The sequence below is a fragment of the Micromonospora sp. NPDC023888 genome (assembly GCF_040639415.1).
Lineage (GTDB): Bacteria > Actinomycetota > Actinomycetes > Mycobacteriales > Micromonosporaceae > Micromonospora.
In genome coordinates, this window is sequence record NZ_JBEZZW010000051.1 from 1 (window position 1) to 46,538 (window position 46,538).

The 46,538-nt window shown below is 71.6% G+C and carries 48 protein-coding genes and 1 pseudogene; 17 read left to right on the top strand and 32 right to left on the bottom strand.

Annotated elements, in window-relative coordinates; genetic code table 11:
• Positions 1-32 precede the first annotated feature (32 nt).
• The 3 genes from AB0F61_RS30795 to AB0F61_RS30805 form a co-directional block, all read right to left on the bottom strand.
• Positions 33-965 carry an RIO1 family regulatory kinase/ATPase gene (locus tag AB0F61_RS30795; protein ID WP_357816855.1) on the bottom strand — a complete coding sequence of 311 codons (933 nt, stop codon included), beginning with the start codon at positions 963-965 and terminating at the stop codon, positions 33-35.
• 189 nt (positions 966-1,154) lie between these two features.
• Positions 1,155-1,799 carry an HAD family hydrolase gene (locus AB0F61_RS30800; protein WP_355032787.1) on the bottom strand — a complete coding sequence of 215 codons (645 nt, stop codon included), beginning with the start codon at positions 1,797-1,799 and terminating at the stop codon, positions 1,155-1,157.
• A gap of 65 nt (positions 1,800-1,864) precedes the next feature.
• Positions 1,865-2,725: a carbon-nitrogen hydrolase family protein gene (locus AB0F61_RS30805; protein WP_357816859.1), complete on the bottom strand. Its 861-nt coding sequence runs from the start codon at positions 2,723-2,725 to the stop codon at positions 1,865-1,867.
• A 77-nt stretch (positions 2,726-2,802) separates the two neighbouring features.
• On the opposite strand from AB0F61_RS30805, the gene AB0F61_RS30810 reads away from it, so the two are divergent.
• The 6 genes from AB0F61_RS30810 (at position 2,803) to mug (ending at position 7,062) form a co-directional block, all read left to right on the top strand.
• Complete coding sequence (locus tag AB0F61_RS30810; RefSeq protein ID WP_234591495.1) at positions 2,803-3,375, top strand: TetR/AcrR family transcriptional regulator; 573 nt, start codon at positions 2,803-2,805, stop codon at positions 3,373-3,375.
• Between the two features lie 82 nt (positions 3,376-3,457).
• Positions 3,458-4,390, top strand: coding sequence for a TIGR04222 domain-containing membrane protein (locus AB0F61_RS30815; RefSeq protein ID WP_357816862.1), 933 nt, complete (start codon positions 3,458-3,460; stop codon positions 4,388-4,390).
• Positions 4,387-5,205, top strand: a complete 819-nt coding sequence (locus tag AB0F61_RS30820; RefSeq protein WP_357816864.1) for a DUF692 domain-containing protein — start codon at positions 4,387-4,389, stop codon at positions 5,203-5,205. The genes AB0F61_RS30815 and AB0F61_RS30820 overlap by 4 nt, the downstream gene beginning before the upstream one ends.
• Positions 5,202-5,726 (top strand): hypothetical protein, encoded by a 525-nt coding sequence (locus AB0F61_RS30825; protein WP_357816866.1) that lies wholly within the window; start codon positions 5,202-5,204, stop codon positions 5,724-5,726. The genes AB0F61_RS30820 and AB0F61_RS30825 overlap by 4 nt, the downstream gene beginning before the upstream one ends.
• Positions 5,711-6,472 (top strand): SDR family oxidoreductase, encoded by a 762-nt coding sequence (locus AB0F61_RS30830; protein ID WP_357816869.1) that lies wholly within the window; start codon positions 5,711-5,713, stop codon positions 6,470-6,472. Before AB0F61_RS30825 ends, AB0F61_RS30830 begins: the two co-directional genes overlap by 16 nt.
• Positions 6,469-7,062, top strand: a complete 594-nt coding sequence (gene mug, locus AB0F61_RS30835; protein ID WP_357816872.1) for a G/U mismatch-specific DNA glycosylase — start codon at positions 6,469-6,471, stop codon at positions 7,060-7,062. The genes AB0F61_RS30830 and mug overlap by 4 nt, the downstream gene beginning before the upstream one ends.
• 110 nt (positions 7,063-7,172) lie before the next feature.
• Here mug and AB0F61_RS30840 read toward each other — a convergent pair whose 3' ends face one another.
• From AB0F61_RS30840 to AB0F61_RS30850, 3 genes are all read right to left on the bottom strand, one after another.
• Positions 7,173-9,149 carry an ABC transporter ATP-binding protein gene (locus tag AB0F61_RS30840; protein ID WP_357816957.1) on the bottom strand — a complete coding sequence of 659 codons (1,977 nt, stop codon included), beginning with the start codon at positions 9,147-9,149 and terminating at the stop codon, positions 7,173-7,175.
• 114 nt (positions 9,150-9,263) lie between these two features.
• Positions 9,264-10,031, bottom strand: a complete 768-nt coding sequence (locus AB0F61_RS30845; RefSeq protein ID WP_357816875.1) for an enoyl-CoA hydratase/isomerase family protein — start codon at positions 10,029-10,031, stop codon at positions 9,264-9,266.
• Between the two features lie 46 nt (positions 10,032-10,077).
• Complete coding sequence (locus tag AB0F61_RS30850; protein WP_007462679.1) at positions 10,078-10,305, bottom strand: helix-turn-helix domain-containing protein; 228 nt, start codon at positions 10,303-10,305, stop codon at positions 10,078-10,080.
• 216 nt (positions 10,306-10,521) lie between these two features.
• Here AB0F61_RS30850 and AB0F61_RS30855 point away from each other — a divergent pair, with 216 nt between their 5' ends.
• On the top strand, positions 10,522-11,121 hold the full coding sequence (locus AB0F61_RS30855; RefSeq protein ID WP_357816877.1) for a cadmium resistance transporter: 600 nt from the start codon (positions 10,522-10,524) through the stop codon (positions 11,119-11,121).
• Positions 11,122-11,141: 20 nt separating this feature from the next.
• On the opposite strand, the gene AB0F61_RS30860 is transcribed toward AB0F61_RS30855, so the two are convergent.
• On the bottom strand, positions 11,142-12,746 hold the full coding sequence (locus AB0F61_RS30860; protein WP_357816880.1) for an ABC-F family ATP-binding cassette domain-containing protein: 1,605 nt from the start codon (positions 12,744-12,746) through the stop codon (positions 11,142-11,144).
• 262 nt (positions 12,747-13,008) lie between these two features.
• Between AB0F61_RS30860 and AB0F61_RS30865 the strand changes: the two genes are divergently transcribed.
• Positions 13,009-13,935, top strand: a complete 927-nt coding sequence (locus tag AB0F61_RS30865) for a neutral zinc metallopeptidase (RefSeq protein WP_357816882.1) — start codon at positions 13,009-13,011, stop codon at positions 13,933-13,935.
• A gap of 59 nt (positions 13,936-13,994) precedes the next feature.
• Here AB0F61_RS30865 and AB0F61_RS30870 read toward each other — a convergent pair whose 3' ends face one another.
• The 13 genes from AB0F61_RS30870 to AB0F61_RS30930 form a co-directional block, all read right to left on the bottom strand.
• Positions 13,995-14,354 (bottom strand): SgcJ/EcaC family oxidoreductase, encoded by a 360-nt coding sequence (locus AB0F61_RS30870; RefSeq protein ID WP_357816885.1) that lies wholly within the window; start codon positions 14,352-14,354, stop codon positions 13,995-13,997.
• Between the two features lie 26 nt (positions 14,355-14,380).
• On the bottom strand, positions 14,381-14,680 hold the full coding sequence (locus AB0F61_RS30875; protein WP_357816887.1) for a muconolactone Delta-isomerase family protein: 300 nt from the start codon (positions 14,678-14,680) through the stop codon (positions 14,381-14,383).
• A 67-nt stretch (positions 14,681-14,747) separates the two neighbouring features.
• The gene (locus tag AB0F61_RS30880; protein ID WP_357816890.1) at positions 14,748-15,404 is read right to left on the bottom strand and encodes an acVLRF1 family peptidyl-tRNA hydrolase; all 657 of its coding nucleotides are present in this window, start codon (positions 15,402-15,404) and stop codon (positions 14,748-14,750) included.
• Between the two features lie 37 nt (positions 15,405-15,441).
• Positions 15,442-16,068 (bottom strand): LysE family transporter, encoded by a 627-nt coding sequence (locus AB0F61_RS30885; protein WP_357816892.1) that lies wholly within the window; start codon positions 16,066-16,068, stop codon positions 15,442-15,444.
• Between the two features lie 277 nt (positions 16,069-16,345).
• Positions 16,346-16,954, bottom strand: coding sequence for a TIGR03086 family metal-binding protein (locus AB0F61_RS30890; protein ID WP_357816895.1), 609 nt, complete (start codon positions 16,952-16,954; stop codon positions 16,346-16,348).
• Positions 16,955-17,129: 175 nt separating this feature from the next.
• Entirely contained in the window at positions 17,130-17,609 is a 480-nt protein-coding gene (locus AB0F61_RS30895; protein WP_357816898.1) for a metal-sulfur cluster assembly factor, read from the bottom strand.
• 67 nt (positions 17,610-17,676) lie between these two features.
• A complete protein-coding gene (gene sufU, locus AB0F61_RS30900; RefSeq protein ID WP_357816901.1) occupies positions 17,677-18,150 on the bottom strand; it encodes a Fe-S cluster assembly sulfur transfer protein SufU in 474 nt (157 codons plus the stop codon).
• Entirely contained in the window at positions 18,150-19,454 is a 1,305-nt protein-coding gene (locus AB0F61_RS30905; RefSeq protein ID WP_357816903.1) for a cysteine desulfurase, read from the bottom strand. The genes sufU and AB0F61_RS30905 overlap by 1 nt, the downstream gene beginning before the upstream one ends.
• A gap of 20 nt (positions 19,455-19,474) precedes the next feature.
• On the bottom strand, positions 19,475-20,248 hold the full coding sequence (sufC, locus tag AB0F61_RS30910) for a Fe-S cluster assembly ATPase SufC (RefSeq protein WP_112677399.1): 774 nt from the start codon (positions 20,246-20,248) through the stop codon (positions 19,475-19,477).
• Positions 20,248-20,574, bottom strand: coding sequence for a non-heme iron oxygenase ferredoxin subunit (locus AB0F61_RS30915; RefSeq protein WP_109820754.1), 327 nt, complete (start codon positions 20,572-20,574; stop codon positions 20,248-20,250). The genes sufC and AB0F61_RS30915 overlap by 1 nt, the downstream gene beginning before the upstream one ends.
• Complete coding sequence (sufD, locus tag AB0F61_RS30920) at positions 20,574-21,722, bottom strand: Fe-S cluster assembly protein SufD (protein WP_357816907.1); 1,149 nt, start codon at positions 21,720-21,722, stop codon at positions 20,574-20,576. Before sufD ends, AB0F61_RS30915 begins: the two co-directional genes overlap by 1 nt.
• A 97-nt stretch (positions 21,723-21,819) precedes the next feature.
• A complete protein-coding gene (gene sufB / locus AB0F61_RS30925; protein ID WP_234588434.1) occupies positions 21,820-23,250 on the bottom strand; it encodes a Fe-S cluster assembly protein SufB in 1,431 nt (476 codons plus the stop codon).
• Positions 23,247-23,969 (bottom strand): transcriptional regulator, encoded by a 723-nt coding sequence (locus AB0F61_RS30930; protein ID WP_357816959.1) that lies wholly within the window; start codon positions 23,967-23,969, stop codon positions 23,247-23,249. The genes sufB and AB0F61_RS30930 overlap by 4 nt, the downstream gene beginning before the upstream one ends.
• 176 nt (positions 23,970-24,145) lie before the next feature.
• On the opposite strand from AB0F61_RS30930, the gene AB0F61_RS30935 reads away from it, so the two are divergent.
• Positions 24,146-25,111, top strand: a complete 966-nt coding sequence (locus AB0F61_RS30935) for a COX15/CtaA family protein (protein WP_357816909.1) — start codon at positions 24,146-24,148, stop codon at positions 25,109-25,111.
• A 71-nt stretch (positions 25,112-25,182) separates the two neighbouring features.
• Here the strand turns inward: AB0F61_RS30935 and AB0F61_RS30940 are convergent, their stop codons facing one another.
• From AB0F61_RS30940 to AB0F61_RS30950, 3 genes are all read right to left on the bottom strand, one after another.
• On the bottom strand, positions 25,183-26,115 hold the full coding sequence (locus AB0F61_RS30940; protein WP_357816915.1) for a hypothetical protein: 933 nt from the start codon (positions 26,113-26,115) through the stop codon (positions 25,183-25,185).
• Positions 26,116-26,128: 13 nt separating this feature from the next.
• Positions 26,129-26,464, bottom strand: coding sequence for a hypothetical protein (locus tag AB0F61_RS30945; protein WP_357816918.1), 336 nt, complete (start codon positions 26,462-26,464; stop codon positions 26,129-26,131).
• A 284-nt stretch (positions 26,465-26,748) separates the two neighbouring features.
• Positions 26,749-27,702: a heme o synthase gene (locus AB0F61_RS30950; protein ID WP_357816921.1), complete on the bottom strand. Its 954-nt coding sequence runs from the start codon at positions 27,700-27,702 to the stop codon at positions 26,749-26,751.
• Positions 27,703-27,968: 266 nt separating this feature from the next.
• Between AB0F61_RS30950 and tkt the strand changes: the two genes are divergently transcribed.
• From tkt to pgl, 6 genes are all read left to right on the top strand, one after another.
• Positions 27,969-30,107 (top strand): transketolase, encoded by a 2,139-nt coding sequence (gene tkt, locus AB0F61_RS30955; RefSeq protein ID WP_357816924.1) that lies wholly within the window; start codon positions 27,969-27,971, stop codon positions 30,105-30,107.
• Positions 30,108-30,122: 15 nt separating this feature from the next.
• Positions 30,123-31,298 (top strand): transaldolase, encoded by a 1,176-nt coding sequence (gene tal / locus AB0F61_RS30960; RefSeq protein ID WP_357816927.1) that lies wholly within the window; start codon positions 30,123-30,125, stop codon positions 31,296-31,298.
• Between the two features lie 76 nt (positions 31,299-31,374).
• Positions 31,375-33,024, top strand: a complete 1,650-nt coding sequence (locus tag AB0F61_RS30965; protein WP_357816930.1) for a glucose-6-phosphate isomerase — start codon at positions 31,375-31,377, stop codon at positions 33,022-33,024.
• Positions 33,025-33,026: 2 nt separating this feature from the next.
• Complete coding sequence (zwf, locus tag AB0F61_RS30970; RefSeq protein WP_357816933.1) at positions 33,027-34,577, top strand: glucose-6-phosphate dehydrogenase; 1,551 nt, start codon at positions 33,027-33,029, stop codon at positions 34,575-34,577.
• The gene (locus tag AB0F61_RS30975; protein ID WP_357816936.1) at positions 34,574-35,590 is read left to right on the top strand and encodes a glucose-6-phosphate dehydrogenase assembly protein OpcA; all 1,017 of its coding nucleotides are present in this window, start codon (positions 34,574-34,576) and stop codon (positions 35,588-35,590) included. The genes zwf and AB0F61_RS30975 overlap by 4 nt, the downstream gene beginning before the upstream one ends.
• Before the next feature lie 140 nt (positions 35,591-35,730).
• A complete protein-coding gene (gene pgl, locus AB0F61_RS30980) occupies positions 35,731-36,501 on the top strand; it encodes a 6-phosphogluconolactonase (RefSeq protein WP_357816939.1) in 771 nt (256 codons plus the stop codon).
• A 17-nt stretch (positions 36,502-36,518) separates the two neighbouring features.
• Here the strand turns inward: pgl and AB0F61_RS30985 are convergent, their stop codons facing one another.
• The 8 genes from AB0F61_RS30985 to rapZ form a co-directional block, all read right to left on the bottom strand.
• Positions 36,519-36,860 (bottom strand): RNA polymerase-binding protein RbpA, encoded by a 342-nt coding sequence (locus AB0F61_RS30985; protein WP_355033236.1) that lies wholly within the window; start codon positions 36,858-36,860, stop codon positions 36,519-36,521.
• Positions 36,861-37,000: 140 nt separating this feature from the next.
• Positions 37,001-37,261, bottom strand: coding sequence for a preprotein translocase subunit SecG (gene secG, locus AB0F61_RS30990; protein ID WP_355033235.1), 261 nt, complete (start codon positions 37,259-37,261; stop codon positions 37,001-37,003).
• Positions 37,262-37,356: 95 nt separating this feature from the next.
• Positions 37,357-38,148 (bottom strand): triose-phosphate isomerase, encoded by a 792-nt coding sequence (gene tpiA / locus AB0F61_RS30995; protein ID WP_357816943.1) that lies wholly within the window; start codon positions 38,146-38,148, stop codon positions 37,357-37,359.
• Entirely contained in the window at positions 38,149-39,348 is a 1,200-nt protein-coding gene (locus AB0F61_RS31000) for a phosphoglycerate kinase (RefSeq protein WP_357816945.1), read from the bottom strand.
• The gene (gene gap / locus AB0F61_RS31005) at positions 39,345-40,349 is read right to left on the bottom strand and encodes a type I glyceraldehyde-3-phosphate dehydrogenase (protein WP_030337349.1); all 1,005 of its coding nucleotides are present in this window, start codon (positions 40,347-40,349) and stop codon (positions 39,345-39,347) included. Before gap ends, AB0F61_RS31000 begins: the two co-directional genes overlap by 4 nt.
• 267 nt (positions 40,350-40,616) lie before the next feature.
• On the bottom strand, positions 40,617-41,597 hold the full coding sequence (whiA, locus tag AB0F61_RS31010; RefSeq protein ID WP_074312802.1) for a DNA-binding protein WhiA: 981 nt from the start codon (positions 41,595-41,597) through the stop codon (positions 40,617-40,619).
• A gap of 54 nt (positions 41,598-41,651) precedes the next feature.
• A complete protein-coding gene (locus tag AB0F61_RS31015) occupies positions 41,652-42,791 on the bottom strand; it encodes a 2-phospho-L-lactate transferase CofD family protein (RefSeq protein ID WP_357816948.1) in 1,140 nt (379 codons plus the stop codon).
• Positions 42,788-43,690, bottom strand: coding sequence for an RNase adapter RapZ (rapZ, locus tag AB0F61_RS31020; RefSeq protein ID WP_357816962.1), 903 nt, complete (start codon positions 43,688-43,690; stop codon positions 42,788-42,790). The genes AB0F61_RS31015 and rapZ overlap by 4 nt, the downstream gene beginning before the upstream one ends.
• A 251-nt stretch (positions 43,691-43,941) precedes the next feature.
• Between rapZ and AB0F61_RS31025 the strand changes: the two genes are divergently transcribed.
• Both AB0F61_RS31025 and recQ read left to right on the top strand, forming a co-directional pair.
• Positions 43,942-44,286: a hypothetical protein gene (locus AB0F61_RS31025; RefSeq protein WP_357816951.1), complete on the top strand. Its 345-nt coding sequence runs from the start codon at positions 43,942-43,944 to the stop codon at positions 44,284-44,286.
• A gap of 74 nt (positions 44,287-44,360) precedes the next feature.
• Positions 44,361-46,202, top strand: a complete 1,842-nt coding sequence (gene recQ, locus AB0F61_RS31030) for a DNA helicase RecQ (protein ID WP_357816954.1) — start codon at positions 44,361-44,363, stop codon at positions 46,200-46,202.
• A gap of 246 nt (positions 46,203-46,448) precedes the next feature.
• Here recQ and AB0F61_RS31035 read toward each other — a convergent pair.
• Positions 46,449-46,538, bottom strand: a pseudogene (locus AB0F61_RS31035) (phytochelatin synthase); the annotation flags it as partial.

Genomic DNA, 46,538 nt, shown 5'->3' on the forward strand with positions numbered 1-46,538 from the left:
GTCGGGCGGCGGGGCCGCCCGACCCGCTCCGATCAGCGCAGCCCCGCCTCGCGCAGCAGCTCTCCGGTCAACGCGCCGGGGTCGACCCGCTCGGCGGGCAGACCACGGGCCGCGAACCAGGTGCCGACCACCCGCACGTCACGAGCCAGGAACTCCGGCCCCTGCGGGTTCGCCACCACGTCGACCACCTGCGGCAGGTCGATCACCACCAGGCGACCCCGGTGCACCAGCAGGTTGTACGGCGACAGGTCACCGTGCGCGTAGCCGGCCCGGGCCAGCACCCGCAGCGCCTCCACCAGTTGGCTCCACAGGTCGCGCAGCTCGGCCGGGCCGGGTCGGAGCTGGGCCAGCCGGGGCGCCGCCTCCCCCGACTCGGCGTCACCGACGAACTCCAGCATCAGCTCGGTGCCCCGCAGTTGCACCGGGTACGGCACGGCGATCCGGTCGTGCCCGGCGCTGATCTCCCAGAGCCGGGTCAGGGCCGCGAACTCGGCGGCGGCCCACTGCCCGGCGATCATCTGCCGGCCGAACGCCGTCCGGGTGGCCATGGCCCGGTTCTCCCGGGAGCGGCGCACCCGGCGACCCTCCAGATAGCCGGCGTCCCGGTGGAACAGGCGGTGCTCGGGGTCGCGGTAGCGCTTGACCGCCAGCAGGCAGGACCGGTCGGTGTCGGGCACGGCCCGGCGGACCAGGTGGACGTCCGCCTCCTTGCCGGTCTTCAGCACACCCAACTCGGTGTCCTTGGCGGCCAACTCGGTGATCAGCCAGCCCGGGTGCGGCTGGGGTCCGTGGACGGCGTCGTCCCAGGACGACCAGCGCTCGCCGGTGTCCGGATCAGGGGCGCTGTCCGGGTCTGCGGGCGGCTCGGTGTGCCGCCCGCGCTTCAGAAACCGCGGTTCGTCGTCGTCGAAGCGGCTCTTGCCGCGGCTCCGGCGCTCAAGCGCCGGAAGGTCGTGATCGCGCACTGTGGTGAGGTCCCCTTGGTCGAGGTGGAGAAAGAAGGCTGGAAGCGACAGGCGAAGACGGCCATGGCCGACCTCCTTTTCCCTCGACCGGGCACACGCCCGGGATGAACCATGCGCCGACCATGCTCGCCGCGACGCGTCGGCCGGTCAACCGAATTACCGCAGCCGTCCGCCGACGGGGCGCCGGGGTCAGCGGGCGAGGATGGTGGCGACCGCGGCGATCAGCCCGTCCGCGGTACGGCTGGGCGCGAACCGGACGTCCGACCAGGTGCGCCCCCGGTGCAGCCAGACGCTGGGCAGCCCGACCGCGGCGGCGCCACCGATGTCCGCCTCCGGGCTGTCGCCGACCACCCAGGCGCCACGCAGCGGCATCCGGACCCGCTGGGCGGCGAGCGCGAAGATCCGCGGGTTGGGCTTGCTCACCCCGGCCTCCTCGGAGATCACCCAGTCCGCGACGTAGCGGTCCAGGCCGGTACGGCGAATCTTGGCGTCGTCGACGCGTACCGTGCCGTTGCAGACCACCACCGGCACCCAGCCGGCGTCGTCGGCGATCCGCAGCGCGCAGGCGGTCAGCGGATCGAGCCGGGTCTGCGCCACCACCCCGTCGTGCAGCTCCTCCACCAGGTCGATCGAGGGGATGCGCAGCTCGTAGCGGTCCCGGATGGCGTCGGCGAGATCCCACCGGTCGGTCAGCCCGTCGGCGTCGATCGAGATCAGCCAGTCGATGTCGGTGGGGGGCGCGCCGATGCCGTCCAGGAAGCGCTCACCCCAGCGGCGGAACGGCCCGGCCCGATCCAGCAGGGTGTTGTCCAGGTCCAGCAGGAGCAGTGGCACTCGGGCACCCTACGGGACCGACGTGTCCGCCAACAGATGCAGCGGGTACCGACCTGACGATGTGCTCAGCCGGACATCGACGACCGAGGGCCGCCCTGGTCCGCAGGCCGATCGGCGAGCATCGAGTGGGCCGACCGGGTGGCCGCGAGCACGGCCGGGTCCAGCGTCGCCACCACCACCGCCGTGCCGTCGTCGGCGCCCCGGTCCAGCACCCGTCCCTGCGGGTCGTAGATCGCCGCGCCGCCGTTGAACCGCCACGGGTCGACGCCGCCGACCGCGTTGGCGAAGACCACGAACATGGTGTTGTCCAGGGCTCGTGCGGCGTAGTAGAGGTCCCGGCGGTGCTCGGAGCCGGCCAGGTATCCGCTGGGGCACAGGTAGCCGTGTGCGCCGTCGAGGGCGGCGGCCCGGCCGTGCTCGGGGAAGCAACCGTCGTAGCAGATGCCGAGGCCGAGCCGCCAGTCGTCGACGAGCAGCGTGGCACCCCGATCGCCGGCGCTGAACAGCTCGCGTTCGTCGCCCCACAGTTGCTGCTTGTCGTAGCCGACCCGGACCGCACCGGCCCGGTCGACCACCAGCGCGGCGATGGTCCGCCGCCCGTGCGGGTGTCGGGCGGCGGCACCGACGAGCACTGTGACGCCGGATTCGCGCGCCGCGACCCGCAGCGGGTCGAGGCGGGGATCCGCGACGCCACCGGCCGGATCGGCCGTGACGTCCGTGCCGGCCGGGTCGGCAGCGAGGGTCGGCGGGTGGTACGCGCAGAGGAACAGCTCCGGCAGGACGGCCACCCGGGCGCCCAGGTCGGCGGCCCGGCGAACCAGGTCGGCGGCGGCGACCGCGTTTCCGGCGACGTCTCCCGGCGTGGGCGTGGCCTGGACGGCGGCCACTGTCAGCGTGGCGGTGGGCACGGTGCGGGGCAGGGTCACCGGGCGATGGTAGTCGGCGACATTCCAAGCCGTACGTACGGTTTGCATGCCCCGGGGTGACCTGCGACGATCGACGCGTGCCCAGAGTAAGCCAGGACCAGCTCGACGCGCGCCGGCAGGAGATCCTCGCCGCCGCACGGGCGTGTTTCGCCCGGCTCGGCTACGAGGGAGCCACCGTACGCCGCCTCGAGGAGGCCACCGGCCTGTCCCGCGGCGCCATCTTCCACCACTTCCGCGACAAGGACTCGCTCTTCCTGGCCGTCGCCGAGGACGATGCCGCGGCCATGGTGGAGACGGTGGCCCGAAACGGTCTGGTGCAGGTGATGCGCGACCTGCTCGCCCGCGCCGTCTCCCCGGACACCACCGGCTGGCTGGGCAGCCAACTGGAGGTCTCCCGCCGGCTGCGCACCGACCCGGCGTTCGCCAAGCGCTGGGCCGAGCGGTCCGCCGCGATCGCCGAGGCGACCCGCGACCGGTTGGCCCGCCAGCGCGACGCCGGAGTGCTGCGCGAGGACGTCCCGATCGACGTGCTGGCCCAGTTCCTGGAGCTGGCCTACGACGGCCTGGTGCTGCACCTGGCGATGGGCCGACCGGCCGGCGACCTGGGCCCGGTGCTCGACCTGGTCGAGGAGGCCGTTCGCCGCCGTTGACCGCCGGAGGCACCGGTCCGCCGACCGTGGCGAGGCTGCTCCACAATGGGGCCGCCGATCCCTCCGGCGACAGGAGCAGTCGATGATCGTCAACGCCGCGTCCGGCGACACCTGGGGCATCCCCGGTCCGACCTTCCTGCGGTTCTACCTCGTGGCGGCCGTCGTGGTGGTGGCGGTCGGGGCGTACTACCGGATCCGCCTGCTGACCGCCTCCGGGCCCGCCACGCTCGATCCGCTCGGGCCGCAGCAGGTCGCGTACCTCAACGGCGGCCCCCAGCTCGCGGTGCACGCCGCGCTGGGCGGGCTGCGCGGCAGCGGCGCGGTCGGCGTACGACCGGACCGTCGGCTGACCACCGGCGGCACCGCGCCGACCGGGCTCACCCCACTGGACCAGGCCGTCCACTGGGCCGCCCACCAGCACGCGCGGGTCCGGGACCTGCCGCAGGACGAGCGGGTACGCACCGCACTCGACCAGCTCCGCGCCGGCCTGGAGGAGCGCGGGTTGCTGACGACCGACGCCTGGCGTGCACGAGCCAGCTTCTGGAACAGGATCACGCTGGCCCTGCTGGGCCTCGGCGTACTCCGACTGCTCTTCGGCCTGGGCAACGGCCGCCCGGTGGGTTACCTGCTGCTCACCCTGGTCGGGCTGCTGGGCGCCGTGCTGCTGCTGGGCCGGGCACCCCGGCACACCCGGGCCGGACGGGCCGCGCTGCGCGACGTCCGCCGCCAGCACACCCACCTCGCGCCCGCCTCCGCGCCGGCCTACGCCACCTACGGAGCGGCCGGCGCGGCGATGGGCGTGGCGCTGTACGGCACCGCCTCGCTCTGGGCGCTCGACCCGGGCTTCGCCGAGCAGGCCGAGATCCAACGCCAGGCCATGGGCAACTCCGGCTGGACGGGAGGCTCCGACGGGTCGAGCGGCGGCGGCGACAGCTCCGGCGGGGACAGCTCCGGCGGCGGCAGTTCCTGCGGTGGTGGCGGCGGGTGCGGAGGCGGCGGCGGGTGCGGCGGATGACCGGGCCGTCCGGGGTGGGCATCGGCTGGCGGCCGGAGATCGCCGGCTTCGTGGCCGACCTGCCCGGGTTGCGCTTCGTCGAGGTGGTGGCCGAGGGGGTGTCCGCGTCCGGGCCACTCCCACCCGGCCTGGCCCGGCTGCGGGAGCGTGGGGTCACCGTCGTACCGCATGGGGTGCGGCTCTCCCTCGGCGGCGCGGAGCCGGTCGACCCGGCCCGGGTCGCCCACCTGGCCGCGGTCGCGCACCGTGTCGACGCGCCGCTGGTCAGCGAGCACATCGCGTTCGTCCGGGCGGGCGGCCTGGAAGCCGGGCACCTGCTGCCGCTGCCGCGCAGCCGGGAGGCGGTCGCCGCGGTCTGCGCCAACGTGGCACGGGCACAGGCCGAACTGCCGGTGCCGATCGCGCTGGAACCGATCGCCGCGCTCGTCGACTGGCCCGACGACGAGTTGGACGAGGCGGACTTCCTCACCGAGATCCTCGACCGGACCGGGGCGCTGCTGCTGCTGGATGTGGCGAACGTGCACGCCAACGCCCGCAACCGGGGCACCGACCCGCTGGCGTTGCTGGACCGGCTACCGCTGGAGCGGGTCGCGTACGCCCACGTGGCCGGCGGCGCGGAGCACGGCCGCTTCTACCACGACACCCACACCGACCCGGTGCCGGCGGTGGTGCTGGAGCTGGTCGAGGCGCTCTGCGCCCGGCGGCGGCCACCGGCGCTGCTGTTGGAACGCGACGGTCACTACCCGCCGGCTGCCGAGCTGCGCGCCGAACTGGACGCCCTGGCCTCGACCGCGGGCTTCCCGGTCGTGACATGACGGGCGCCGATCCGCGCGCCGGGCTCGCCGAGCGGCAGGCCGAGCTGGTCGCGGCGCTTGTCGCCGGCGGGCCTCCACCGCCGGGGTTCGCACCGGCTCCACTGGCCGCCACCCGGGCGGCCCTGCTGCGCAAACGTGCCGGCGAGGTGGCCCGACACTGGCCGCTGCTCGCCGCCGGCCTCGGTGACAGGTGGACGACGACCTTCGCCGGCTGGGCCGCACGGCGACCGACCGCCGGGTCACTGCGCGACGGCTGGGACCTGGCCCGTGCGCTGCGCGGAGAACGGGCGCTGCCCCCGGTGGCCGCCGAGGAGTTGGCCGTCCGGGAGGCGCGCCTGCGCTACGACGGGCTGCGGGCGCCGCGTCCACGCCGGCTGCCGGCGGTGGGCCGCGCCGGTGGGGCCGTCGCGGTGCAGATCGCCGGTCGGGTACGCCTGCTGCGCCCCGCCCCGCGCACACCCACCCTTGCTGGCGACGGTGTGCCGGATGCGGCAGGATCGGCGTTATGGATCTCGGACTGACCGACCGCGTGTACGTCCTCACCGGCGCCTCCCGGGGCCTGGGTTACGCGACCGCGCAGTGCCTGGTCGCGGACGGGGCGCGGGTGGTGCTCTCGGCCCGGGACCCGGATGCGGTTGCCGCGGCCGCCGAGCGGCTGGGTGGCCCCGGGCATGCCGTCGGGCTGACCGCCGACCTGGCCGACCCGGAGACCCCGGGGCAGCTCGTCGCCGCCGCCCAGGAACACTTCGGCCGGCTCGACGGCGCGCTGATCTCCGTCGGCGGGCCACCGCCGGGCAACGCCGCGGCGATAAGCGACGAGCAGTGGCGACTCTCCTTCGAGACGGTCTTCCTGGGCACCATCCGCGCGGTCCGCACGGTGGCCGGCGCGCTGCCCGAGGGCGGGGCGATCGGGCTGGTGCTCTCCACCTCGGCGCGTGGCCCGGTGCCCGGTCTCGGCATCTCCAACGGTCTGCGGCCCGGCCTGGTCGGCGCCGCCAAGGACATCGCCGACGACTACGGCCCGCGAGGGGTCCGGGTGGTCGGCCTGTTGCCCGGCCGGATCATGACCGATCGCAACCGGGAGCTGTTCGGGGCGACCGGCGACCCGGAGCGGGCCCGTGCCGAGGCGGAGGCCGGCATCCCGCTGCGTCGCGTCGGCGACCCCGCCGAGTTCGGCCGGGTGGCCGCGTTCGTGCTCTCCCCCGCCGCGAGCTACCTCACCGGGATCACACTGCCGGTCGACGGTGGCGCGCTTCGCGGGCTGTGACGCCCGACCCGGTCCGCCCCTCCGGCGTCCGGCATCCCCGGCCGACCCGTGCCGACCTGGCGGCGGCCGCGGACCGGACCATCCCCGACGTGCTCGCGCCGGGGCTGGCGGTGCTCTTCGTCGGCATCAATCCCGGCCTCTGGTCGGCCGCCACCGGCTGGCACTTCGCCCGCCCCGGCAACCGGTTCTGGCCGGCGCTGCACCGGGGCGGGTTCACCCCTCGGCTGCTGCACCCGAGCGAGCAGGGCGACCTGCCCGCCCTCGGCCTCGGCATCACCAACATGGCCGCCCGGGCCAGCGCCCGCGCTGACGAGCTGACCACCGAGGAACTGCTCGACGGTGCGGTGATCCTGACCGACAAGGTGGCCCGCTACCGGCCGCGCTGGGTGGCGGTGGTGGGAGTGACCGCGTACCGGATCGGTTTTCAACGGCCGAAGGCCACCTTCGGGCCGCAACCGGAGTCGTTGGCCGGGGCGCGGCTGTGGGTGCTGCCCAATCCGAGCGGCCTGAACGCGCACTTCACGCCGGTCACGCTGGGCGCCGCGTTCGCCGAGTTGCGGGTGGCGACCCACCTACCGGGACGGTCCTGACCACCTCGGGCCCCGAAAGTCGGGCTGTCGACGTGACCCAGGACACCCCGGCTTCCAGGAACCCGAGTCGATCAACGCACGCGGACGGCCGGGACCCGAGGAGCCGACCGTCAGTTCGCGGCGGCCGGCGGCAGCACCTCGTCGGCGCGGTACGTGCCCAGGGGCATGACCACCGGCTCCGGGCCCGTCGCGTCCACGAACGGGGTGGGCGAGTCGGCGACCGCGAACTGGGTCCGGTACAGCTCGGCGTAGAGCCCGCCGACGGCGACCAGCTCCTCGTGACGCCCGCGCTCGACGATCCGCCCGCCGTCGAGCACGAGGATCTGGTCGGCGTCGCGGACGGTGGAGAGCCGGTGCGCGATCACCAGGGCGGTACGCCCGGCCAGCGCCACCGACAGCGCCCGCTGCACCGCTGCCTCGCTCTCCGAATCCAGGTGTGCGGTCGCCTCGTCGAGGATCACGATCGACGGGGCCTTGAGCAGCAGTCGGGCGATGGCGATGCGCTGCTTCTCGCCGCCGGAGAAGCGGTAGCCGCGCTCCCCGACCGTGGTGTCCAACCCGTCGGGCAGCGACCGGACCAGGTCGGCGACCTGGGCGCCGGCGAGCGCCGCCCAGATCTCGTCGTCGGTGGCGTCCGGCTTGGCGTAGCGCAGGTTCTCGGCGATCGTCTCGTGGAACAGGTGCGAATCCTGGGTGACGACGCCGATCTCGTCGCGCAGGGAGGCGAGGGTCGCGTCCCGCACGTCGACCCCGCCGACCAGCACCTGCCCGTCGGTGACGTCGTAGATCCGGGAGATGAGCATCGACAGCGTCGACTTGCCGGCGCCGGACGGGCCGACGAGCGCGACCATCTGCCCCGGCTCGACGCTGAACGAGACCCCCTTGAGCACCGGCTCGTTGACGGTGCGGTCGAGCGTGGCGACCTCCTCCAGGGAGGCGAGGGAGATCTCGGCGGCACTCGGGTAGCGGAACCGGACGTCGCGGAAGTCGACCCGGCCGGCGCCGCGGGGCACCGCCACCGCGTCGGGCTTCTCCACGATGCCCGGCTTGAGGTCGAGCACCTCGAAGACCCGGTCGAACGAGACGAGCGCGCTCATCACGTCCACCCGCACGTTGGAGAGTGCGGTGAGCGGACCGTAGAGGCGGGTGAGCAGCAGCGCGAGGGTCACGACGGTGCCCGCGCTGACGCCGCCGGTCACGGCGAGCCAGCCACCGAGGCCGTAGGTGAGCGCCTGCGCCAGTGAGGCGACAAGCAGCATCGCCACGAAGAACGTGCGCGAGTACATCGCGGACTGGATGCCGATGTCGCGGACCCGTTCGGCCCGGCCGGCGAACCGGCGGGCCTCGATCTCGGGCTGGCCGAAGAGCTTCACCAGCAGCGCGCCGGCCACCCCGAACCGCTCGGTCATCGTCGCGTTCATCTTGGCGTCGAGGTTGTACGACTCGCGGGTGATGTCGGCCAGCCGCCGACCGACCCGGCGGGCCGGGATGATGAAGATCGGTAGCAGCACCAGCGAGAGCGCGGTGATCTGCCAGGAGAGGGTGAACATCACCGCCGCGGTGAGCACCAACTGGATGACGTTGCTGACCACGCCGGACAACGTCGAGGTGAATGCCCGCTGCGCACCGAGCACGTCGTTGTTGAGCCGGCTGACCAGTGCGCCGGTCTGGGTACGCGTGAAGAACTGCAACGGCATCCGCTGCACGTGGTCGTAGACCCGGGTGCGCAGGTTGAAGATGATGCCCTCGCCGATCCGGGCCGAATACCACCGTTGGGCCAGCGAGAGGAGCGCGTCGGCGACCGCCAGCGCGGCGATGAACAGGGCCAGCCGCACCACGAGCCGGCCGGCCTCGGTGCCACCCCGGTTGATGGCGTTGATGACGTCGCCGGCCAGCACCGGTGTGGCCACGCCGATGACGGCGGCCAGAACCACGGTGACCAGGAAGACGACGATGTCGCGCCGGTAGGGCTGGGCGAAGGCCACGATGCGTCGGGCGACCCCGCGCTTGAGCCGGTGCGTGGAGACCTCGTCGCTGTTGCGCATCGACCGGAGCATGCTCCACCCGACCATGCCACCGCCGGACATCGGGTTGGACATCGCTCACCTCCGGGTCGTCGGGCGGACTGCACCGTCAGGCCAATTCTCCCGACGACTGTGACAACCTCGGTCGTAACCCGGATCTTCCCGTCCGGTCCTTACCTATTCTCCCCGGCCCGCCAGGTCGCGCAGTCGGCGGGTCTGTGCCTCCCGCTCGGCGCGCTGCTGGTCGGCGTGCGAGCGTCCCGCCGCGCCCGCCAGCAGTGCCTTGATCTCCACCACCGCGTCGCGGGCGCCGGCGAGCAGCCCGGCGGTCAGGTCCTGGACCGCGCCATCCAGCTCGGCCGGTGGCACCACCACCGTCGCCAGCCCGATCCGGTCCGCCTCGGCGGCGTCCAACCGGCGGCCGGTCGCGCAGATCTCCAGTGCCCGCGAATAGCCGACCAGCTCCACGAGGCGCTTCGTGCCGGCCAGGTCGGGCACCAGGCCCAGGGTCACCTCGGCCATGGACAGCTTCGCATCCGCGGCCAGCACTCGCAGGTCACAGGCGAGCGCGAGCTGAAAGCCGGCACCGATCGCGTGGCCCCGCACGGCCGCGATAGAGATGACGTCCGGCCGGTGCAGCCAGGTGAAGCCCGCCTGGAACTCCGCGATGCGCTCAGCGCATTCCTGCTCGGGCAGCGTGGCCAGCTCCGCGAAGGAGCCGGGGCCGGAAGCGCCAGCCACCGCGAGGTCGAGGCCGGCGGAGAACGCACGCCCCTCGCCCCGGACCACCACCACCCGCACGTCGCCGGGCAGCTCGCGGGAGAAGTCGCTCATCGCCCGCCACATCGTTGGCGTCTGGGCATTGAGCACGTCGGGCCGGCACAACGTCACCGTGGCGACCGGCCCGTCGCAGGTCAACCGAACCCCGGTCGCCTCGGTGGTCACCGGGCGGCCCGGGGCGTGGCGCTTGTCGACGACGCTGGGAGGCGGGTCACGCCTTCTTGCGGCGCCGGGCACCGCCGCGCTGACGCAGCTGCACCCCTGACTCGGTGAGCACTCGGTGGATGAACCCGTAGGAACGGCCGGTCGAGGCCGCCAACGCGCGGATGCTCTCCCCCGACGTATACCGCTTTACCAGGTCCTTGGCGAGCGTCTGACGCTCGGCTCCGACGATCCGGCGACCTTTCTCAGTGCTGGTGGCTGTGCCAGTGGCTGCCATGCTGTGTCCTCACGTCCCAGACTGTGCGGTTCGGATACGGTCCCACCTATTAGACCGCCTCGAACGATCATGCGCCAGATATCAACTCTTCGCCAACCGACACGCTATGCAATGTCAGCTTCCCGATAGAGTGATCCTGGCAATCGACCCCGGCGCGATGTCCAGGCGTACCACCGCCGGCTGCTGGCGGCTGCCGGCGACCCGTAGCCTTCGGTCGTGATCGACCTGTTGGGCACCACGGCCGGAGCGGCAGTGGTCTTCGCCGCCACCGACATCGACGACATCGTCATCCTGACCCTGTTCTTCGTCGCGGCCCGCACCACCGGGCGGCCCCGCCCCTGGCAGATCGTCGCCGGCCAATACCTCGGCATCGGCGCGCTGGCGCTGGCCAGCACTGTGGTCGCGGCCGGCCTGCTGGTGGTGCCGGACCCGTGGACAGGGCTGCTCGGGCTGCTGCCGATCGCGCTGGGCGTACGCGCGCTCCGCGGCTCCGACGACGACGAGACCCCCACCGTCGTCACCGGCCTGCTCGGGGTGGCCGGGGTGACGATCGCCAACGGCGCCGACAACGTGGCCGTCTACGTACCCGTCTTCCGGGCCCTGGGCGCAGCCGACAGCGCGATCTTCCTGCTGGTGTTCGTGCTGCTGATCGCCCTGTGGTGCGCCGCGGCCGCCTGGCTGGGCGGGCACCCCCGCGTGGTCGCGCTCGTCGAGCGCGCGGGCCACTGGCTGGTTCCGGCGATCTTCGTCGGTGTCGGGGTGGTGATCCTGGTCAGCTCCGGTGTGCTCGGCCGACTCGTCGACCTGCTCGGCTGAGAGCAGGCCGAGCCAGCCCGTCAGGCCAGCTCGACCAGCTCGAGCAGGTCGTCGCTCCAGGCGTCCTCGTCACCGTCGGGCAGCAGGATCGCGCGGTCCGGCTTGAGCGCGAGCACCGCCCCCGGGTCGTGGGTGACCAGGACGATCGCGCCCGGATAGTTGGCGATCGCGTCGAGCACCTGCTCCCGGCTGACCGGGTCGAGGTTGTTGGTCGGCTCGTCGAGCAGCAGCACGTTGGCACCGGAACAGACGAGGGTGGACAGGGCCAGCCGGGTCTTCTCACCACCGGAGAGCACCCCGGCCGGCTTGTTCACGTCGTCACCGGAGAAGAGGAACGCGCCGAGGATCTTGCGCAGGTCGGTGTCGGACTGCTCGACGGCGGCGGCACGCATGTTTTCCAACACGGTCCGCTCCACGTCGAGCGTCTCGTGCTCCTGGGCGTAGTAGCCCAACCGCAGGCCGTGACCCGCGTGCACCTCGCCGGTGTCCGGGGTGAGCAGCCCGCCGAGCATCCGCAGCAGGGTCGTCTTGCCGGCGCCGTTGAGCCCGAGGATGGCCACCCGGGAGCCCCGGTCCACCGCGACGTTGACGTCGGTGAAGATCTCCAGCGAGCCGTACGACTTGGACAGGCCGGTCGCGGTGAGCGGGGTCTTGCCGCACGGCGCGGGGTTGGGGAAACGCACCTTGGCCACCCGGTCGGCGACCCGTACCTCCTCCAGGCCCGAGATCAGCTTCTCGGCGCGGCGGGCCATGTTCTGCGCCGCCACGGTCTTGGTGGCCTTGGCCCGCATCTTGTCGGCCTGCGCCATCAACGCGCCGGCCTTCTTCTCCGCGTTGGCCCGCTCCCGACGGCGGCGGCGCTCGTCGGTCTCGCGCGCCTCCAGGTACGCCTTCCAGCCCAGGTTGTACACGTCGACAACGGATCGGGTGGCGTCGAGGAACCAGACCTTGTTGACCACCGACTCCAGCAGCGCGCCGTCGTGGGAGATCACGATCAGGCCGCCCTTGTGGTTGGCGAGGAAGCCGCGCAACCAGGTGATCGAGTCGGCGTCGAGGTGGTTTGTCGGCTCGTCGAGCAGCAGGATGCCGCCGCCGTTCTCGCCCGCGTCGCGGAACAGGATCCGGGCCAGCTCGATGCGCCGGCGCTGACCGCCGGAGAGGGTGCCGATGGTCTGCGCGAGCGCCCGGTCGGGCAGACCGAGGTTGGCGCAGATCCGGGCGGCCTCGGCCTCGGCGGCGTACCCGCCGAGCGCGGCGAACTGGTCCTCCAGCGCGCCGTAGCGGCGGACCAGCTTGTCGCTGGCGTCCTCGGCGAGGCGGGCCTCGAGCTCCTGCATCTGGGACATCAGCACGTCCAGGCCGCGTGCCGAGAGCACCCGGTCGCGACCGGTCACCTCCAGGTCACCGGTGCGCGGGTCCTGCGGGAGGTAGCCGATGGCGCTGCGCGTGTCGATCTGGCCGGAATACGGCTGCCCCTCGCCGGCGAGCACCTTCAGCGTGGTGGTCTTGCCGGCGCCGTTGCGACCGACCAGGCCGATCCGGTCACCCGGCTGCACGCGCAGGGTGGTGTCGGACAGCAGGATCCGGGAACCGGCACGCAGTTCCAGGCCGGTGGCTGTGATCATGTTTTCGGGCTCGCTCTCGGGGTCTGGAAGGCTGACTCGGGGCACGCGAAACGGCCGGCGGGCCCTAGAGGCCCGACGGCGCGGGGCGGTTCAGCCTTCGCAGCGCAGCACCCGACAAGTGTACCGGGCGCCGCTGGAGGGCCCGCCCGGATTACCGATCAAGATCATCGGGTATCGAAAGCGCTGTCCGGACCCCGTCCGGCACTTCACCGACAGAACGACATTCACACGACATTCACGGCATACGGCGATCGGGGTCAGCATGGAACTCAACGAGCGGGCCGAACTCGACACCTCCCAGGTCAACGACCGGGGTCGAGGCGGTGGAGGGGGCGGCGGCCTCGGCATTCCACTGCCGGGCGGCGGCGGTGGTCGCGGCGGGCTGATCGGCATCGTGGTGGCAGTGCTTGTCGCGCTGCTCGGCGGCGGGTTCGGCCTGAACGCGATGACCAACGGCGACGAGGGCGGCGGGCAGGCCGGCGGCACCGACCTGGAGCAGCTCTGCTCGCGCGACAACCCGCAGCGCTTCGACGACCTGCGCTGCCGCAACCTGGCCTACGTCAACAGCATCCAGGCCTACTGGCAGACGGCGTACCCGAAGCTGGGCAACGGGAAGTACGAGCCGACCGACACCAACTACTTCCAGGCCGCCGTGAACACCGGCTGCGGCCAGGCCGACTCGGGCGTCGGCCCGTTCTACTGCCCCGCCGACCGGCAGGTCTACATCGACCTGAGCTTCTACGAGGAGCTGGCCTCCCGGTTCGGCGCCAAGGGCGAGTTCGCGCAGCCCTACGTGCTCGCCCACGAGTACGGACACCACATCCAGAACCTGCTCGGCACCAACGAGAAGGCCGGCCAGGGCGACCAGAGCGGCCCCCGCTCCGCGTCCGTCCGGCTGGAGTTGCAGGCCGACTGCTACGCCGGCGCCTGGGCCAAGCACGCCACCGAGACCAAGGACGAGAACGGCGAGGAACCGCTGTTCAAGTCGATCACCCAGACCGACATCACCGAGGCGCTGAACGCCGCCGAGGCGATCGGCGACGACAGCATCCAGGAACGCTCCGGCGGGCAGGTCAACCCGGACTCGTTCACCCACGGCACCTCTGAGCAGCGGCAGCGCTGGTTCCAGCAGGGCCACGACAGCGGCGACCCGAAGACCTGTGACACCTTCGGCACCGACCAGCTCTGACCTGATCCGACCTGACCCGCCCCGTCAGCGCCGACCGCGCTGGCGGGGCGGTCGTCGGTCTAGTCGAGCTTGGAGACCTGGTAGTGCGCGATCAGCCAGTCGTCGTCGATCCGCCGCACGAGCACGCCGAGGTACACGGTCAGGGTGGGGCGGTCGGTGAAGCCGAACCGCACCTCCAGATAGCCGAGGACCAGGTCGTCGGCGAGTCGGCGGACCTCCCGGATGTCGTACGCGGCGGTCAGGCCGAGCGGCTGGGCGGCGTAGTACGCGGCGACCCCGGCCCGACCCACGGAGTACGGGTGCAATCCCTGGAAGATCGCGTCCCCGGTGAAGCACGACGCGACACGCTCCGGCTCGTGGGCGTCGACCGCCGACGCCCACCGGTCGAGGACCGTACGCAGGATCTGGTCGTCGGACATGGTGATCTCCCTACTGGCGTCGCGGGTCACCGGGCCGGCTGACCCGGGTCGTTCGGGTGCGGTGTCAACGGCGTGACGCTCTCCCGCCGCCAGGCCCGCAACGGCATCGACGCGAGCACCCCGTCCAGGGCCTCGGCGTCGTCGGCCTCGAAGAGCCCCCACGTACGCCACTCCCCCGGCCCCAGCGGGGGTCGCCACAGTCGCAGGAGACTGCCCTGCGTCGCCAGCGCGGCCGACCGTGCCGCCTCACGCGCACGCATCGCGGCCACCTCGTCCTCGGACGTGCCCTCCGGCACCGTCGTCACCATGTCCACCAGAAACTCCACCTGCCCATCCTCCGACCAGCGGCACGGCGGCAGGTCAGGAACCCCGTTTTGCGTGGCGGTCGTCTCCTCAGCCGACCGGTGCCGGGTCGCGCAGTCGGATCTGCACCGCACGGGCCGCGGTCGCCGCCGCGACGAGCACGGCGTGCCGCGGCTCCGGAACGTCGAGCAGCCGCTCCGCGCGCAGCGGCACGAGCGGGGCCAACCGGCGGTCGGCCAGCACCGTGTCCACCGCCCGCCGGTCCCCGCCGCAGACCACAGCGGTCAGCGTCGCCACCGCCGGCAGGAGCAGGCGTACGGCCAGGTCCGCCGCATCACCCATCGCCGCCTTGGCCTGGTTGTCGCGCCGCCGGGCAAACCGCTGCTGTGACCATCCGCCCGCGGCGGTGCGCCCCTGCACGTAGCGGCTGTCCACCTTGGAGACGACGAGAGCCGCGCCCTCGGCCACGCCGACAGCCACCGCGCCCTTGCGGGCCAGCAGCAGGCCGATCCGGCGGGGCGTCACGGCGGCGGCCACGAACCCGGCGACGTCATCGCTGGCCGGCGCCCCGGGTGGGGCGTACAGCTCCGCGGTCGCCCCGTCGTCGGCGGTGAGCAGCAGCCCGTACTCCCGCGTGGTGGTGGTGTGCGGGCCGTGCCGGTCGGCGAAGCCCTCGACCCAGCGGCCGACGCGGGCCGGATCGACCTCCACCCACCGGCCGCCCCCGGCTGCGGGTCGACTGGTCATCGCCCGACCGTACGGCACGCCCAGCCAGGCAGGGCGCTCAGCCCGGCAGCAGCGCGACCACCGCCAGCGCGGCGATCAGCGCGCTGGAGACCAGGCCGGTGACCAGCCGCCCGCGCGGACTGCTCAACGCCCGACCGACCACGGTGCCGCCGCCGGCGATGAGCAGCTGCCAACTCGCCGACGCCAGGAACACGCCCGCCACGAAGAGCGCCGGCGCGCCCGCGCCGGCGGTGTCCCGCCGGCCGAGCACCAGCGCGGTGAAGTAGAGAACCGTCGCCGGGTTGAGCAGGGTCAGCCCGAGCAACGCCGCGTAGGCCCGCCCCGGAGTGCTCAGACCCCCACCGGCGGAGGCCGTGGGCGTCCGCCGCGTCCGGTGCGCGGACCAGGTCCGCCACAGGCCGTGCGCGGCCAGCCCCAGCAGGACGGCAGCCGCGACCACCCGCAGCGGCCCGGCGACCGGCGCGACGACCCCGGCCAGGCCGGCGCCCCCGAGCGCGGCGACCGCCGCGTAGAGCCCGTCGGCCGTCGCCACCGCGAGCGCCGCCGCAGCACCGACCCGGAACGAGGTACGAGCACTCAGGCCCAGGATCAGGATCGCGATCGCGCCGACCGGGATGGCGACGCCGTACCCGGCCACCAGACCGGCGAGCAGCGCCTCGGTCACGGGAGTCGGTGGCGGGTCGAGGCTCGCCCCCGTAGCGGCCGCTGTCGACGCACGGCAGTCGCCGCGCGGACAGGGACCTGCATCGGGTACGCCTCAGTCACGTCCGCATCCTGCGCGCCGACGCACCAGCCCCGCCACCGGTTTTCCGCGCCTCGAACCCTGCGGTTCGACCCCGAGATCGTGCTCGAACCTCAAGGTGGTGGCCTCTGCGACTCGCCGAGACCACCACCTCGGTGATCGAGAACGCTCGTGGGGTCCACCGGGGCCGCCAGGCCGATCAGGCCCTCCCGGCGCCCCACTGGGGCTCGCGACCAAGGTAGGAGAGCAGGGCGCTGACCTCGTCGACCTCCGGGCCGGTGGTGATCGCCGGGGCGTACGCGCCGTAGGCCCGCAGCGGCTCGACGATCTGCCGGGCGACCTCCAGCAGGGGGCGGGCCAGTTCGTCGTCGAGCGGGGACGGCTGGCCGGTGGCCGCCGCGATGTCCCAGGCGTGCACCGCCGCGTCGAGGGCGCAGGCGACGGCACCCACCCGGGCCGGAAGCTTGCCCTGCGGCAGCGGCGTGGGCACCTGCGGGTCGTCGGCGGCGACACCCGCCCAGGCTCGGGCGGAGGCGTCGAGGGCGGCGCGAAGGCCGACCAGCTTGTCACCGTCGACCCGGCCGGAGGGTGCGAACGGGTCCTCTGCCGGCCCCGGGCCGCCGACGATCGCCGCCGCGAAGGCGATCTGGTCGCCTGTCGCGTGCTGAAGCACCTGGGTGACCGTCCACCCCTCGCACGGGGTGGGCCGCTCCCAGGCGTCGGCCGGAACCCTCTCCACTGTCGTCATGAGGGCCTTGTGGGCCCGGTCGAGCACGGTCCGCCACTGTGCCGCTGCCATCTCGCTCATCGTCCTGACCCTCCGCCGACTACCGCTCGCGGAGCGGAATATTCCGCTCCGTTCTGAGATCAGTCTAGCAGACCGGAATGATCCGTTCCACTATTGATTCGCGGCTGGTCCGGAAACGCGTCGAGCGCGGCACCCCGGACGGGGACCGCGCTCGACGATGGCGAACGGAGTCGGCTCAGACGTTGAAGCCGAGGGAACGGAGCTGGTCCCGGCCCTCATCGGTGATCTTGTCCGGGCCCCACGGCGGGAGCCACACCCAGTTGATCCGGATGTCGTTGACCAGGCCGCCGCCGGGGCCGGTGGTCAGCGCCTGCCGGGCCTGGTCCTCGATCACGTCGGTCAGCGGGCAGGCCGCCGAGGTGAGCGTCATGTCGAGAGTGGCGACGTTCTCGTCGTCGACGTGCACGCCGTACACGAGGCCCAGGTCGACCACGTTGATGCCCAGCTCCGGGTCGACGACGTCCTTCATCGCCTCTTCGATGTCGGCGATCATGGCCTTGCTGACGCCGCCCGCCGGGGCGACGGCGTCGCCGGCAGCCGGCGGCACGGCACCATCGGTCGTCACGGCACCATCGGTCGTCACGGCGTCGGTCTGCGGTGCCGTGACCGCGTCACCGGCCTCCGGCGTCGCCGCGGTAGCGGTGTTCTCGCTCATGCCGTCCCTCCGCTTCGCTGCGTGATGCCACAAGGCACCACTGTTTCATTCGCTCGCTGACGCTCGCTCACGCCTTCACCTCCGGGCTCACGCCCACACCGGCGCGTGCCGCGGCGTCCTTGAACGCCATCCACGGCAGCAGCGCGCACTTGACCCGGGCGGGGTAGCGGGCCACACCCGCGAAAGCAACCCCGTCACCGAGCACGTCCTCGTCCGGCGTGACCTGACCACGCCCGGACATCAACTCCACGAACGCCTCGTGCACCTCGAAAGCTTCCCCGGCGCCCCGACCGCGCAGCAACTCGTGCAGCACGCTCGCCGACGCCTGGCTGATCGAGCAGCCCATCCCGTCGTACGAGATGTCGTGCAGCACGTCACCGTCGGTGGCCACCCGCACGGTGACCTCGTCGCCGCAGGTGGGGTTGACGTGGTGCGCCTCCGCGACCTGGTCACCCGGGTCCTCGGCGTCGCGCAGACCACGCCCGTGCGGGCGCTTGTAGTGGTCCAGGATGATCTCCTGGTAGAGCTGGTCGAGCTGCATCAGTCGAACACCTTCCGCACCTGCTCCAGACCGGCCACCAGAGCGTCGATCTCCTCGGTGGTGGTGTAGAGGTAGAACGAGGCCCGGGTCATCGCCGGGACGCCGAACCGGCTGCACACCGGCTTCGCGCAGTGGTGGCCCACCCGCACCTGCACGCCGAGCGAGTCCAGCACCTGACCCACGTCGTGCGGGTGCACGTCACCCAGCGCGAACGAGATGGTGCCGCCTCGGCCGACCGGCACGGTCGGGCCGAAGATCCGCAGGTCGGGCACCGCGCCGAGGGCGTCCAGCGCGTACGCCGTCAGCTCCTTCTCATGCCACTGGATGGCCGGCATGCCGATCCCGGTGAGGTAGTCCACCGCCGCGCCGAGCGCGACCGCCTCGGCGATCGGCGGCGTGCCCGCCTCGAACCGGGCCGGCGGCGCGGCGAACGTCGAGCGGGCCATGGTGACCGTCTCGATCATCGAACCACCGCCGAACACCGGCGGCATGGCCGCCAGCAGCTCGGCCCGGCCCCAGAGCACGCCGATACCTGTCGGGCCGAGCATCTTGTGGCCGGTGAAGACGATGTAGTCGGCGTCCAGGTCGACCACGTCGATCGGCAGGTGCGGCACCGACTGCGAGCAGTCCAGCAGCAGCAGCGCGCCCACCTCACGGACCCGCGCGGTGATGCGGGAGGTGGCGTTGACAGTGCCGAGGATGTTCGACATGTGCACCAACGAGACGATCTTCGTCCGTTCGGTGACCAGGTCGTCCAGGCCCGACTCGTCCAGCCGGCCCTGCTCGGTGACGGGGAACCAGCGCAGGGTCGCACCGGTCCGTTCGCAGAGCAGTTGCCACGGGACGATGTTCGAGTGGTGCTCCATCTCGGAGATCACCACCTCGTCGCCCGGCCCCAGCCGGAACCGCGGGTCGCCGTCCGCGCGCAGCGAGGCGTTCGAGAAGGCGTACGCCACGATGTTGATCGCCTCGGTGGAGTTCTTGGTGAACACCACCTCGTCGACGCTCGGCGCGTTGATGAACGCGGCGACCTTGGCCCGCGCCCCCTCGTACGCCTCGGTGGCCTCGGTGCCCAGGGTGTGCACCGAACGCGACACGTTGGCGTTGTGCCGCGCGTAGTGCTCGTCGAGCACGTCGAGCACCTGACGGGGCTTGTGCGAGGTGTTGGCGCTGTCGAGGTAGACCAGCGGGTGCCCGTTGATCTCCCGGCTCAGGATCGGGAAGTCGGCGCGTACCCGGGCCACGTCGAAACGTGGCACGTCGTCGTACTGCGGCATCCCCGCGGGGATCGCGATGCTGGTCATCTCGGCAGCGCCTCTCTCGCTCAGGCCTTGGCCGTGCCGGCCCCGGCGGCGTACCGCTCGTAGCCCTCGGCCTCAAGCTTGTCGGCCAGCTCCGGGCCGCCCTGCTCGACGATCCGGCCGGCCACGAAGACGTGTACGAAGTCCGGCTTGATGTAGCGCAGGATCCGCGTGTAGTGGGTGATCAGCAGCACACCGGTGTCGCCGTTGTCGCGGACCCGGTTGACGCCCTCGCTGACCACGCGCAGCGCGTCCACGTCGAGGCCCGAGTCGGTCTCGTCGAGGATGGCGATCTTCGGCTTGAGCAGCTCAAGCTGAACGATCTCGTGCCGCTTCTTCTCACCGCCGGAGAAGCCCTCGTTGACGTTGCGCTGGGCGAACGCCGGGTCCATCTGCAGGCGCTCCATCGCGCCGCGCAGCTCGCCACCCCACGTGCGCAGCTTCGGCGCCTCGCCGTCGATGGCGGTCTTCGCGGTCCGCAGGAAGTTGGCGACCGAGACGCCGGGCACCTCGACCGGGTACTGCATGGCCAGGAAGAGGCCGGCGCGGGCCCGCTCGTCGACAGTCATGGCGAGGACGTCCTCACCGTCGAGGGTCACCGTGCCGCCGGTGATCTCGTACTTGGGGTGACCGGCGATCGAGTACGCCAGGGTGGACTTGCCGGAACCGTTCGGACCCATGATCGCGTGGGTCTCACCGGACTTCACGGTCAGGTCGACGCCGGCCAGGATCGGCTTGAGCTCACCCTCGGGCAGCTTGACCGACACCTTCAGGTCGCGGATCTCCAGGGTGCTCATTATCGGGTCACTCCATTACTCGGCGTCAGGCTGAGGTAGATGTCGCCGTCGCGGACTTCGACGGGGTAGACGGGGACGGGTTCGGTGGCCGGCAGACCGGAAGGCTGGCCGGTGCGCAGGTCGAAGCGCGAGCCGTGCAGCCAGCACTCAAGCGTGCAGCCGTCGACCTCACCCTCGGAGAGGGCGACCGAGGCGTGCGAGCACTCGTCGTAGGCGGCGTAGAACTCGCCGTCCTCGCCGTGCACAAGCGCGATCGGGGTGCCGTCGACGTCCGCGCTGATCGCGGTGCCCTTCGGCACGTCCTCGGTGGAGCAGATCCGGATCATCAGGCGCCCGCCTTGGTGAGCCGGGCCTCGATCGCGTCGCCGAGGCGCTCGCGCAGCGACTCCACCGGGATCTTGTTGATCAGCTCGGCGAAGAAGCCGCGGACCACCAGGCGGCGGGCCTCGCTCTCCGGGATCCCCCGGGCCATCAGGTAGAAGAGCTGCTCGTCGTCGAAGCGGCCGGTCGCGCTGGCGTGGCCGGCGCCGGTGATCTCGCCGGTCTCGATCTCCAGATTGGGTACGGAGTCCGCCCGCGCGCCGTCGGTGAGCAGCAGGTTCCGGTTGATCTCGTACGTGTCGGTGCCGGTCGCCTCGGCCCGGATCAGCACGTCGCCGACCCAGACGGTGTGGGCGTCGTCACCCTGCAGAGCGCCCCGGTAGCCGACGTAGCTGCGGCAGTCCGGCACGGAGTGGTCGACCAACTGCCGGTGCTCCAGGTGCTGGCCCGAGTCGGCGAAGTAGACGCCGTACAACTCGGCCTCGCCACCCCGGCCGGTGTACTCCACGCTCGTGAACTGGCGGACCAGGTCGCCGCCGAGGGTGACCTGGACGTGCACCACCCGGGCGTCCCGACCCAGCTTGATGGTGACGTGCTGCGCCTGGACCGCGTCCTCGGCCCAGTCGGCGACCGTGACCAGGGTCAGCTTCGCGCCGTCGGCGACGAACACCTCGACGTTGTCGGCGAGCGTGGTCGAACCCTCCTGGGAGAACACGACGGTGGCCTCCGCGAACCGACCCACCTGGACCTGGGTCCGGGCGAAGGCCAACTCCTCGGGGTACGCGCCCAGCAGCCGGACGACCACCGCGTCGGACACGACGGCCTCGGCCGCCACCTCGACAAGCGCGACGCGCGCCGCCCCGCCGTGGGCCAACGCGCTGACCCGGTCGGTCGGCACCGACGCGGACGCGACGCTGGCGTCGGTCGGCTCGACGAGCCGCACCGACACCCCGGCCGGCAGGTCCGGGTGCTCGATGGTGACGCCCCGGCCGGTGGCGGCCGAGGTGTCCGCCGTCGCCAGACCGCGCAGACGCTTGAGCGGGGTGAAACGCCACTCCTCCTCCAGGCCGGTGAGGGCCGGGAAGTCAGCGACGTCGTACGAGCGCAGCGCCTGCGACTTGGTGCTGGGCGGCGCGGAAGCCTGGGTAGTCATTTCTTCCTTGGTCTGTCATGAATCGGAGGGTCAAAGCGGGCTGGACCGGACCCGGCGTACCGGGTCCGGGCCCGTCCGTGGCCGGGCGGAGGCGGCGTCAGCCGACCGCGCCCTCCATCTGGAGCTCGATCAGGCGGTTGAGCTCCAGGGCGTACTCCATCGGAAGCTCCTTGGCGATCGGCTCGATGAAGCCGCGCACGATCATGGCCATCGCCTCGTCCTCGCTCAGGCCCCGGCTCATCAGGTAGAAGAGCTGGTCGTCACTGATCTTGGAGACGGTCGCCTCGTGCCCCATCGACACGTCGTCCTCGCGGATGTCGACGTACGGGTAGGTGTCCGAGCGGGAGATGGTGTCGACAAGCAGGGCGTCGCACTTGACAGTGCTCCGGCTGTGGTGCGAACCCTCCAGGACCTGCACCAGACCCCGGTACGAGGTGCGACCGCCGCCACGGGCGATCGACTTGGAGATGATGCTTGAGGAGGTGTGCGGGGCGGCGTGCACCATCTTGGCGCCGGCGTCCTGGTGCTGACCCTCGCCGGCCATCGCCACCGAGAGCACCTCGCCCTTGGCGTGCTCGCCGGTCATGTAGACCGCCGGGTACTTCATGGTCACCTTGGAGCCGATGTTGCCGTCGACCCACTCCATGGTCGCGCCCTCGTGGCAGACGGCACGCTTGGTGACCAGGTTGTAGACGTTGTTCGACCAGTTCTGGATGGTCGTGTAGCGGCAGCGCGCGTTCTTCTTCACGATGATCTCCACGACCGCGCTGTGCAGCGAGTCGGAGGAGTACAGCGGCGCGGTGCAGCCCTCGACGTAGTGCACGTACGCACCCTCGTCGACGATGATCAGCGTCCGCTCGAACTGGCCCATGTTCTCCGTGTTGATCCGGAAGTAGGCCTGCAACGGGATCTCCACGTGCACACCCTTCGGCACGTAGATGAACGAGCCACCGGACCACACGGAGGTGTTCAGCGCGGCGAACTTGTTGTCGCCGACCGGGATCACCGTGCCGAAGTACTCCTTGAAGACGTCCTCGTGCTCGCGCAGCGCGGTGTCCGTGTCCAGGAAGAGGACGCCCTGCTCCTCAAGGTCCTCACGGATCTTGTGGTAGACGACCTCGGACTCGTACTGCGCCGCGACACCGGCGACCAGCCGCTGCTTCTCCGCCTCCGGGATGCCCAGCCGGTCGTAGGTGTTCTTGATGTCCTCGGGCAGGTCCTCCCAGCTGGTGGCCTGCTTCTCGGTGGACCGCACGAAGTACTTGATGTTGTCGAAGTCGATGCCGGTGAGGTCCGCGCCCCAGGCCGGCATCGGCTTGCGGCCGAACAGCCGCAGACCCTTCAGCCGCAGGTCGAGCATCCACGCCGGCTCGTTCTTCTTCGCCGAGATGTCCCGCACCACCGCCTCGTTGATGCCGCGCTGGGCGACCGCCCCGGCGGCGTCCGGGTCGGACCAGCCGTACTCGTACCGACCCAGGGCGGCAAGCTGCTCTTCCTGGGTCAGGGGCTGGACAATCTGCTCGGTCATCTATCTGTCCTCACAGTGGTGACGGGATTACCGGATTGAACACGCCCCGGCTGGGTCGGAATGTGCGTGGTGCACACCCCGTCGCCGTGCGCGATGGTGGCAAGACGCTGCACGTGGGTGCCGACCAGACGGGAGATCACCGCGGTCTCGGCCTCGCACAGCTGAGGGAACTCGGCGGCCACGTGCGCCACCGGGCAATGGTGCTGGCAGAGCTGACCGCCGGAGGCGATCGTGGTCGCGTTGGCAGCGTAACCCTCGGCGGTGAGCGCCGCGGCGAGTGCCTCGGCCCGCGCGAGGGGATCGTCGCCGGCGTCCTCCATGGCCGTGCGGCAGCGTGACTCCAGGGCGGACACCTGCTCGGTGGCGAACGCCTCGACCGCGTCCGACCCGCCGCTGCGGGCGATCCACCGCAGCGCGGCGGTCGCCATGTTGTCGTAGTGATGGGTGCCACAGCGGACCCGGCCGGCCTCGGTAAGCATGAACACCTTGGCCGGACGCCCCCGACCGCGGCTGCCCTGCACGACCTGCTCGCGGGAGTACACATCGCCGTCGGCGAGCATCGCGTCGAGGTGCCGGCGGATCGCCGCCGGGCTGAGCCCGAGGGCGACGCCGAGCTGCGCGGCGGTGGTGGCCCCCCGCTCCAGCAGCAGTTGGGTGACCCGGTCGCGGGTGGAGATCTCCGCCGCCGTGGCCCCACCGGACGCCGCAGACGTGGTCAGGACCGGGGCGGACGCGGACGCGCCGACGGCCGGGACAGCCGTCGGCTGGTGCCCTGGGAGCGCCGCCGCGTTTTTCACAACGCCAACGTTACGTAATTACCCGGAGGGTCGCAAACCCGGGCCCCGGTGATCCGAACCACCGAGCCGACGGAGTCGGACGAACCTCGATCACTACGGTGCGTAGGATTTGCGCCGTGAACCGAATCGCCCGTCCGGTCCCCGTCATCCTGCTGCGCCGCCTCGCGCTCGCCTCGATCATCGCGAACGTGGGCATCGTCCTCACCGGCGGGGCCGTCCGGTTGACCGCCTCGGGCCTCGGCTGCCCCACCTGGCCCCGGTGCACCGACGATTCGTACGTCACCACCCCCGAGATGGGTGTGTACGGGGTGATCGAGTTCAGCAACCGCATGCTGACCTTCGCGGTGGGCCTGATCGCGCTGGCCACCCTGCTGGCCGTACTGACGCTCCGGCCGCGCCGACCCGGGCTGCTGGCCCTCGCGGTCGCCGTGTTCCTGGGCATCCCCGCCCAGGCGGTGGTCGGTGGCATCACCGTGCTCACCAACCTCAACCCGTGGGTGGTCGGCCTGCACTTCCTCGCCTCGATGGCGGTGATCGCCGCCGCGTACGCCCTCTGGCGGCGCGTCGGCGACCCGGACGGCCCGACCGTGGCCGTGGTGCCCACGCCGCTGCGCGCGCTGGCCCGGGTCACCACCGGCGTGGCGGTCGCGGTGCTGGTCATCGGCACCTGGGTCACCGGCAGCGGCCCGCACGCCGGCGACCACGGCGCCGCCCGCAACGGGCTCGACCCGGAGTCGATCTCGCAGGTGCACGCGGACGGGGTCTTCCTGCTGATCGGCCTCTCGGTGGCGCTGATCTTCGCGTTCCGCGCCGTCGGTGCGCGGCGGGCCACCCGCGCCGCGATCGTCCTGGTCGCCGTGGAGCTGGGTCAGGGCCTGATCGGCTTCGTGCAGTACTTCACCCACGTACCGGCGCTGCTTGTCGGCGCGCACATGCTCGGCGCCTGCCTGGTGCTGCTGGCCGCCCTGTCGGTGCAGTGGTCGACCCGCGAGCGCCGCGCGGTCAGCCCGACAGCCGAGACCACCCCGGCCGACACCGCCACCCCCGTCCCGGTCACCGCCTGACGTCGTCCGGCGGCTGATCGACTCGGTTTCCTTGAAGTCGCGGTGTCCGGGCCGGTCCGATGGCCCGACTTTCAGGAAGCGGAGTTGATCACGCGGCCCAGGTGGGTGGCGATCGCGGCGGCGAGGCGGTCGGGAGCCCCGTCGGCGTACCCGATGAACAGCGACGGCTCGGTCAGCTCCAGCTCGACCAGGACCGGCTCACCGTCCGGGCCGGGGATCAGGTCGACCCGGGCGTAGAGCAACTGTCGCGTGCCGCCGGGCACCGCGGCGAGGGTCTGCTCGGCCACCGCGAGCTGCTCGGGCCGGGCACTGCGGGAGGTGATCTCCTCGGCCTTGTAGAGCCCGTCCGGGCCGAGATCCGGACCGGTGAGCATCGGGCCCTTGCGGATCGCGTGGCTGAAGGTGAGCCCGTCCGGGCCGGCCAGGAAGAGCAGCGCCGTCTCACCCTCGGTGTCGACGGCACGCAGGTACGGCTGGACCATGGTCACCCGGCCGGCGGCGGAGAGCCGGCGGACGTGTGCGAGGGCCAGGTCCCGGTGGTCCGGGTCGGCCAGGTCGTACCGGCCGGTGTCCTGACTGCCGGCGCTCACCGCGGGCTTGAGCACGTACTCGCCGGTCTCGGCGGGTGGCTGCCAGCGCTCCCCCGGCGCGACCCACGACGTCGGCACGGTCGGCACCCCGGCGGCGCTCAGCTCGGCGAGGTAGCGCTTGTCGGTGTTCCAGCGGACCACGTCGGCCGGGTTGACAAGCGTCGGGACGGTTGCCGCCCAGGCGACGAACTCGTCGCGGCGCAGCGCGTAGTCCCAGGGAGAGCGGAGCACCACCAGGTCGAACGAGGACCAGTCGACGTCGGGGTCGTCCCACACCACCGTCGCGACGGAGATGCCCCGGGCCTTCAGCGGAGCGAGGACCAGCCGGTCGTCCGGGTCGAGATCGACGAGGTCGGCACAGGTGACGAGAGCGACCCGGGGTTCCCCCCGGGTCGACTGGTGGTTGGTGGTCAATTGAGCTGGCTGTTCAGCGGGCCATGGTGCGGCGGGCCATGGACCGCCAGAGGTCGTTGCTCGGGCGCATCTGGTCCATCAGTTCACGCTCCCAGGCGTTCTCGACGGTGACTCCCGCCTTGGCGCACGCCTCCCGCGCGGTGACGGTGTCGTCGGCGAACTGGTCGCCCCACTCGCCGTCGGAACCCACCAGGACGATTCGCGCGCCACGCTTGCCGACGTACTCGATGACCGCCTTCGCGCCGCCGTGGCCGGCGGCGAACGCCTGAAGGCCCGCGACCAGGCTGTGGGGTGCCTGCTCGTCGGTGGTCTGCTCAGCCGTCAGCGTCGTATCGGAACCATCTGCCATAACGCGAAGCCTAAGCAGACTCGCACCCTCCCGGGCGAGAACCATGAACCTTTTGTGATGCCAATTACCTACAGGTTTAAGGAAGATCGTAAGGCACCTGCCCGGTTATATCCGGACTTTTACTCTCAAAGCAAGTGGGCGAATCGCCGCTCAGCTCGCGCAGTTGAGCCGATCCGACTCATGTTGAAAGTTACCCTGATGTGACGTTAAACCCGGACAACTCATCCATGTCCATGATTAGTCAGGAGCTTGTGCCACGTGCGACCGCCCGGGGCGGGGACTGGTCAGATCAGCGCGTCGAGCGCGACAGCGGCGAACACGATCGTCAGGTACGTCGTGGACCAGTGGAACAGTCGCATCGGCTTGACCGCCTCGCCGCGCGTCGCGCGCCGGCAGAGTCGGTGCGCCTCGACCACGAAGATGGCACCCACCACCAGGGTCGGCACCCCGTAGATCGCGCTGAGCCCCAGCGGCCAGACGGCCAGGGAGGTGAGCACGGTGAGCCACGCGAAGATCAGGATCTCGGCGTTCACCCGGCGGACCGAGGCCACCACCGGCAGCATCGGGATGCCGGCGCGGGCGTAGTCGTCCTTGTACTTCATGGCGAGCGGGTAGAAGTGCGGCATCTGCCAGAAGAAGACCACCGCGAAGAGCCCCCAGGCGGCCGGCGCCAGCGAGCCGGTCACCGCCGCCCAGCCGATCAGCACCGGGGCCGCCCCGCAGGCGCCACCCCAGAAGGTGTTTGTCGGAGTGGACCGCTTGAGCCACAGCGTGTAGATGACGTCGTAGTAGACGATCGCGGCAAGCGTCAGCCCGGCGGCGAGCAGATTGGTGAACGCCGCCATCAGGGCGATCGACACCGCCGCCAGCACCAGACCGAAGACCAGCGCGTTACGGGGTGACACGGTGTGCGCCGGCAGCGGCCGACGCTTGGTACGCCGCATCAACTGGTCGATGTCCCGGTCGATGTAGCAGTTGAGCACGCTCGCCGCGCCCGCAGCGAGCGAGCCACCGATCAGCACAACGGCCATCAACCACAGCGACGGGAGCCCGCCATCGGCGAGCATCATCGCCGGAATGGTGGTGACCAGCAGGAGTTCGACGATCCGCGGCTTGGTGAGCGCCACGTACGCCGAGAAGACCGCGCGTACGTCCCGCCGGGCCACCGGGCCCTCGGCCGCCCGTGCCGGCTGCTGCCCGGCCGGGTTGCTCGCGGGGCGCTCGGTGATCATGCTCACGGATTGCCACCTTCCGGCATCGGGCACGGGGAGATCGGATCGGTCGGGACCGCTCGGGCCCGCACACCGACCCACACACTACGCGTTGTCGTTTTGGCTGCCCGGCCGACCCGACAACGGTGCGGGCCGTCACACCACCGGGTTCAACCAAGCATTCGGAACGTCACGTAGCGCACACCATGCGGAGATCCCCGGGCGCGTGTTTAGGGACGCTCGATAAGGTCATCGGTGAGGGTTCCGCCCATCTGCCGAGGAGCACAACCATCGTGGCTGCCAAACGACCCGAGCACTCCGCACTTAACTGGTCCGACCTCGATCGCCGGGCCGTCGATACCGTCCGCGTGCTGGCCATGGACGCCGTAGAGAAATCCGGCAACGGCCACCCGGGCACCGCGATGAGCCTCGCGCCCGCGGCGTACCTCCTCTTCAACCGCGTCATGCGACACAACCCCGCCGACCCGAACTGGCCCGGCCGGGACCGGTTCGTCCTCTCCGCCGGGCACTCCAGCCTGACGCTCTACATCCAGCTCTTCCTGTCCGGTTACCCGTTGAGCCTGGACGACCTCAAGTCGCTGCGGCAGTGGGGCTCGCAGACGCCGGGTCACCCCGAGCACGGGCACACCCCGGGCGTGGAGACCACCACCGGCCCGCTCGGGCAGGGCCTGGGCAACGCGATCGGCATGGCCATGGCGGCCCGCCGCGAGCGCGGCCTGTTCGACCCCGAGGCCGAGCCGGGCGCGTCGGTCTTCGACCACGACATCTGGTGCATCGTCTCCGACGGCGACATCGAGGAGGGCATCAGCCACGAGGCCAGCGCCCTCGCCGGGCACCAGCAGCTGGGCAACCTCACGGTGATCTACGACGACAACGAGATCTCCATCGAGGACGACACCCGGATCGCCAAGAGCGAGGACGTGGCCGCCCGCTACGAGGCGTACGGCTGGCACGTGCAGACCGTCGACTGGCGTAGCGGCGACGCCGACCAGGGCGACTACCACGAGGACGCCGAGGCCCTGCACGCCGCGCTGCTGGCCGCCAAGGCGGAGACCGGCCGTCCCTCCTTCATCGCGCTGCGCACCATCATCGGCTGGCCCGCGCCCAACAAGCAGAACACCGGCAAGATCCACGGTTCGGCGCTCGGCGCCGACGAGGTGAAGGCCACCAAGCGGATCCTCGGCTTCGACCCGGAGCAGACCTTCCAGGTCGACGAGGACGTGCTCGCCCACGCCCGTACGGTGATGGGCCGCGGCTCCGACGCCCAGCAGGAGTGGACCACCTCGTTCGACGCCTGGAAGAAGGCGAACCCGGAGCGCACCGCGCTCTACGAGCGGTTGGCCGGCCGGGTCCTGCCGGACGGCTGGACCGACGCGCTGCCGGTCTTCCCCGCGGACGCCAAGGGCGTGGCCACCCGGGCCGCGTCCGGCAAGGTGCTGGAGGCCCTCGCGCCGGTGCTTCCGGAGCTGTGGGGCGGCTCGGCCGACCTGGCCGAGAGCAACAACACCACGATGAAGGGCGAGCCGTCGTTCATCCCGGCCGCGCACGCCACCAAGGACTTCCCCGGTCACGAGTACGGCCGCACGCTGCACTTCGGCATCCGTGAGCACGCCATGGGCGCGATCCTCAACGGCATCGCCCTGCACGGTGGCACCCGCCCGTACGGCGGCACCTTCCTGGTGTTCAGCGACTACATGCGCCCGTCGGTGCGGCTGGCCGCGTTGATGCAGCTGCCGGTCACCTACGTGTGGACGCACGACTCGATCGGCCTCGGCGAGGACGGCCCGACCCACCAGCCGGTGGAGCACCTGACCGCGCTGCGCGCCATCCCGGGCCTGGACGTGGTCCGTCCGGCGGACGCCAACGAGACGGCCTGGGCCTGGCGGCAGGCGCTGGAGCACACCGACCGGCCCACCGCGCTGGCGCTGAGCCGCCAACCGCTGCCGACCATGGACCGCGACGTCCTGGGCGGCGCGGAGGGGGTGGCCAAGGGCGGTTACGTCCTGGCCGAGGCGTCCAACGGCAAGCCGCAGGTGATCATCGTCGGCACCGGCTCCGAGGTGCAGCTCTGCCTGACCGCCCGGGAGCGGCTGGAGGCCGACGGCACCCCGACGCGGGTCGTCTCGATGCCCTGCCAGGAGTGGTTCTACGAGCAGGACGAGGCGTACCGGGAGTCGGTGCTCCCTCGCGGGGTAAAGGCACGGGTGAGCGTGGAGGCGGGCATCGCGATGTCCTGGCGCGGAGTCGTCGGTGACCTGGGCGAGAGCGTGAGCCTGGAGCACTACGGAGCGAGTGCCCCGCACACCGTGCTCTTCGAGCAGTTCGGGTTCACCCCCGACCGGATCGTGGCGGCGGCACACGCCTCGCTGGCCCGGGTGGGCGACATCACCGGTTTCACGACCGGAAACTGAGGGAGCGTAAACAGCATGACCGACAAGCTGAATGAGCTCACCGCCGCGGGTGTGGCGGTCTGGCTCGACGATCTTTCCCGGGTCCGACTGAGTTCCGGCGGGCTGGACCAGCTCCGCCGCGAGAAGCACGTGGCCGGTGTCACCACCAACCCGACGATCTTCGCGAAGGCGTTGAGCGACGCCGACGAGTACAACTGGCAGTTGCACGACCTCGCCACCCGTGGGGTGGAGGTCGAGGAGTCGGTGCGGATGCTCACCACGTACGACGTACGGTGGGCCTGTGACGTGATGCGCCCGTCGTACGACGCGAGCGCGGGTGTCGACGGTCGGGTCTCCATCGAGGTGGACCCCCGGCTGGCGCACGAGAGCGACCGGACGGTGGCCGAGGCCAAGGCGCTGTGGTGGCTTGTCGACCGGCCCAACCTCTTCATCAAGATCCCGGCCACCGAGGCCGGCCTGCCGGCGATCACCGCGACGCTTGCCGAGGGGATCAGCGTCAACGTGACGCTGATCTTCGGCCTGGACCGCTACTCGGCGGTGATGGAGGCGTTCCTCGCCGGTCTGGAGCAGGCCAAGGCCAACGGCCACGACCTGTCGAAGATCGGCTCGGTGGCATCGTTCTTCGTCTCCCGGGTCGACTCCGAGGTCGACAAGAGGCTGGAGAAGGTCGGCTCCGACCAGGCGAAGGCGCTGAAGGGCAAGGCTGCCATCGCCAACGCCCAGTTGGCGTACGAGCGCTACACCGAGGTGTTCTCCTCCGACCGGTGGAAGGCGCTCGCCGACGCCGGCGCGCACCCGCAGCGGCCGCTGTGGGCGTCCACCTCGACGAAGAACCCGGACTACCGCGACGTCATCTACGTCGAAGAGCTGATCGCTCCCGGTACGGTCAACACCATGCCGGAGTCGGTCATCCACGCGTACGCCGACCATGGCGAGACCCGCGGCGACACCATCACCGGCGCCTACGACGCGGCCCGGAAGGTCTTCGCGGACCTGGAGTCGGTCGGGGTGGACATGGCCGACGTGATCGCCACCCTGGAGCGCGAGGGCGTGGAGAAGTTCGAGGCCAGCTGGCAGGAGCTGCTCGACGGCGTCCGTAAGTCGCTGGAGGCGGCGGCCAAGGGCACCGGTGCGCCGAACAAGGCCGCCAAGGGCAACGCCAAGGCCGCTGAGAAGGCCGGTGGCGCATGAGCGAGCGCAGCGAGCGAATCAGCAAGCTCAGTGCGAAGGTGCCTCATGACGGCACGCAGCGAAGCGGAGTGACGGCATGAGTGACCTACTTGCCGGGCCGGTGGAGGCAGCCGCCGGGCTCGCCGTGTACGGCGCGGACGCCGTCGACAAGTCCGCGCCGGCGTCGACCCGGGACGCCCTGGTCAAGGCCGGCGTCCCGGGCAAGCTGGCGGGCAAGGACGCGAGCCTGTGGGGTCCGGACGCCGAAGCCGAGGCGAAGATCCGGCTCGGCTGGGTCGACACCCACACGCGCAGCCGGGAGTTGCTCGTGCAACTCGCCGAGCTGACCGCGGAGCTGGCCGACCTGGACCACGTGGTGCTCGCCGGCATGGGTGGTTCGTCGTTGGCCCCCGAGGTGATCACCCGAACCCTGGGTCGCCCGTTGACCGTGCTGGACACCACCGACCCGGGCCAGGTCCGGGCGGCGCTCGGTGACCGGTTGGAACGCACAGTGGTGGTGGTGTCCAGCAAGTCCGGGTCGACGGTGGAGACCGACAGTCACCGCCGCGTCTACCTGCAGGCGTTCCTGGACGCCGGGATGACCGAGGCGGAGGCCGGACGGCACTTCGTCATCGTCACCGACCCGGGTTCGCCGCTGGAGACCACCGCTACCGAGATGGGCGCGTTCACGGTGCTCGCCGATCCGAACGTCGGCGGCCGGTACTCGGCGCTCACCGCGTTCGGCCTGGTGCCCTCGGCGCTGGCCGGGGTCGAGGTCGCGGAACTGCTCGACCAGGCCGACGCGCTTGCCGCGTCGCTCGGCGCGGACCGGGACAATCCGGCGCTGGCGCTGGGTGCCGCCCTGGGCGCGGCGGCCACGCTGGCCCGGGACAAGGTCGCCCTGGTCTCCGACGGCACCGGCATCGACGGTCTCGGCGACTGGGCCGAGCAGTTGATCGCCGAGTCGACGGGCAAGGCCGGGGTGGGCATCCTCCCGGTGGTCGTGGAGTCCCCGCAGAGCCCCGGCGCGACCGGCGCGGACGTGCTGACGGTCAGCTACGGCGGCTCGCTCGCCCCCGGTGACGTGCCCGGTGGCGGCGCCACCCCGGACGTGGCCGTCAACGGCCCGCTTGGCGCGCAGTTCCTGGCCTGGGAGTACGCGACAGCGGTGGCCGGCGTGGTGCTCGGCATCGACCCGTTCAACCAGCCGAACGTCACCGAGTCCAAGGAGAACACCAACAAGATCCTGGCCTCGGGCCTGCCGGCGGAGTCGCCGTCGTTCACCGAGGGCGCGATCGAGGTGTACGCCCCGCAGGGCGCTCCCGGGGACCTGGCCGGGGTGCTGCGCTGGCTGCTCGACGGGCTGGGCGACGACGGCTACCTCGCCGTGATGGCGTACCTCGACCGGTTCGCCGACGCCGACGCGGCCAAGCTGCGGCCGCTGCTGGCGCAGGCGGGCGGGCGTCCGGTCACCTTCGGCTGGGGGCCGCGGTTCCTGCACTCCACGGGCCAGTACCACAAGGGCGGCCCACAGGTGGGCAGCTACCTCCAGGTGACCGGCGCGGTCGCCGAGGACCTGGCGGTGCCGGGCAAGCCGTACACCTTCGGTGAGTTGCAGGCGGCGCAGGCCGCCGGGGACCGGCAGGCGCTCGCCGGCCGGGAGCGCCCGGTGCTGCGGCTGCACCTGACCGACCGTGCCGCCGGTGTCGCCCAGCTGCTCGACGCCGCTGGTGATCTGTCGGCGTGAGGATGGACGACGTGACTGAAGCGGAGCGAGGAGGCGGCGTGAACCCGCTACGCGACCCGCAGGACCGCCGGTTGCCCCGAATCCCGGAGCCGTGCGCTCTGGTGATCTTCGGGGTGACCGGCGACCTGGCCCGCAAGAAGCTGCTCCCCGCGGTCTACGACCTGGCCAACCGGGGGCTGCTGCCGCCCGGTTTCGTGGTGCTCGGCTTCGCGCGCCGCGACTGGGGTGACGGCGACTTCGAGACCCTCGCGTGCGAGGCCGCCCGCAAGCACGCTCGTACCCCCTGGCGGGACGAGGTGTGGGCACGGCTGGCCGGCAACATCAAGTTCGTCGGCGGGTCGTTCGACGACGACGCCGCCTTCGACCAGCTTGCCTCGACGCTTGACGACCTGCGCCAGACCCACGGCATCACCGGCAACGCGGCGTTCTACTTCTCCATCCCTCCGGCCGCGTTCCCGGTGGTGCTCAAGCAACTGGCCCGCACCGGGATGGCCGACAACGAGAAGTCCGGCGGTTGGCGTCGGGTCGTGGTGGAGAAGCCGTTCGGCAACGACCTGCCCTCGGCGAAGGCGCTCAACGACCTCGTCGACGACGTGTTCACCCGGGAGGACGTCTTCCGGATCGACCACTACCTGGGCAAGGAGACGGTTCAGAACATCCTCGCCCTGCGGTTCGCCAACAACCTGTTCGAGCCGCTGTGGAACTCCAAGTACGTCGACTCGGTGCAGATCACCATGGCCGAGGATGTCGGCATCGGCACCCGCGCCGGTTTCTACGACACCGTCGGCACCGCCCGCGACGTGCTGCAGAACCACCTCCTGCAACTTCTCGCCCTGGTGGCGATGGAGGAGCCGACCAGCTTCGACGCCGACGAGATCCGGGCCGAGAAGCTGAAGGTGCTCAAGGCCATCACCCTGCCGAAGGACGTGGCGCGGGACACCGTACGCGGCCAGTACCTGCCCGGTTGGGTGGGCGGCGAGCGCGCGGTCGGGTACCTGGAGGAGCGGGACGTCCCCACCGACTCCACGACGGAGACGTACGTGGCGGTGCGGCTGGGCATCCAGAACCGCCGGTGGGCGGAGGTGCCGTTCTACATCCGGGCCGGCAAGCGGCTGCCCCGGCGGGTCACCGAGGTCGCCATCATGTTCAAGAAGGCGCCGCACCTGCCGTTCAACGACGCCGACATGGAGTCGTTGGGCAACAACCAGTTGGTCATCCGGGTGCAGCCCGACGAGGGTGTGGTGCTCAAGTTCGGCTCGAAGGTGCCGGGCACCACGATGGAGGTTCGCGACATCGCGATGGACTTCCAGTACGGCGAGGCGTTCACCGAGTCCAGCCCCGAGGCGTACGAGCGGCTGGTGCTGGACGTGCTGATCGGCGACCGCACCCTGTTCCCGGACGCGGCCGAGGTCGAGCAGAGCTGGCAGGTGATCGACCCGCTGGAGCACGCCTGGGCGGGCACCAAGCCGGAGCCGTACCGAGCCGGCGAGTGGGGCCCCCGGGCCGCGGACGAGATGCTGGCCCGCGAGGGCCGCGCTTGGAGACGAGCATGATCGGGCTGTGGGACACCACCGGCAACGAGGTGGTCAAGGCGCTCGCCGCCGAGCGGCGCAGCGCCGGCGGCGTGGCCAGCGGCATGGCGCTCACTCTCATCGTGGTCGTGGACGAGAAGCGGGTCCGCGAGGCGGAGGCGGCGGCGACGATCGCCGCCGCCGCCCACCCGTGCCGGCTGGTGGTGGTGGTTCGCTCCGAGATCGAGCGGGACCGCAACCGGTTGGACGCGGAGATCGTGGTCGGCGGCCGGCTCGGCCCGTGCGAGGCGGTGGTCACCCGGATGTACGGCCGGCTGGCCCTGCACGCCGAGTCGGTGGTCATGCCGCTGCTGGTCCCGGACGTGCCGGTGGTCACCTGGTGGCACGGCGAGCCGCCGGCGGAGATCGCCACCGACTTCCTCGGGGTGGTCGCCGACCGCAGGATCACCGACTCGGCGCAGGCCGCCGACCCGGTGGAGGCGCTGCGGCAGCGTGCCCGGGACTACGCCCCGGGCGACACGGACCTGGCGTGGACCCGGATCACCCCGTGGCGGACCCTTGTCGCCGGGGCGTTCGACACCGCAAGTGAGCGGGTCGTCGAGGCGACAGTTGTCGCGCCGCCCACCGACCCGACGGCGTCGCTGATGGTCGGTTGGCTGTCCAGCCGGCTCGGCATCACCCCGCACCGGGTCGACACCGACGAGTTCCCCCGGATGCGGGAGGTGCGGTTGAGCTGCGCCAACGGCGACCAGCTCACGTTGACCCGCGAGGACAGCATGGCGGTGTTCCGGCGTACCGGCCAGGACGACCGGGCCCTGCCGCTGGTCCGCCGCCCGCTCGGTGACGAGTTGGCCGAGGAGCTGCGGCGTCTGGACGCCGACCAGGTGTACGCGGAGGCGCTCGGCGCGACGGTCGGGTTGCGTGGGTTGGAGCAGCGTCCCCCGCAGCGGGTGCACGTGTGGAAGGATCCGGCCACCGCGCGGCGCGCCGAGGCCGGGGTCACCGCGCACGCCGGCACCAGCGGCGAGAGCTGAGGCCCTCTGCCGGGGGCACGACGTCGGGGCAGGGGCCGGTGCGGACCGGCCCCTGCCCCGGAACACACCATCTCGGGCATCGCGGCCCGGGCACGACGCGACAGCGACCGCCGGGCGGTCGGGAAACGAAGGCGCATTCCATGAGTGAGGTGAGTGTCGCCGTCCACGCCGACGCCGACCTGCTGGCGCAGGCCGTGGCGGCCCGGTTGCTGGTGAAGCTGCTCGACGCCCAGGCCGACCGGGGCGAGGCCTCGGTGGTGCTCACCGGTGGCCGGATCGCCGCGGCCGTGTACCGGGCGGTGGCGACGCTGCCCGCCCGCGACGCCGTGGACTGGTCCCGGGTCGACGTGTGGTGGGGCGACGAGCGGTTCCTGCCCTCCGGTGATCCGGACCGCAACGAGACCCAGGCCCGAGCCGCCCTGCTGGACGTGGTGCCGCTGAACCCGGCCCGGGTACACCCGATGCCGGCCTCGGACGGCCCGGCCGGCAACGACCCCGAGGCGGCGGCTGCCGCGTACGCGCAGGAGTTGGAGCGCGCCGCCCGGCCCGGGCACGCCACGCTTCCGCACTTCGACGTGCTGATGCTCGGCGTCGGCGAGGACGGGCACGTCGCCTCGGTCTTCCCCGAGCACCCGGTGCACTACGACACCCGGCCGTGCAGCGCGGTGCGGGGCAGCCCCAAGCCGCCGCCGGTGCGGACCACGCTCACCCTGCCGACGATCAACACCGCCGACGAGGTCTGGCTGGTCGCCGGCGGCGCCGACAAGGCCCGCGCGGTGGGCATGGCGTTGGCCGGCGCCGGGCCGGTGCAGTTGCCGGCCGCCGGGGTGCACGGGGTCAGCCGCACCCGCTGGCTGCTGGACCGGGCGGCGGCAGCCGACGTACCGGCGCGACTGCGCAGCCTGCGCTAGTCGAGGGCCGCTGCCCGCTACTCGCCCCGGCGGCGGCGCAGCGCCGCCAGTGCCTCGTTCAGCAGGGCCTCCCCCTCCTCGGCGGTGCGCCGCTCCTTCACGTACGCCAGGTGGCTCTTGTACGGTTCGGCGCGGGTCCGGCCGGGCGGGTTCTGGGCGTCCCGGCCGGCGGGTAGACCGCACCGGGGGCAGTCCCACCGGGCCGGCGCCTCGGCGTCCGCGGCGATCCGGATGTCGATCCGGTGGTCGTTGCGGCACCAGTAGGTGACGTCCTGTCGGGGGGCGGGTTGGTGTCGCTCGTCGGGGCGCATGGGCGCGGAACCGACTCGGGCGCCGCGGATGACATTGCCACTGGGCACGGCTGCTCGCTCCTGTCGTCGGAGGGGACCCGCCATCATTCAGGGGTGGACGGCGGGCGACGCGGTGCAGCGGAGAAAAGCCTGCGCGCGGCCCGTCGAGTGACGGACCGCGCGCAGATTGTACGACTTGACGGGCGTGCTCAGGTGCCGCTGTTCATCTGGAGGCGCAGCCAGAGCCCGAGCCCGACGATGGCGGCGAACCAGACGACGCTCACCAGAACGGTGTAACGGTCGAGGTTTTTCTCTGCCACGGAGGAGCCGGCGAGGCTAGAGCTGACGCCACCGCCGAACATGCTCGACAGACCGCCGCCCTTGCCGCGGTGCAGCAGGATAAGCATAGTGAGCAGAATGCTCGTGATGATCAGCAACACGATCAACGTGTATGCGAACCAGATCGGCATGGCTGGGGTCAGTCCTCTCGTAGCGATCCTCGCCCGGTCTGATCGGGCACGGCGGCACCGACCGGCGGACGGGCGGTGTCAAGGATACCGAGCGATCAGCGGGCGATGTGCTCCGGGAACCGGCAGATCTGAGCGAATTCCTCCGCGTCCAGGCTGGCGCCCCCCACCAGGCCCCCGTCCACGTCCGGCTGGGCCATGATCGAGGCGACGTTCGACGCCTTGACCGAGCCGCCGTAGAGCACCCGGACCTGCTCGGCGGTCTCCTGGTCGAAGCGTTCCACAAGTCGCTGACGGACCGCCCCACAGACCTCCTGGGCGTCCTCCGGCGTCGCGGTCTTGCCCGTGCCGATCGCCCACACCGGCTCGTACGCGATCACGACCTGCCGCACCTGCTCGGGGGTGAACCCGGACAGGCCACCGTCGAGCTGGTCCGCGCAGTGCGCCACGTGGGTGCCCTGCTCGCGGATGTCCAGCCCCTCCCCCACGCAGAGGATCGGCGTCAGGCCGTGCGCGAGCGCCGCCTTCACCTTGGCGTTGACAAGCGCGTCGTCCTCGTGGTGGTAGGCCCGCCGCTCGGAGTGCCCGACCACCACGTAGGTGCAGCCGAGCTTCGCCAGCATCGCACCGGAGATGTCCCCGGTGTACGCGCCGGACGGGTGCGGCGACAGGTCCTGCCCGCCGTAGCCGATGAGCAGTTTGTCGCCGTCCACCGCGGTCTGCACGGTCCGCAGGTCGGTGAAGGGCGGCAGCACGACCGTCTCGACCTCGGTGAGCTGCTTCTCGGTGAGGCTCGCCGCCAGCTTCTGCACGAGCAGGTTGGCCTCGAGGTGGTTGAGGTTCATCTTCCAGTTGCCGGCCATCAACGGCCGGCGGGTGGTGCTCGACATTCAGTTCTCCAGGGCCGCGATGCCGGGGAGGGTCTTGCCCTCGAGGTATTCCAGGGAGGCGCCGCCGCCCGTGGAGATGTGCCCGAAGGACGACTCGTCCAGCCCCAGGGCACGGACCGCCGCCGCCGAGTCACCGCCACCGACGACGCTGAACGCGTCGGCCTTGGTGATCGCCTCGGCGATCCCCCGGGTGCCCGCCGCGAAGGCCGGCATCTCGAACACGCCCATCGGGCCGTTCCAGAAGATCGTCTTCGCCTGGGACAGCGCGGCGCTGAAGCCGGCCACCGTCTCCGGGCCGACATCCAGACCGAGCCGGTGGCTCGGGATGCCGTCGACCCGGACCGTGTCGTGCGCGGCATCCGGGGCGAACGCGTCCGCCACCACCACGTCGACCGGGAGCATGATCTTGCCGTTGGACCGCTCCAGCAGGTTGCGGCAGGTCTCGACCATGTCCTTCTCCAGCAGCGAGGTGCCCACCTCCAGGCCCTGGGCCTTGAGGAAGGTGAAGCACATCCCGCCACCGATGAGCAGCCGGTCGACAGTGGGCAGCAGCGCCTCGATCACGGCCAGCTTGTCGGACACCTTCGACCCGCCGAGCACCACCACGTACGGCCGCTCGGGGTCGGCGGTGAGCGTGGAGAGCACCTCGACCTCCCGCAGCACCAGCCGGCCCGCGACGTGCGGCAACCGGGCCGGCACGTCGAAGACGCTCGCGTGCTTGCGGTGCACGGCGCCGAACGCGTCGTCCACGTACGCGTCGCCGAACGCGGCGAGCTGGTCGGCGAAGGCGCCCCGCTCGGCGGCGTCCTTGCTGGTCTCGCCCGCGTTGAAACGCAGGTTCTCCAGCAGGGCGACCTGGCCGTCGGCCAGGTCCGCGACGGTGGAGCGGGCGGACTCGCCGACGGTGTCGGTGGCGAAGTGCACGGGCGCGCCGAGCAGCTCACCGAGCCGCCCGGCGACCGGGCCCAGGCTGAACTGCGGGTCCGGAGCGCCCTTCGGGCGGCCCAGGTGCGAGCAGACGACAACCTTCGCGCCGGCCTCGACAAGCGCGCCGAGGGTCGGCAGCACCGCGCGGATGCGGCCGTCGTCCGTGATCTGGCCGGTCTGCTTGTCGAGCGGGACGTTCAGGTCGGCGCGCACCAGCACGCGCCGACCCGACACCCCCTCGGCGAGCAGGTCGTCGAGGGTCCGGATGCTCACAGCGACGAACCGACCAGCTTGACCAGGTCGACCAGGCGGTTGGAGTAGCCCCACTCGTTGTCGTACCAGCCGACGACCTTGACCTGGTTGCCGACGACCTTGGTCAGCGGCGCGTCGAAGATGCACGACGCCGGGTCGGTGACGATGTCGGTGGAGACGATCGGGTCCTCGTTGTAGACCAGGATGCCCTTGAGCGGGCCGTCCGCGGCGGCCTTCAGCGCGGCGTTGACCTCGTCCACGGTGGTCTCGCGACCCACGTTGACGGTGAGGTCGGTGACCGAGCCGGTCGGGATCGGCACCCGCAGGGCGTACCCGTCGAGCTTGCCCTTGAGGTCCGGCAGGACCAGACCGATGGCCTTGGCGGCGCCGGTGGAGGTCGGCACGATGTTCAGCGCGGCGGCCCGGGCCCGACGCAGATCCGAGTGCGGCGCGTCCTGGAGGTTCTGGTCCTGGGTGTACGCGTGGATCGTCGTCATCAGACCGTGCTGGATGCCGAACGTGTCGTGCAGGACCTTCGCCATCGGGGCGAGGCAGTTGGTGGTGCACGAAGCGTTGGAGATGATCGTGTGCTTCGCCGGGTCGTAGGTGTCGTGGTTGACACCCATGACGACGGTGACGTCCTCGTTCTTCGCCGGGGCGGAGATGATGACCTTCTTGGCCCCGCCGTCGACGTGCGCCTTGGCCTTGGTGGCGTCGGTGAAGAAGCCCGTCGACTCGATGACGACGTCGGCGCCGACCTCGCCCCACGGCAGCTTCGACGGGTCCTTCTCGGCGTACGCCTTGATGGTCCGTCCACCGACGGTGATCTCGTCGGCGGTGGCCTTGACCTCGTACGGCAGGCGGCCCAGGATGCTGTCGTACTTGAGCAGGTGAGCGAGCGTGCCGTTGTCGGTCAGGTCGTTCACCGCCACGACCTCGATGTCGGCGTCAGACGCCAGCACTGCCCGGAAGAAGTTACGGCCGATTCGGCCAAAGCCGTTGATGCCAACCCGGATGGTCACAGGTCCCATCTCCTCGCGTTCTGGTCCGCCGGCTTCAGACAACGGGCCGGCGGGAATGGTGTGCGCCGACCGGTTGGAGCCGGCCGGTGACGGTTCATCTCGGCCACCCCGCCGCGCGGTCTACGGACCTGACCGCCCGAGGCGGTGGGCACGGCGAGGAGTGCCGGTGTCGGCCCCCTTGCCGTACGCAGCGACCCTATCCGAGCGCGCGAGGCCACGCTGCGCCGGGTCGTGCTCCCGGGCACACCGTGCGGCCCCACCGTCCTATCAGACCACGAGCATGTCGGGCGTGACTGCCGCTTCCGTATCCGGGATGCCGAGGTCCCGGGCACGCTTGTCGGCCAGCGCGAGCAGCCGGCGGATCCGCCCGGCGATGGCGTCCTTGGTCAGCGGCGGCTCGGCCAGCGCGCCCAACTCCTCCAGGGACGCCTGCCGGTGCTCCAGGCGCAGCCGCCCGGCGTCGGTCAGGTGGTTGGGCGCCTCGTCGGCGAGGATCTCCAGCGCGCGGGTGACCCGGGCGGCGGCGGCGACAGCGGCACGCGCCGAGCGGCGCAGGTTGGCGTCGTCGAAGTTGGCGAGCCGGTTGGCGGTGGCCCGCACCTCCCGACGTACCCGACGCTCCTCCCAGGCCAGCACGCTCGAGTGCGCGCCGATGCGGGTGAGCAGCGCGGCGATCGCGTCGCCGTCCTTGACCACCACCCGGTCCACTCCGCGCACCTCGCGGTTCTTGGCGGTGATGCCGATGCGGCGGGCCGCGCCGACAAGAGCCAACGCCGACTCCGGCCCCGGGCAGGTGATCTCCAGAGCACTGGAGCGGCCGGGTTCGGTGAGCGAACCGTGGGCCATGAACGCGCCCCGCCACGCGGAGACCGCGCAGCAGACGTTCGCCGCCACCACATGTGGGGGCAGCCCGCGCACCGGGCGGCCCCGCACGTCGAGCAGGCCGGTCTGCCGGGCGAGGGCCTCGCCGTCCTTGACCACCCGCACGATGAAGTGGCTGCCCTTGCGCAGGCCACCGGAGGCCAGCACGTGGATCTCGCTGGGATACCCGTAGACCTCGGCGATCTCCCGACGTAACCGTCGGGCCACCGCCCCCGTGTCCAGTTCCGCCTCCACCACCACGCGGCCGGAGACGATGTGCAGCCCGCCGGCGAAGCGCAGCAGTGCGGCCATCTCCGCCCGCCGACAGCAGGGCTTGGGCACGTCGACCCGACTCAGCTCGTCCTTGACCGCGGCCGTCATCGCCATTGTGCGTCCCCTCACGGACCGGTTCCGGCGTGTCGCCGGAGATTACGTACGTGTCTAACGATCGGCGCCCAGGACAGGCACCAGCGCGGCGCCCAGGGCAGCCGGATCATGGCGGGGAGTGCCGTCGGTGACGGCGACGGGGGCGAGGACCAGGCGGGCACCAAGCGATTCTGCCGCACGTTCGACAGGTTCGGGGTCACCCACCGCCTTGGCATCCGCGAGCACGAGGTCCACCTTGAGTTCGGCCAGGTACCAGTGCAGGGCGGCGAGGTGGTCGGCGACCGAGAGCCCGAGGGTCTCCTTCTCCGCGGCGAGGTTCAACGTGACCAACCGCCGGGCCGAGGTGGACACGATCGCGTCGGCCAACTGCGGCACCAGCAGGTGCGGGAGCACGCTCGTGTACCAACTGCCCGGCCCGAAGATCAACCAGTCCGCCGCCATGATCGCCTCGATCGCCTCGGCGCAGGCCGCCGGCGCGGCGGGCGTGAGGCGCAGCGACTCGACCCGCCCGGTGGTGACAGCCACCTGGTGCTGGCCGCGCACCGTCTGCACCTCGTCGGGGGCCGTCGGGTCGGCGCCGCGTACCCGTGCCTCGATGCCGACCGGCTGGCGGGACATCGGCAACACCCGGCCGACCGCGCCGAGCATCGCGCCGGCGTGCTCAAGCGCGGCCACCGGGTCACCGAGCAACTCCATGAGACCGCAGAGCACCAGGTTGCCCACCGCGTGCCCGGCGAGCCCGTCGGCGCGGGTGCTCGTCCGCTCCGCGCCGGGGCCGTTCGCGCCGGAACCCTCCGCGGCCTGGCCGTGTGCGCCCTGGTCGTGTGCGCTGTGGTCGTGTGCGCCCTGGTCACGTCGGTCGGGGTTGCGGCCGTCGGTCGCCGCCGGGTCCGGGTCGGCTGCGCCGAGCCGGGGTACGCCGGCCGGCACGGCGGCGAAGCGGTGCTGGAACAGCCCGGCGCTGCGTCGGGTGGCCGGGTGGTCGCCGGCCAGCGCCACAAGCGCCTGGCGCAGATCACCCGGGGGCAGGCCACCCCGCTCGGCGCGCAGGCGGCCACTGGAACCGCCGTCGTCTCCGACGGTGACCACGGCGGTGATGTCGAGGTCGAGTTCGGGTGCGCAGTGGCGCAGCGCCCGCAACGAGGCGGAGAGCCCGTGCCCACCGCCGAACGCCACCACCCGGCGGGCCGTCACTCGCGCCCCAGATCGCGGTGCTGGGCGTTGGCCGCCAGCCCGGAGTGGCGCAGGCGGCTGGCCAACTCCTCGGCGATGGCCACGCTGCGGTGCTTGCCGCCGGTGCAGCCCACGGCGACCGTCAGGTACCGCTTGCCCTCCCGCTCGAAGCCGGCGGTGGTGGCGTTGACCAGGTCGGCGTACGAGGCGACGAAGGCGTCCGCGCCCTCCTGGCCCAGCACGTACGCGCTGACCGCCTCCTCCCGCCCGGTGTGCTCGCGCAGCTCGGGCACCCAGTACGGGTTCGGCAGGAAGCGGGCGTCGAGCACGAAATCGGCGTCCGGCGGCAGGCCGTACTTGAAGCCGAACGACAGCACGGTGACCCGCAGCCGGCGGGCGTCCTCGCCGCCGAACAGCTCCTCGATGCGCCGACGGAGCTGGTTGACGTTGAGGTGGCTGGTGTCGATGATCACGTCGGCCTGGTCGCGGGCCTCCTCCAGCAGGCCACGCTCCACGGCGATGCCGTCGGCCAGCCGCCCGTCGCCCTGCAACGGGTGCGAGCGGCGAACGCTCTCGAACCGCCGGATCAGCACCTCGTCGTCGGCGTCGACGAAGACCACCCGGGGCGAGAAGCCGCGCTCCTTCAGCTCCCGGATCGCCCCGGCCAGGTCCGTGGAGAAGGCCCGCGACCGCACGTCCAACACCATCGCGGTACGCCGAGCCGCGCCGCCCGCCTTGAACGCCAACTCGGCCATGTCCAGCATCAGGGCCTGCGGCAGGTTGTCGACCACGTAGTAGCCGACGTTCTCCAACGCCCGGGCGACAGTGCTGCGGCCACCTCCGGAGACGCCGGTCACCACCACAAGCGTGGTCTCCGATTCGGTCGCCGACTGCCCGTCCACGGCAGCCGGATCGTCGATCCGGCTGCCGGCTGCGCGCGCCTCGCTCACCCGTACCCCCAAGCTGTGGCGCCGCGGCCCCCTCGGCCGCGATTGGTCAATCAGCGACTCTATCCCGCCGTCCGGCCGAAGGGCCGGCACCCGTCGCGGGTCGCCGGCGGCCGGCAGCCGCCGGTCGCGCTCCCGACAGTCACCACCCTTGATGACGATCAGTAATCGTCAATATGCTCTTCGTGATCGTCGCAGGTCAGACCGACATCTGGGAGGGTGCGATGCACGACCTTGCGGACAAGAACAAATACATCGGCTTCCTGTTCATGCGGATCAGCCCGGAGTACTTCGCGCTCGGCCGGGAGGGCATCCACGAGGTCTCCGCCGAACACGCGCGAGACCTGGGTCGCTTCGCCAAGCAGCTCACGCACGTGGTGACGACCGGGGTGAACGGCAAGTACGACCAGGTCACCATCGTCGAGGGCGACACCCTCGAGGAGATCAACGCGGCGGCCACCGCCTTCCGGATGGGTGCCAAGGCCCGCTACATCGAGATCGTCGACATCGTGGTCGGAATGAAGGCCCCGCCGCGCGGGCTGGCCAACCGCTCCAGCCAGCCCGGCTGACCCCGTCCCCCGGCGCGCCCGTCACTCGGGTGCGCCGGGCGGGCGCTGTCGGGGTTGGCTCGTAGACTCCGCGAATGGCTTCTCCCACCGACCTGCGCACCGAGGACGCTCTGCCGGTGCTGCGCCGCGTCTTCGGCTACGACGCCTTCCGCGGTTTCCAGCAGCAGGTGATCGACCACGTGGTCGCCGGCGGCGACGCCCTGGTGTTGATGCCCACCGGTGGCGGCAAGTCGTTGTGCTACCAGATCCCGGCCCTGGTCCGCGACGGCGTCGCGGTCGTCGTGTCCCCGCTGATCGCGCTCATGCAGGACCAGGTGGACGCCCTCACCGCGGTCGGCGTCCGCGCCGGCTTCCTCAACTCGACCCAGACCCTGGACGCCCGACGCCGGGTCGAGGCCGCCTTCCTCGCCGGCGAACTGGACCTGCTCTACCTCGCCCCGGAGGCACTCGGCGTCCGGTCCACCCTCGCCCTGCTGGACCGCGGCCGCATCTCCCTGTTCGCGATCGACGAGGCGCACTGCGTGTCCCAGTGGGGCCACGACTTCCGCCCCGACTACCTGGCGCTGTCGATGCTGCACGAACGGTGGCCGCAGGTCCCCCGCATCGCGCTTACCGCCACCGCGACGAGCGCCACCCGCACCGAGATCGCCACCCGACTCAAGCTCGACGACGCGCGGCACTTCGTGGCGAGCTTCGACCGACCCAACATCCAGTACCGGATCGTGCCCAAGCGGGAGCCGCGCAAGCAACTGCTGGCCCTGCTGCGCGACGAGCACCCCGGCGACGCCGGGATCGTCTACTGCCTGTCCCGCGCCTCGGTCGACAAGACCGCCGAATTCCTCGTCGCCAACGGCATCGCCGCCCTGCCGTACCACGCCGGGTTGGACGCGGCCACCCGCGCCGCCAACCAGCAGCGCTTCCTGCGCGAGGACGGCCTCGTCATGGTGGCCACCATCGCCTTCGGCATGGGCATCGACAAGCCGGACGTCCGGTTCGTCGCCCACCTCGACCTGCCCAAGTCCGTCGAGGGCTACTACCAGGAGACCGGCCGCGCCGGGCGCGACGGCCTGCCCTCCACCGCCTGGCTGGCGTACGGGCTGCAGGACGTGGTCCAGCAACGCAAGATGATCGAGACCTCCGACGGCGACCTCGCCCACCGCCGCAACCTCGCCGCACACCTGGACGCGATGCTCGCCCTCTGCGAGACGGTGCGCTGCCGCCGGGTCCAACTGCTCGAATACTTCGGCGAGCGGACGCCGTCCGCCTGCGGCAACTGCGACACCTGCCTCAGCCCACCAGAATCCTGGGATGGCACCGTCGCCGCCCAGAAGTTGCTCTCCGCCGTCTTCCGTCTCGACCGCGAACGCAACCAGCGGTTCGGTGCCGGGCACTGCATCGACATCCTGCTCGGCAAGCAAAACGACAAGATCAGCCAGTACGGTCACGACTCGCTCACCGTCTTCGGCATCGGCTCCGAGCTGAGTGAGGCGGAGTGGCGGGGCGTCGTCCGGCAACTGCTCGCCGAAGGGCTGCTCGCCGTGGAAGGCGACTACGGCACGCTCGCCCTGACCGAGGCGAGCGCCGACGTCCTGGGTCGCCGCCGCACTGTCACACTGCGCCGCGAGCCGGAGAAGCCCGCCTCCAGCCGCTCGTCGAAACCGCGCGGCGCGGCCACCGTGGTGGCCGAGCTGACACCGGCCGCCGCGTCGCTCTTCGAGCGGCTGCGGAGTTGGCGGGCGGCCACCGCCAAGGAGCAGGGCGTCCCGGCATACGTGATCTTCCACGACGCGACGCTGCGACAGATCGCCAACGACGCGCCGGGCACGCTTGCCGAGCTGTCCGGCATCAGCGGGGTCGGCGAGAACAAGCTCGCCAAGTACGGCGAGCAGATCCTCGGCGTCCTCGCCACCGACTGAGGTCACGACGAAGGGCCGGGCCCCGTGGTGGGGTCCGGCCCTTCGATGCTGCCGTGGTGCCGTGGTGCCGTGGTGCGGCCTTGCCGTGGTGCGGTGGTGCGGCCTTGCCGTGGTGCGGTGGTGCGGCCTTGCCGTGGTGCGGTGGTGCGGCCTTGCCGTGGTGCGGTGGTGCTGGCTTGCCGTGGTGCGGTGGTGCTGGCTTGCTGTGGTGCGGTGGTGTTGGCTTGCCGTGGTGTTGGTGGTGGGTCAGCTGGTGGCGTAGCCGCGGGTGGCGATCCAGTCGGCGAGGTGTTCGACGCTGATCTGGTAGGCGGCTTGGTTGGGGTCGGCGGAGTC

Coding starts and splice junctions, on each gene's coding strand:
- AB0F61_RS30975 (WP_357816936.1), top strand. CDS start 34,574: ATGATCGGGCTGTGGGACACCACCGGCAACGAGGTGGTCAAGGCGCTC.
- AB0F61_RS30850 (WP_007462679.1), bottom strand. CDS start 10,305: ATGGCAGCCACTGGCACAGCCACCAGCACTGAGAAAGGTCGCCGGATC.
- AB0F61_RS30965 (WP_357816930.1), top strand. CDS start 31,375: ATGAGTGACCTACTTGCCGGGCCGGTGGAGGCAGCCGCCGGGCTCGCC.
- tpiA (WP_357816943.1), bottom strand. CDS start 38,148: ATGTCGAGCACCACCCGCCGGCCGTTGATGGCCGGCAACTGGAAGATG.
- recQ (WP_357816954.1), top strand. CDS start 44,361: ATGGCTTCTCCCACCGACCTGCGCACCGAGGACGCTCTGCCGGTGCTG.
- AB0F61_RS30865 (WP_357816882.1), top strand. CDS start 13,009: ATGGAACTCAACGAGCGGGCCGAACTCGACACCTCCCAGGTCAACGAC.
- AB0F61_RS30840 (WP_357816957.1), bottom strand. CDS start 9,149: ATGTCCGGCGGTGGCATGGTCGGGTGGAGCATGCTCCGGTCGATGCGC.
- AB0F61_RS30905 (WP_357816903.1), bottom strand. CDS start 19,454: ATGACCAGCATCGCGATCCCCGCGGGGATGCCGCAGTACGACGACGTG.
- pgl (WP_357816939.1), top strand. CDS start 35,731: ATGAGTGAGGTGAGTGTCGCCGTCCACGCCGACGCCGACCTGCTGGCG.
- AB0F61_RS30860 (WP_357816880.1), bottom strand. CDS start 12,746: ATGATCACAGCCACCGGCCTGGAACTGCGTGCCGGTTCCCGGATCCTG.
- tal (WP_357816927.1), top strand. CDS start 30,123: ATGACCGACAAGCTGAATGAGCTCACCGCCGCGGGTGTGGCGGTCTGG.
- AB0F61_RS30815 (WP_357816862.1), top strand. CDS start 3,458: ATGATCGTCAACGCCGCGTCCGGCGACACCTGGGGCATCCCCGGTCCG.
- sufC (WP_112677399.1), bottom strand. CDS start 20,248: ATGAGCACCCTGGAGATCCGCGACCTGAAGGTGTCGGTCAAGCTGCCC.
- sufU (WP_357816901.1), bottom strand. CDS start 18,150: ATGCAGCTCGACCAGCTCTACCAGGAGATCATCCTGGACCACTACAAG.
- AB0F61_RS30825 (WP_357816866.1), top strand. CDS start 5,202: ATGACGGGCGCCGATCCGCGCGCCGGGCTCGCCGAGCGGCAGGCCGAG.
- AB0F61_RS30915 (WP_109820754.1), bottom strand. CDS start 20,574: ATGATCCGGATCTGCTCCACCGAGGACGTGCCGAAGGGCACCGCGATC.
- AB0F61_RS30830 (WP_357816869.1), top strand. CDS start 5,711: ATGGATCTCGGACTGACCGACCGCGTGTACGTCCTCACCGGCGCCTCC.
- zwf (WP_357816933.1), top strand. CDS start 33,027: ATGGACGACGTGACTGAAGCGGAGCGAGGAGGCGGCGTGAACCCGCTA.
- AB0F61_RS30890 (WP_357816895.1), bottom strand. CDS start 16,954: ATGAGCGAGATGGCAGCGGCACAGTGGCGGACCGTGCTCGACCGGGCC.
- sufB (WP_234588434.1), bottom strand. CDS start 23,250: ATGACCGAGCAGATTGTCCAGCCCCTGACCCAGGAAGAGCAGCTTGCC.
- AB0F61_RS30870 (WP_357816885.1), bottom strand. CDS start 14,354: ATGTCCGACGACCAGATCCTGCGTACGGTCCTCGACCGGTGGGCGTCG.
- AB0F61_RS30895 (WP_357816898.1), bottom strand. CDS start 17,609: ATGAGCGAGAACACCGCTACCGCGGCGACGCCGGAGGCCGGTGACGCG.
- AB0F61_RS31025 (WP_357816951.1), top strand. CDS start 43,942: ATGCACGACCTTGCGGACAAGAACAAATACATCGGCTTCCTGTTCATG.
- AB0F61_RS30945 (WP_357816918.1), bottom strand. CDS start 26,464: ATGGCAGATGGTTCCGATACGACGCTGACGGCTGAGCAGACCACCGAC.
- whiA (WP_074312802.1), bottom strand. CDS start 41,597: ATGGCGATGACGGCCGCGGTCAAGGACGAGCTGAGTCGGGTCGACGTG.
- AB0F61_RS30880 (WP_357816890.1), bottom strand. CDS start 15,404: ATGACCAGTCGACCCGCAGCCGGGGGCGGCCGGTGGGTGGAGGTCGAT.
- sufD (WP_357816907.1), bottom strand. CDS start 21,722: ATGACTACCCAGGCTTCCGCGCCGCCCAGCACCAAGTCGCAGGCGCTG.
- secG (WP_355033235.1), bottom strand. CDS start 37,261: ATGCCGATCTGGTTCGCATACACGTTGATCGTGTTGCTGATCATCACG.
- AB0F61_RS30820 (WP_357816864.1), top strand. CDS start 4,387: ATGACCGGGCCGTCCGGGGTGGGCATCGGCTGGCGGCCGGAGATCGCC.